This is a genomic window from Arthrobacter sedimenti (genome assembly GCF_042652025.1).
Lineage (GTDB): Bacteria > Actinomycetota > Actinomycetes > Actinomycetales > Micrococcaceae > Arthrobacter > Arthrobacter sedimenti.
The window spans coordinates 222,167-267,332 of record NZ_JBHSDQ010000001.1; the positions used below are offsets into that span (position 1 = coordinate 222,167).

Sequence of the window (45,166 nt, forward strand, 5' to 3'; positions counted from 1 at the left end):
CGTTATAGAACGTGCAGAATCCGTCCACCATGGAGGCGTGGCCTTCGCGCAGGGACTTCACTTCGGTGCCCATCAGCGCGATGCCGGCCTCGTAAGTGTCCAGCACGTGGTAGTCGTGCCGGGCCTTGCGGTTGGTGGCCACCACCTTACGGCCACTTTCTTTAGGCACGGGAAAACTCCTCAAGTTCAGGTTGACAGCTCCCCGCCTGGCGGCGCGGAGCTATCCCAGTCTACGGCAGCGCTGTTCTGCCCTACAGCAGCCCCATGGGGTCTACAGCCTTGCCGTTGAGCCAGGTTTCGAAGTGGGCGTGGCAGCCGGTGGAGTTGCCTGTGCTGCCGGAGTAGGCGATGAGCTGGCCCTGGGAAACGTGTTGCCCGTTCGAGACCACGATGCTCGAGTTGTGGTAGTAGATGGTGGTCAGGGTGTTGCCCTGCACCAGGCCATGATCGATCTTGACGCGCCACCCGCCACCGTCGGCGGAGTTCCAGCCGGAGCTGAAGACCTCCCCGGCCGCCGCCGCGTATACGGGGGTGCCGCAGGCCGCACCGAAGTCGATTCCGGTGTGCATGTAGCCACCGGTGCCATAGAAGTCGATCGTTCCCGGCGGGGTTGTTCGGTAGCCAAAGCCCGAGGTGATGGGGATGCTGCCGTCGAAGGGGTGGCGAAGGCCAAAGGCCGACGGCGACCCCACTGCGGGCGGTACGTACGGCTGGACGGGCGGGGCGGGTCGGTTCGCTGCCGCGGCAGCAGCGGCAGCAGCGGCGGCAGCCGCAGCAGCAGCCTCTGCCTGTCGGCGCTGCTCCGCTTCCCAGGCTTCGCGGGCTTTGCGGTCGCGTTCTGCGATCTCGTTGGCCACTTGGTTCTGGTTGGCCTGGACACCGGCCAGTTGGGCCTGGATTCCCGGCTTGGCTGCCTGGAGCTCGGCGTCAAGGCGGGTGGTATCAGCGATCAGTTGGTCTACCTGGGCCTTCTTCGCTGCTGCTTCGTCGCGCGCAGCCTTTTCCCGTTCGAGCGCGGCGTCGGCTTTGGCCTTGAGGTCCTTGATCTCCGCTTCCACGGCCTGGAGGCGGGCTTCGGAGTTGACGTTGGTGGCATTCTGCTGGTTGAGCTTGTCCATGGCTGCGTTCTGGCTGCGCATGGCCTGGTCCGCCAGGTCCATGGTTTCAGTCAGGCTGCTGCCGCTGATGGAACCGAAGAACAGGGACAGATTGGAGGGAACGCCACCGGATTTATAGGCCTGCGTGGCGATTTGGCCGATCAGTTTCTTGGTGTCGGCGATCTTCTGCTTGTCCGTTTCCAGCTGCTGGGTGATCTTGGCCTTGTTCTGCTGGGCCATGTCGACACGCGCGGCCAGTGCCTCCGATTCCTTGACGGCGCTGGCCACGCGGCCCTGCGCGTCGAGCAGCGCCTGCTGGGCACCCGGCAACTGGCCCTGGTAGATCACCAGGTCGCCGGCGGCCTTTGCGATCCGGGAATCGACAAATTCGAGGGAAGCCTGCACGCGTGCGGCTTCTGCTTCGAGCGCGGCTTTGCGGTCCTCGAGGTCGTCGGCGAAGGCGACGGGCGTGGCAACCGCCATGCCCGCAGAAAGCATGATGGTGAGCACGCCGCTAACGATCCCCAAGCGGCGCGCAGCGGCCCGTCCCTGGCTGTGGCGGGGACGGGGCAAGGTTTGATCAGTTACGTTCATGGGCATTCCTTGGTCGGTGTGCACAGCCTAAACGCGCAAATATCTACGTAAGGTCAAGAGAGACGAAATTCCTGCCAAGGATCCGCCAAGGACCAGCAGCGCCGGGGCGAGGATCAGGGTCTGGCCGGAGGAGATGAAGGCCGTATCGGGGTACTGGCGCGACATGTAGTCGCCCAGGAAGAACCGCGCCACCGCCCACAGGGTGCCCGAGGCCAGGGCGGCGCCGATGACTGCTGCGATGACGCCTTCCAGGATGAACGGCAGTTGGATCACGGTTTTGGAGGCCCCGACGAGCCGCATGATTCCGGTTTCCCGGCGCCGGCTGAACGCTGAGAGCCTGATGGTGGTGGCGATGAGCAGGATGGCGCAGACGATCATGACGCCTGCGATGCCCACGGCCACCAGGGAGGCCCCGTTCATCACCGAGAACAGGCGTTCAAGCAGTTGGCGCTGGTCAATCACGGTTTCGACGCCCGGCTGGGACGAAAACGTCTCACTGATGATCTGGTATTTTTCCGGGTCCTTCATGTTGATCCGGAACGATGCCGGCAGCTGGTCCGGCGTCACGGAATCGACGATGGGCGAATTGGAGAACTGGTCCTTGAAGTGCTTGTAGGCCTCATCCTTGGACTCGAACTGGAAGTCGTTGATGTACTGCGCCACGGCCGGGGACTCCAGGAGTGCGTTGAGGCCCTGTTGCTGCTCCGGGGTGACTGGCCCGGACGCGCAACCGGGCGCCGTCGAACCTTCGCTGCACAGGAAGATGGCTACCTGGACTTTGTCGTACCAGTAGCCTTTCATCTGGTTGATCTGCATCTGCAGCATGCCCGCAGCGCCCACGAAGGTGAGGGACACGAACGTCACCAGGATGACCGAGACCACCATGGAAAGGTTGCGGCGCAGGCCGCTGCCGATCTCGGACAGAATGAACGCGAGCCTCATCGCTGGGCCTCGCCTTCGTCGCTCTTACCCGGCAGTCCGCCGTCGGGCGTCTCCCTGCCGCTTGCGTCCTTCAGGCGCCGGGACTGGCCGACGACCGGAATCATCGAGGTGTACAGTGCCTTGGCTTCGTCGCGGATCACCACGCCGTTCTTGAGCTCGACCACCCGCTTGCGCATCTCGTTGACGATGTCGTCGTCGTGCGTGGCCATCACCACGGTGGTTCCGTTCTGGTTGATCTTGTCCAGCACACCCATGATGCCCATGGAGGTGGTGGGGTCCAGGTTTCCGGTAGGTTCGTCGGCGAGGAGGATCCCGGGGCGGTTGACCACGGCGCGGGCGATGGCGACGCGCTGCTGCTCGCCACCGGAGAGCTCGTGCGGCATGCGGTGTTCCTTGCCCTCAAGTCCCACCGTTTTTAGGACCTCGGGGACGGTGTCGCGGATGACGCTGCGGCTCTTGCCGATTACCTGCATGGCGAAGGCCACGTTCGCGAACACATTCTTTTGGGGCAGGAGGCGGAAGTCCTGGAAGACGACGCCGATGCCCCGGCGGAGGCGCGGAACGCGCCAGCTGGAAATCCTGGCTACGTTCTGGCCGGCGACGTAGACGGCGCCGGACGTGGCGCGGTCTTCCTTGAGCACGAGCCGGAGGAACGTGGACTTTCCGGAGCCGGACGCACCGACGAGGAAGGCGAATTCGCCGCGATCAATCTCAAGGGTGACGGAGTCCAGCGCCGGCCGGGCTTTCTGGTCGTAAACCTTGGTGACATTTTCGAATCGGATCATGGCCCTAAGTACCCTGCAGGGCATGGCTGATTCTTCTGATGCAGCCCAGTTCTGCAGCCGGTGCACGGGTCTTCGTTTGGGGGAAAGTAGGGCCCCGGCCCCTTGACTATACGCAAAACGTCCGGTGGTTGGCCGGGCTTGTGGGGGCGTGTCGCCGGATCAGCGGTCCCCCCGCCTTGGAGCCAGGGCTACTTTTCGGCGTTCCGGTTGTCTGTACGCCAGCGGATGCCGGCGTCGATGAAGTCGTCAATTTCGCCGTCGAACACTGCGGCGGTGTTGCCTACCTCGTGCTCGGTGCGCAGGTCCTTCACCATTTGGTACGGGTTCAGGACGTAGGAGCGCATCTGGTCGCCCCAGGACGCCTTCACGTCCCCGGCCAGCGCCTTCTTTTCCGCATCCTCCTGCTCCTTTTTCAAGAGCAGGAGACGGGACTGCAGCACGCGCATGGCGGCTGCACGGTTCTGCAGCTGGGACTTTTCGTTCTGCATGGACACCACGGTGCCCGTGGGGATGTGGGTAAGCCGGACAGCGGAGTCGGTGGTGTTCACCGACTGGCCGCCAGGGCCGGATGAACGGAACACGTCCACCCTGATTTCGTTGTCCGGGATCTCGATGGAGTCGGTCTGTTCGATCAGCGGAATGACTTCAACAGCAGCGAAGGAGGTCTGGCGGCGGCCCTGGTTATCAAACGGGCTGATCCTGACAAGGCGGTGGGTACCGGCTTCCACGCTGAGGGTCCCGTACGCGTAGGGCGCCTTCACCTCGAAGGTGGCGGATTTGAGCCCGGCCTCCTCCGCGTAGGAGGTATCCATGACGGTAGTGGGATAGCCATGCCGTTCCGCCCAGCGGAGGTACATACGCATGAGCATCTCTGCGAAGTCTGCGGCATCCACGCCTCCCGCGCCCGCGCGGATGGAAACCACGGCCTCGCGCTCGTCGTACTCGCCCGAGAGCAGCGTCACGACTTCCAGGTCCTTGAGCGCTTTCTTGATGGACTCGAGTTCAGCCGCGGCCTCCCCCATCGAGTCGGCGTCGTCCTCATCCTGCCCGAGCTCAACCAAGACTTCCAGATCATCGATCCGGGCGGCAAGGTTGGTGAGACGTTCCAGTTCCGACTGCCGGTGGGAGAGCCTCGAGGTGATTTTCTGTGCGGCCGAGGGGTCGTCCCAAAGGTCCGGCTCCCCTGCCCGCTCGCTGAGTTCGGCGATGTCTTCCTTGAGTGCCTCCACGTCGGTGACGCGTTCAATGGACTCGTAGGTGGCGCGGAGCGCCCGGATTTCAGCGGAAAAATCAATATTGGCCATGGTGGTTTAAGCCTACGCTATCGGGGCATACCGCCCGGCTCGGCGCGTGGGCTGGCGAGTGCACGTCGCCTTGAAGGCTGGCGGGCCAGTGCTTCAGCGGGTCAGGCGTGAACGCGCAGTGGATGTCGCCTCGATACGGATGCCGTCAGGAACCAGGAAATTCACTACGGGCGGGTGCACGGCGGCAGTGAGTACCACGACGGCGGTGGAACCGTCCGGCGTGCCCGTTGCGCCGGCGACGGCAAGGCCGGAAAAACGCTGGGAGGCGGGGCTCCTGGCGACGAAGTCTGCGGCCACATTTCGAACCCGGCCGGGGTTGAGGACAGCGGACGGGCTTCCCCCCTCTGCTGAGACTTCGCCCAGCGTGTAGCTGTCGGCCGCGGCCAGGGACGCCCCGTCCGCCAAGGACAAGAGGCGCTTGTGCTCCAGGTACACCGCGGTGATGCCGACGACCACCGTCGCCACCAAAAGCGCCAGGAGCACGTAGCCGAGGATCATCACCATCAGCTGTCCGCTTTCGTCCGCTTCCCTGCGACTCACCGGTACCGACCTACGAGCTGGGTGGAGGACGCTTCCACCTCTGTTGCGGACAACCCTTCGGCAAACGGCACGAACGGCAGGGGCACACTCAGGCTGACGGTCACTGTTACCGCAGTGCCCGCCGCCTGGCAGTCCGCAGGATTGCAGGTGGTGGTCATGGTGGCGCGGTCCGGTTGGTGCCCGAAGTCGGAAAGGGCGAGGGCCACCGCCTGTTCCGCCGCTGCCTGCGCCGTGGCGGAATCGGGCTGGGCGACAAAAACCTTCGCTGCCTGGTCTGCGGCACCCACCACCGCAAACGAGCCTCCCTGGATCTGGCCAACCGTGATCACGAAGTACACGAGTGGGACCATGAGCAGGAGTGCAAGGAAGGTGAACTCGACTACGGCGCTTCCCTGTTCACTGGAATGCCGCTGCCCGCGCACCCCCGGCACGCCGGGCACGCGGCCGGAAGATTTATGTTCGGCGCCCTGCCCAGGCCCTTGGGATGCGCAACCCGGCTCGTATTCGGCCGATCTCCGCAGGCACAGCACTTCTGCCAGACGCACCCGAAAGCGCCGGTGGGCGCTGGAATAGAACCGAACTGTGGCCCCGCGCAACGGTGTGGACGGGGACGGATCAGGGCTGAACGGCCGCATGCCCTTTCACCTCCAGCATGTCCCGCGGTCCGATCAGACCGAGGACGGGCATTGGAGACCGTACGGTCACCTCCAGTGTGCGCATCCCTTGCACGTTTACTTCCCGGGTACTGACCTGTTCCGCAAAGCCTTGATTCAAGGCCATGCTGATGAGGCTGCGGGTTCGTTCCTCGGCATCGGAGGCGCTGCGGTCCGCAAGGGTTCCATACCGCGCCCCCGATGCTGCAGCATCAATGAGCGTATTCCGGACGTGCAATACTAGCGTCAGTTGGATGATCGCCAGGAAGAACATTGTCAGCAGCCCGCCGACCAGGACGAAGTCCACAACGGCCGAACCCCGCTCGCCGGGCCGGGACAACTCAGGCTGCACCGCCGGCCCGGGAGCGGACACCCTCATGGTTCAGTTCCCCACCTTGTCCATCGCCTGGTTGAACATCGCCTCCAGCGCCGGGCCTGCAAGCGCCAGCAGGGCTGCGACCAGGACGGCGGACATCAGGGTTATCATCACCCATCCCGGAACGTCACCACGTTCAGGATCATCGCCCGGGTTCATCACGGTCAATTCGGCGATATCCTGTCCATCGCTGCCGTGTCCGCCCCTAAGAGACTGCGGCCGGCCCGCCCGTCCCACCTGTAACTGGAGCAAGGCTGCGAGGCCAAGAAGCAGCATTACGAAGCGGGTTCCCATGGTTTTCATCTTGCGTCCTATTCCTGTTTCCTAGAGGGGACATGAAGGTGTTGCTGAAGGGGAGTCCCGGGTCTGGCATCCATCAGAAGCCCAAGTTGATGGCAGCGAGGCCGGGAAATACCGCGAATACGACGGTTAGGGGAAGTACCCCGAAGACAAGGGGCACCATCATGGCGATCTCCTTTTTCCCGGCAGCTTCCATAAGGTCACGCTTCGCTGAGTCCCGTACGTCCTGCGCCTGTGCCCGGAGCACGTCCGCCAAAGGTGTTCCTCTTTCCACCGCCACGACGATCCCGTCAACGAACCTGACCAGTGGTGCAAGGTCGGTGCGTGCAGAAAACTCCTGAAGGGCCACCACCAATGGCTTACCGGCTCTTGTCTCCGCCAGGATTTTCGAGAACTCCTTGGATAGTTCACCGTTCGCACTCCTGCACACACGGTCCAAAGCGCCCGTTGCGCTCTCCCCCGCGCCCACTGCTAGGGCCATCAATTCGGCAAGGCTGGGAAACTCCGCCATCATCCGTGTTTCCCGTCGCCGAACTTGGGCGCCCAGCCAGTAGTCCCGCAGCACGAAGCCCGCTCCGGCACTACCGATGATCACGGCAGCCGCAAAAACCGGGCTGAACCTGCCGGCTGCCGCTCCGACCAGGACGACGACCAGTGCGATGACAAATCCGGCCGCCGCCCACAGCAATTGCTCTGCACGGAAGTCAAGCGGGGATTTGTTGATTCCCGCTTGGGCGAGCCGCCTACCGGTGGCCCCGGGCGAGGGGCTGAGCTTTCCCAGGGTGGTGAGCCAGTCCCGGAAGACCGGCCGGAGGATCCGTTCAAGCGGACCAAACGGCGTGAGGTTCTGTTCCCCGGCACGCAGGAGCCGCGATTCCAGGTTCTGGGACTTCAGCTGCGGCTCGATCCGTTCAGACAACGTTATGGGGCGCATCGGAGGAGACCGGAAGATAACGAGCCATAATCCAAGGCCCAAGGCAATTCCGCAGATTACGGCGGCAGGGAAAACAGTCATCAACGCAGCACCCTTTCGTCCTGCGGCAGGGCCCCGATCTTCAACATCGCTGTGTAGCAAATTAGGGAGACCACCAGCCCACCGAGCAGCACGGCGGCGCCCGTGGGCGTGTTGTAGGCCTGGATTGCTTCCGGTCTGGTCGCCAGCAGAATCATGACAATCCAGGGCGCAGCAACGGCGAGCCGGGCCGCATTGATGGTCCAGGACTGGCGTGCCTCAAGTTCACTGCGGGTGCGGGCATTTTCCCGCAGAAATTCTGCCAAGGTTCCGAGGAGCTTTCCCAGGTCTGACCCGCCCACTTCCCGCGTCAGCCGGAGTGCTTCGATAATGCGGTCAGCCACAGGGTCGGCAAGCCGATGTTTCAGCTTGTTCAAAGAACCATCGAATTGGCCCCCGGCCCGGTAGTCAGCCCCGAACTCCCGGAAGATTGGCCGCAGTTCCTCGGGCCCTTTGTCTCCAAGCTGGATAAGGGCCTCGGGTAGGGGCAGGCCTGCCCGGATAGCAGAGCGAAGATGATCAACGACGTCAGGCCAGAGTTGACGCAGCATGGCGGTCCTCTTCTTCGCCCGCCACCGAAGAAGGGTGACAGGCAGCCAGCCGCCGAAAAGACCGAAGCAACAGGCGATAGGCCAGGAGCGGCTCAGACCATAGAAGACCAGAACCACGAATACCCCGAGCCCAAGGCAAGTCCCAACCAAACCGCGGGGCGAGACCTTATCTACTCCGGCGCCCGCGAGCAGGTCCGCCATCCGGCCCGGCTTCCGCTCCCGCTTTCCATGGTCCGGCGTTTCCCAACAGGACCACCAAATGAGGAAGAAGCCAACTCCTGTCGCCGCTCCCACCAGCGCCGCGATCATCGCGGATCCAGCAGCGCGGCGACGTCGTACCCTGCCTTCGAGAACTTCTCCGCTGCGGGCATGGCGTTCGCCCGGGGCTGCAGGACGCCGTTTTCCAGGGCAAAGACCAGGGATGATTCGATTACGCCGTTTTCCACGCGTCGTCCCAAGGACAGGACTTGGGTTACTTGCCGCCGCCCGTCGGTGTGCCGGCTGCAGTGCACCACGAGGTCTATGCACGACGCAACAGTGGGGACGACGAAAGCGCTGGAAATGTTCTCCCCGGCGAGCAACGGGAGTGTGCAGATTTTGGTTACTGCATCAGGGGTAGTGCAGCTATGACGTGTACTTCATATAAGGCTTGAATCCTGAAGTCTGCCCTCGGGAAGTCGACCCCGAAATCGAACCTGGACGTGTGACTGGGCGCTCCAGGCTCGGAATATCCGGCCCGGACCTTCGACTCGCGGACACCCCGTGGAACACCTACCCGGTATCGGTTTGACCAAGGGGCAGGACATACGGTGGCGCACATTCCGAAGGGCTTGGACCCGTTGTGGCGCATCCTCCCTGAAATGTCCGTCCTACAGGAACCCCTCGCCCTCAGACTGACTCTTTAGCCACTCCTTCTTGAGCATCTTGAGAGCGAACTGACGTCGCGAATTCGGAGTCACGTCGGAGATGTTCGGAGGCGAGTCATCGACATCTTCCATGTCAGAGCCAAGGGACTCGTAGACCCGGTTCAGACCGATCATGCGGTCCAATGTTTCAAGTTCAAGGCTTCGGAGCGTTCGTTTGGCGCCCGCGCTACCCACCGACGATTGTGCAACCACAAAGCTGCCTGCAACGTCGAGCAACGGCCATGCCTCTTCCCGGATGGCGGCCTGCAACCAGATTCTCGCGCCATCCTCGTCTAGCCTGATCCAGTCCCAGATAAGGTTCCAAACGTGAACGGGGAAGTCCAGCGGACTCAGGTTCCTGTGTCTGTCGAAATCTTCCTGGACGAGCTGCAGAAATCTCACTTGGGCATCAGCGTAGGCTGCCTGTCGTTCAGGAGTGTCCTGGATAAGAAACCGATCCGTTCCTGTCGCGGCGTATATCCAGAATGATGCAAGCGCCAGCCCTTCTTCATGCTGCGCAGCGGATTCAAGCGCTGCCACAACGTCTGTCGCAGGAAGGGAAAGATAGACTCGTTGCGAAGCGTACTGAACTCGGGTCCTTGGGGTGACGAGATCATATTCATCACCGAGGAGACTGTAGTGAGAAGCCAACCATTCAAGCAGCTGCACCCCACCCTGCTTTCGCTCCTCGAAGAGATTCTCGAGTTTATCCACAAGGATGTCCGTCTTCGCGGCAAACTCCGACCCAACGCGGAGCAATTGCGGACCTGATACACCGTCGATAATCTGCTGATAGGCAGTCCTGACCAGGACATCTGAAATGTCGCCGTCCGGTACTTGAAACGAAACGAAACGGTCGAAGTAGTCGGGGTTCGAGATCCGGCCAGCCTTCGCCCGGGGTGAGTGCTCTGTCTGCGGCTCATGCCAGGCGGACTGAAACCGCGGAAACAACAGCCCGAGAACGTATGCCACTCCATCAACATGATTTTCCGAGACACGCGAGGCAGTCAACTTCGCCGACCAGTGATCTTTGCCGGTTTTCTCGCGAATTCCGAACAGGCCGTGCGCGTTCATAACAGCATCGGACGTGCCCAGCAGCTCGTCCCGCTCCCTGATCATCAGGTCGTAAACGAGCGGCTCGGCCGTCCGGAGCCAAGACACGAGCAAGAAATCGACCCAGTCCACCTCGTCCCTGACCTGACCGAAAAAAGCGTCGATCTGACCGAAATACCTCTTGATCGCCCTGGGAGTGTCCAACCTGTGCCTTATGTGGCCGCGGTAGGCCCTGGTGAAACGGTTCAGCTCTTCGGGGCTCGGACTGAGGCTGAACCTGCTCGCAAATGAATTGACTGCCTCATCGACCCAACTCGAGGTTTGCTCGGCCCGTAACGGCGGAAGATCAAGCCGAACCTGAACGATCTTTTCGAGATAGTTGATGGCCCGGCGAGGGTCCTCTGCGCCGACTAGGCCCGTGCGGCTCAAAACGTCGAGCAAGGTCTCTTCGTCGTAGGAGACAAGGTAGTAGATATTTGGCAAACGCCCAATCAGCCGGATGAGTTTGAAGACCAGGAGCAACTCTTCAGGCGCCAGCCGATCCAGGTCGTCTAGGATCATGAGAACCGGTTTGCCGGCTTTGCGCATAGCGATTTCTGCTGCTCTTCTGGTCTCTGCGACGCTCGGCGCGGCAGCTATCAACTCCGCTACGCCTGCCACCGCCTTGGACGGATCGATGCCCGCGAGACTCGCCAAGCTGGAAATCGGAGCGATGGATCGGCTGAATCCGCTAATCGAATTGCGGACCTTTTTCCACGATTTTCCGGATGGCACCGACTTGTCAAGCTCACGGAAGAAGCCCTCCTGCAGAGATGGCAGGTCTTGGTAGTGCCAAGGATTGAAGTTGATTACAACCCAATCGCTCCCAGTCCCGGCGGGAATTCCGTCCAGCTTACTGGTGAGGAGGTTCAACACACTCGTCTTGCCCGCTCCCCACGGCCCGATGAGCGCGATTACCGAGGACTCGCTCTGGGAGCGGATACGTTTCAGTAACCCGAATGACGACTCCACGAAGCCCTCCATCCCCAACAAATCCGATTCGGGGGTGTCTCCGGAAATGGGGTCATCGCTCAGCCAGCCATCGACAGTCACATTCATGGGCCGATTCTCCCATGTACTCGAACTTCGAAATTCTGCGATCAGCTCTGGCGACGGTCGCCGCGTGGCTCGGAGAGGGCTGCACCCTGAAAGCCCGTGATGAAGAGTGCGGACAGCAGTTGGCCGGTCCCGCAGTCCCGGCCCGTACACCGTTCCGCCCGTGAATCCATTTACGTGGAAGCGGCCACCGCTTTAGGGGCCCCGGACACCCTCCTCCTCAGACGATGACGTCTCCTTTGACCGCTTCCATGGCGGACTGCCATGAGGCCAGTACTTCCGGGGCGGCCTCGTTGGCATCCGCATACGCACCGGCCGCAGTCTTGTATGCGCCCGAGATAACACCGGTGTCGTCACGCTGAAGTTGAGTCAGATCCCAGCAGCTCGTTCCGCAAGCCAAGCCTCCGGCGTTGGTGGCACCCTCTGAGGTTGCCTCCCTGAACCCAGATCGGTAGGAATTGTCAGCGTACTGAAGCCACCAGGACCTATTTATTGACTTGGAAATCGGCGCGACCTAGGTTCGTCCAGCAGGTCGACCAGGGGCTGCGACATGTCCATCGACATCCCCAGCACCGAACCTCGCGTCAGCGCCCGAAATCTAGATGTGGCGACATAAGGCATGATGCCTCTCATGGGTTAAGCAAGTTTCGAAAACATCTTCAACCGGCTCTGCTTGTCAGCGATCGATCAGCGCTACCTAGAGCTATAGCGCCAGTACGCCGACCAATTCTCCGATGTGTGGCGTTGGAACGTAACGGCGACGTCGAGACGGGCATCGATCTGGTCGCCAGGGACCGCTACACTGGCCCGGCTACACCGGACACCTCGGACTCGTCAACGAACTTTAAAGATACAGACAAGTCCTGGACCCTGTGGTGGGATAAGGGCTGGCTTAGAGAAAGGAAGGTTCGTGGAATTCCGGATTATAAACAGGACCCATCGCATTGACCGCACCGGTGATCAGGTCACAAATACTGCGCACGTTTGGATCCCCGACCCGGACGGGAAACCGCGGCTTTTCTGCCTCCAGGCAGACATCCTCAGCGCGCCGTCAACTGACCGCTGCCACGCCACCGTCAGCGTCCTGATCCCCGGATTCGACTGGGTGGTGATCATGTCCCTCCCGGCTACTGAATGGCGTAACCCCCTGCCACAGCCGACGGGCCGGGAAAACGACTCCGCTATCCCACTGCACCATTTCGCCGCCGGCTTGCTCAGTCGGGGCACCGGCATCCTGATGCAGGCCCGGAACCAAGGCCTGCCGGAGCCGGAGTTAGTGCCTCCCACAGACGATGCCGGGCGGAGGACGAAGGACTTCTGGGACAGCTTCCTGCGCTCGTAACCTCTGCACCGCGGCACGCTAACATGCGCACCTCATCAGAGGTAGTGCAACCTTGACCTTTACTTCAAGTGCGGCTTGCACTGCAGTTCGTGCTGAGAGTCCGCTCGGAATCACTTCGCCCACCTAAGCGTCTGGGACACGGCCCACCCTCTGATCTCGTTCCGAAGTGACGGCGTTAAGCCCAAAGCCTCCTTGAGGATAGACGCTACCCGGCCACGCCCGGTCAAACCGGGCTGAAAGGGGGCTCTCAGGTAGTATCAGGGGCGCGGGTCCCTGGGGCCTCAAGAGTACGGAGAGGAACCTCATGCCCGAGCCTTGGCTCTCTGCTGACGACATCGCTGTTCATCTTGGCGTCACGAAGGACACCGTCTATTCGTGGATCGCCGACAAGGGCATGCCTGCGCACAAGATTGGGCGCCTTTGGAAGTTCCAAGCCAGCGAGATCGACGACTGGGTCCGCCGCGGTGGGGCCGATGCCTCGGGACCCAGTCCCCACTGATCAGTTGGCCCCTTCAAACTGCCTCGACACAAATGGGGTCAGCACATACACCTAACCAACTGCCAGATTCCGGAAGGGAGACCCGTTGACCACGCCCATCGGTTCGCATGATCGCTATGCACTGTCATTCACCAGTGGAGGGCTCTTGGTACGGGAGGCAGATGTAATCGTGGCCGAGTATCTACGCTCTCGCGACTGGGTGGTGGTACGTTATGCAGTCACTGAACAGAACCTGCTGCAGGCGCGTACGACTTCGTCGAGTGTTCGCGTGACGCGGGAAACGATCCAGCGGCTGGGCGTCTTCGATGATGCGGAACTCGAACTCCTGGCAAAGTCGAGTCTCACCGAGCGCTGTCACTTGATGTGGGCCGCTGCATGCCGCCGTTACGAGCTGATTGGTGACTTTGCGGAAGAGGTCGTCCGTGAACGGTTCCTCCTGATGAATCCGATGCTCAGCAACGAAGACTTTGAGCGGTTCATGACGGGCAAAAGTTTATGGCACCCCGAGCTTGACGAGTTAAAACCCTCTACGCGCGCCAAGCTCCGACAGAACATATTCCGGATGCTGCACGAAGTGGGCCTCCGCAGCGAAGAAGGCGCTATCGTTCCGGCGCTGCTTTCAGAACGAGTCTACGAAGCCTTTGCTGCACACCGCCCGAGCGACATCCGATTCTTTCCCACCACTCTGCCCATGGAGGCGATGCGATGAGTACGACCCAGCGAAGCCTCAGAAACGATGAGAAGCACATTTACGAGGTGCTGCGCAGTCCGCGGTTTTTGAAGATGGAGGGCCTCTCCAAGGAGGTGCCGTTCTTCATCTATCACTACCCGCCCGCATGGGCGCTTGAAATCGAGGGTCTCCGTGATCGAGTCATCACGAAACTCCGTAGCGACGACGGATTAAACGTCGTGGAGATAAATCTCTACGATCTGGCCGTGCAGCTCCTCAAGGCTCGCGGGGTGTGGGATCGTGTCTTGGCCTTGGAACCAGACACGGACAAAACCGAGTTCCGCGAGATACTGCAGGGCATGCTCGACCCACACGATCACCTCGCACCCGCGATCCGCACACGTCTCGACGCAGAGCCGAGCGACATGGTCTTCCTCGCCGGCATCGGCGAGGTGTTCCCTTTTATTCGCACGCACACAGTGTTGGAGAACCTCCAGAGTATCGTGACTGGTCGTCCGATGCTGGCGTGGTTCCCGGGGACATACGAGTTCACTCAGGCTAGTGGTCACCAGCTGCGCGCGCTGAACCTCAGCGCCAGTGATAGCTACTACCGGGCAAAAGACATTCTGGAACAGGAAGCATAAGCATGACGACGATCAACGACATCTTCGCCAAGCCGATCGGCCGAGCCATTGAGGGCGTCATCAAGGCTGATGACACCTCACACCTCGCCACCGAGGTCGAGGAGTACGTTCTCACCAACGAGGCGGCCAAGGGCCTCGAACACGTGCTGGAGGCCTACACGAACTACACGAACGCCAACGGCGTCTGGATCTCCGGCTTCTTCGGCTCCGGTAAGTCACACTTGCTGAAGATGCTTGCGCACCTACTTGGCGACATCGACGGCCACGGCTATCCGCGTACCAGGGTCTCTGCGCACTTCCGAAGCAAGGCCGAGGACGCGTTCCTGCCTGCGCTGATCCAAAAGGCTGACCGCATCGCCGCCAAGAGCCTGCTGTTCAACATCGACCAGAAGGCCACGCTGATCTCGAAGGATCAGAATGACGCCCTCCTCAAAGTGTTCGTGAAGATCTTCGACGAATCCCGAGGATACTACGGCAACCAGGGTCACATTGCCCGGTTCGAACGCGACCTCGACACCCGCGGACAGTACGCTGATTTCAAGGCAGCGTTCGAACGGATCGCAGGTATCCCATGGAGCCAAGGTCGCGAGCAGGCTGCGCTCGAAGCGGGGCATATTGACCGGGCCTTCGCCGAGGTCAACGGCACCGAGAGTCCCGGCATCATCCGCCAATACAGCACCAGCTATTCGGTCTCGATCGAGGACTTCGCCGGCGAGGTCGCGGCCTGGCTGAAGCAGCAACCCGACGGGTTCCGGCTGAACTTCTTTGTCGACGAGGTCGGCCAGTTTATCGGCACGAACGGCCAGCTGATGCTGAACCTCCAGACCATCGCCGAATCCCTCGCCACCAAGTGCCAGGGGCGGGCATGGATCTTTGTCACATCGCAGGAAGACATGGAGAAGGTTGGCGGAGATCGCACGAAGTCGCAGGCCAACGACTACTCCAAGATCCAGGCCCGGTTCAAGAACCGGCTCAAGCTCACCAGCCAAGACGTCGAAGAGGTTATCCGTAAGCGTCTGCTCGACAAAACGGCTGCTGCGGAAACTGAGGTAGCGGCGCTATACGCGACTCAGCATGCGAACTTCAAGACACTATTCGACTTCGTGGAGGGCCGTCATTACCCTAACTACCGTGACGAGAGACACTTCGTCGGCACTTACCCGTTCGTGAGCTATCAGTTCCCGTTGTTCCAGTCCGTGATCGAGGGCATCAGCGACCACAATATTTTCGAGGGGCGCAACAGCTCGGTGGGTGAGCGTTCCATGATCGGTGTGGTCCAGGAAGTTGCCCGCACGCTGGCTGACCAACCTCTCGGCCAGCTCGCCTCGTTCGACCAGATGTTTGAAGGCATCCGTTCCTCCCTGAAATCAGCGAACCAACGTGCGATCAACGACGCGGAACGCAGCCCGTCGCTGCCTCCGCTTGCGATTCGCCTCCTCAAGGCCCTCTTCCTGATCAAGTACGTGGAGACTTTCAAGGCTACGCCGCGCAACCTCACCGTGCTGGTCTATGACCGTTTCGGTACTGACCTTACACAGCTGGGCAAGGATGTCAACGAGGCCTTGGCCGCGCTAGAAGCGCAAACCTACATCCAGCGCAACGGTGACGTCTACGACTACCTCACCAACGAAGAGCAGAAGATCGAACAGGAGATCAAGAACGTCGACATCGACAGTTCTGATGTCTCCAAGAAGCTTTCCGACCTACTCACCGGTTCGATCATCAAGACGACCAAGGTCGTCTACGGCAAGAACGGCCAGAACTTCCCGGTCGGGTTCAAACTCGACGGGCAGGCGATGAGCAAGCAGCACGAGCTCGCCGTGCACTTCATCAGCACCGAGAGCGGGTTCAACCTAGAGCAGATCAAAGCCCACAGTGCCGGACTCGATGAACTTCGCGTTGTGCTTCCGCCCGAGACTGACCGGATTCTCGCCGATCTGCGGCTTCTTCTGAAGACGGAAAAGTACGTCAAGCGCGCCCAAGGAGCCAGCCGTACCCCAATAGAGCAGACGATCCTGCAAACCAAGGGCACGCAGAACGCCGAAAGGGAAAAGGAGATCGTCGAACGCCTCCGCATCGCTGTCGGCCGCTCGACCCTCATTCACAACGCAGGCATCCTTGATGTCAGCTCGGCTGACGCGGTGACCCGAATCAACGACGGTTTCCAGAGGGTCATCGCGGCGACCTACACGAACCTCACCCTGCTGGGTGGCAAGAGCTTCACAGAGCAGCAGCTGTCGACGTTGGTACACCCGTCTGATGGTGGCCTGTTCAAGGAGACCGGCAGCATCCTGGCAGTGCCCGGTGATGATGTCCTCGCTCACCTGGAGATGAGCGGTAAGCGCCACGTGCAGGTAACGATGAAGCACCTTCTGGAGAAGTACACGATCAAACCGTACGGGTGGGACCAGTGGTCGATCGCTGCCGTGGTGGGCTACCTCGCCGGTGCATCAAAGATCGAGATCCAGCTCAACGGCAAGGTGCTCGCACGCACCGAGATAACCCCAGCGCTGCGCAACACACAGAGCTACCCGAATATGGTCATCGCCCTGCAGCGGGTGTTCGATTCGAAGGTGGTGGCTGCATTCAGGAAATTCGTGATCGAGTTCACCGACGACGGGGCGATCACCAAGGATCCGCTGGAGCTTGCCCGCGCAGGTAAGGAGCATCTTGACGCGAAACTTGCTGAATTGAAAGCTCTGCGCACCGGGTCCCGGTACCCGTTCATTGACCAGCTCGACGAGCCAATCCGGTTACTCGACGAACTGTGCAGCAACAAGACAGAGTGGTTCGTCACCGACTTTGCAGGCGCCGACGATCTACTTGAGGCAAAAGACAATGTGATCGATCCGATCAAGGCGTTCCTGCACGGCGCCCAGCGCGGCATCTACGACACCGCCGCGGCGTTCATGCAAGCGAATCATTCCAACATTGCCTACCTTCCCGCCGAAGCTACCGACAAGGTCGCGTTCGCCCTTGACGACCCGCAGATCTTCCGGGGCAGCAAGACCACGCAACTAGGGGTTGCAACTAAGGCTTTGCAGGACCAGCTCGGCGACGTCATCGAGGCGCACCGCGCTGCTGCCACCGCGGAGATCAAGGCGCGCTGGAATCAGGTGCCCGCCAGTCAGGCCTACAGCGAGGCGGCCGAGGGCGCACAGCGGGCTGTGACACGCACAGCCAAGGGCGTGCTCGACCGAGTCCAGCACGAAACACAGATCCCGACGATCAAGAATCTCGCCTCCCAGTTCGCGGACTCGGTATACCCGCAGATTCTCGATGAGCTGGACGCGGCACGGGTTTCCCCGGTAGCGGCGTCGCCGATCTCCGGTACCGACGCGAGTTCTGACCCGACACCGCTACGTGCCCCGGTCAAGCAGAGCGTCTCGATCAAGAAACTGGAGCTGCCCGGCGCTGGCCAGGTGCTCGAAACTGAGGCCGACATCGACAGCTACCTCGACCAGCTCCGCACAACGCTGCTCGCGACCATACTCGCCAACAAGCGCATCACACTTTAGGACCGCAACGACATGGACACGAAACCTTTGGAGCGCTTCGCTACGCAGGCACGCCGCGAACTCCTCGCCGCCGTCGACGCGCAAGCCAGCGCTGTACTCGCAACCGGATCCGTTGCCCGCACCGAGCGTGGCGAAGTTGTGAAGAAGCTCGAAGCCGAGATCGCCGCACATGGTCGCACGCAGGTAATGGACAGGGTCGCCTACACCTGGTTCAACCGCATAATCGCGCTGCGTTTCATGGACGCCCGCGGCTACACCGACGCCGGCGTCGTCTCGCCGGCGCAGGGCCAGGCGCATGGACAGCCGGAAATCCTCGCCGACGCCAAGCGCGGCAACCTCAATACCCACGCCGTGATAAATATGAACACGGCAGAGGCGATCACCGGTCTGCTTGACGGCACCCGCCGCAGCACCGATGCCGAAGGCGAAGCGTACGCGCTCCTGCTGACGGAATACTGCCGCTACTGGCACAAGTCGATGCCGTCCATGTTCGAACGCGAGGGCGACTACACCGAACTGCTCGTGCCCACCGGGTTGCTCGCCGACGGCGCGATCCTGGCCCGGGTGCGCGCGGTACTCACCGAGGACGTTTGTGCCGATGTCGAAGTGATCGGCTGGCTCTACCAGTTCTACATCTCAGAGCGGAAAGACGAAGTCTTCGGCGGATTCAAAAAGAACAAGAAGGCTGGCGCGGACGAGATCCCCGCCGCCACCCAGCTCTTCACACCGCACTGGATCGTCCGCTATCTCGTCGAAAACTCCCTCGGACGTCTGTGGATGCTCAACCGACCCACATCACGCCTCGTCCACCAGATGGACTACTACATCGCCCCGGTCGATAAAGAGACTGATTTCCTAAAGATTTCCGGCCCGGAAGAACTGACCGTCATCGACCCTGCCTGCGGTTCGGGACACATGCTCACTTACGCCTTCGACCTCTTGTATGCCATCTACGAAGAGGAGGGCTACGCACCATCCGAGATCCCCAGCCTGATTCTCACGCACAACCTTTTCGGCACTGAGATTGATCCGCGCGCGGGTTCGCTGGCAGCATTCGCGCTGACCATGAAAGCCCGAGCCAACCATCGCACGTTCTTCAACAAGCAGATTCAGCCGAATATTTGCGTGGTTAAGTCTATCCACTTCGCTCCGCATGAGTTAGACATCGTCGCGTCTCCACGTCCCGCACAGCATGAGCAGGCAGCCTTCTGGAATCAGTTTGAGCACGCCGATGTCTTCGGCTCACTAATTCAGCCAAACACTGCCCTCATGTCACTTCTCGGAGAGCAGCTCTCAGCACGCATCAATGACACCGACCTGCTATCGGCAGAGGTGTTTGAACGAGCGCAGGGTGTCTTGGAGCAGACAAAATATCTTTCGAACAAGTACGCTGTTGTCCTCGCAAACCCGCCGTATCTTGGTCGGGTCAACATGGGCGGTCTCCTCAGCGAATATGTCTCAAAACATCTATCTATAGGCAAGTTCGGTTTGGACGCTGCCTTTGTTGCTCGATCTCTTGGTCTTGTAAAACCGCGTGGGATTGTCGGCATGATTACTATGCAGGCGTGGATGTTTAAATCCAGTTACATCGCACTTAGAGAGTCAATACTGCGGAAAGGCATTATCACCCTCGCGCATCTGGGGCCGCATGCTTTTGAAGGCCAGACCGGCCAAGTTGTTAGTACTTGCGCATTTGTACTTGGTCAGGAAGATGAGTCGGTTGAGGGTCGCTACCTAGCGCTTTCTAAAATACGCACGAGCGAGCAGAAGCGTATCGTGGCGGCTCAAGCGATTGCCGAGGGGCAGAAGGAAATTCTTCACTCTGCTTCCACATCTGATCTTCGCAAAGTACCCGGCGCCCCAATTTCGTATTGGCTTGGAGCAAGGCAACGCGATCTCTACTCCACAGGAAGCACTCTGGCCAGATATGGTTCGGTGCGAAAGGGAATGGATACAGGGAACCACAATCGTTTTCTCCGGCGCTGGTCAGAAGTATCTCGATCCGGCATACTCTCGGATGGGAATAGGAAAGCTCGCGCTTACCGTTGGGTTCCATACAACAAAGGCGGGGCTTTCCGGCGTTGGTACGGCAACCAAGAGCATGTCGTCCTTTGGGAAGGAGACGGCGCTTCAATCAAGCGACAGAAGAACGCATTGAGCTCGAAGTCTACGATTCGCAATGAGAGCTTCTATTTCAAGGAAGGCTTTACATACAGCGAGGCGTCTTTTGGTGATTTTTCTGCACGTTATACGCCTGGTAATGCCGTATTTGATAGCGCGGGAGCAACGATCTTCTCCGAGGGGCGGCTCAATGAACTTGGCGCCCTCGTAAATACAGTTGTTGCTGATCTATTTTTTGACTTTCTCTGCAACGGAAATCATTTCCAGCCAGGCGCCGTGGCGAAACTCCTCGTGCTTCCTGAAGTCTTCACGGCTGGACTTTCCTCCGAGGAATGCGTGACCATCTCGAAGCGTAACTGGGATGATCATGAAGATTCCATCGACTTTTCAACGGCGCCCCTCCTTCGTTTTAAGCGGAAACAACTCGTCGAGGCCGTTTCCGATCTTGGCTACCAATCAGTTACAGATGCTAAACGGCTCGCAGCCCTTGAATCCGCCAACAATGAAACCGCAGTTGAAATCTACGGTTTGGGCGGTGTGTTGGACGTAGAGGTTCGGCCGGAAGCCGTCACCCTCACGAACAACGCTATCGCGCTTGAAAGAGTGTCGGGGGGATTTGCCAGAGCCGCAATCGTCGACTTCGTCTCGTTCGCTGTCGGCTGCATGTTTGGGAGGTACAGTCTTGACGAGCCAGGGCTGATCCTTGCCGACCAAGGCTCCACCATGCAGGAATACCTGGAAAAGGTTCCGGCCCCGACATACCTACCTGATGCCGACAACGTTATCCCGTTCGTCGACGACGGCTGGTTTGAGGATGACATCGTCGAGCGGTTCAGACACTTCCTGCGCGCCGCGTTCGGGGTGGAGCACTTCGAAAAGAACCTGCGATTCGTCGAAGAGTCACTGGGCGTGGCGACGCTGCGCGATTACTTCATTACGCGGACGGGTAAATCAAAGTTCTATGACGATCATGTGAAGCGGTATAAGTCGCGCCCAATTTACTGGTTGTTCTCCAGCCCGAAGGGCTCGTTTAACGCGCTTATCTACATGCATCGTTATATCCCGTCGACGGTCCCGACTGTGCTGAATGAGTACCTGCGCGAGTACCGGGCCAAGTTGGAGGTCGCGCTCACCAATGCGGAGCAGGCTGCTGCTGCGGGCTCCACGAAAGACCAAAAGGAAGCCGACCGGCTGCGCAAGGTGATCGCCGAGCTTCGTGACTACGAGCATGACGTGCTCTACCCGTTGGCAACTCGGCAGCTCAAGATCGATCTCGACGACGGTGTAAAGGAGAACTATTCCAAGTTCTACCCGGCGGTGAAGAAGATCACCGGTTTGGAGGCGGCGGAGTGAGCATAGCGTCTTCGATCGCAGATCACCTCGCGGCACGCTTTGAGCATCACCGCCTGGTGGTGTGGCACGATCCGGAAAGCAGCTACGCCACCGACGTCGACGCTCACTCGCCGAACGGAGTGGCGGTGCTACGTGTCCAGAACGACGAGTTCGGGGTCAAGCACCGCGTGCTGCGCGACGAGCCCAGCACAAAGTTTCTGATCTACCGTAGCGGTCCTGTTGCTGAAGGACCGGGGAACTGGTTGCTCGATCTCGAACTCGCCTACGGCGTCTTCACCGCAGATCGCGGCGCGCTCATACGGGCAGACCTCGGCCTGAACGCCCCTGGATCTGACGAACTGATTGCTAAGCACGCGACGTTCTTCGGCGACGCGAAGCTCGTTGCGAAGCTCACAGCGTTGCTGGCCGCCGGCGATGATCTCGCCAAGGTCCAGGCAAAGATGTGCGCGGTCGTGCTAGGGCAGAAGGAGCACAGCTTCTCCGAGCTGACACGTACACTGCTGGTGCAGCACGCTGCTGGTGATAGTTCCGGTTACGAGGAGCTCCTCAAACAGCGACTTTCCGACTTTCATTGGGCAGGGGCAGCAAAGATCTACGGTTACAACTCCGAGACGCCGAGCGTCGCAGGGTTCGTGCTGTGGATGTTCAAGCAAGCCCGGGGCGGGTTCCCGGCCACAACCTCGAACGCCGCACGTAACATCGAAATCGACTTCCGAAGCTTCCGCAATGATCGTCAGAGCTTGATCGCGCTGAAGAAGCTCGCGCGCCAGGCCGAGACCGACCTGGACTACGCCAATCAGGCAGCCGACGCCTCGGTTGCAGAACTTGTTGCCACCGACATTTTCGACGCCGGCGAGAGAGAAATCATCCGTCGACTGATCGAGGGCATTGCCTCCCAGACGATTCAGCCAAGTGACATTGCCGAAATGATCCGCACCCGTCGCCGGGACAGCATCTGGTTCGACGATTACGCGACGCTATATGCGGCGCTCGGCGCGGCGGCCGACTTGATCCCGATGATCCGTACTGCACGGATCGATGTGTCGGGCTTCGATGACGGCTTCCGCTGTTACCGCGATGATCTCTTCCGCGTTGACCAGCTTTACCGACAGTTCACGTTGGCGTCGCAAACCGCCGAGTTCACGCAGCCGTTGGAGGCGCTGAAGGAGCAGGTTGAGAATACCTATGTCACCGAATTTCTCTCCAAGCTCGGCATAAGCTGGCAACAGCAGGTGGACCAGGTCCAGACGTGGAAGACGCTCGAGTTCACCTCGCAGAGTTCCTTCTATGACCACTACATCGCCCCGCTGGTACGAGGTGGACGCAAGAAGGCCGTCGTCGTTATCTCTGACGCGCTGCGCTACGAGGTCGCCGATGAGCTAACTTCCAGGATCCGCGGCGAGAACAAGTACGACGCCAAAATCGAGGCCATGCTCGGGGTACTGCCCAGCTACACCCAGCTCGGCATGGCGTCGCTGCTCCCACACAAGACTCTCGCGCATTCCGAGAACGGCGACCCTGTGCTCGTCGACGACCAACCCTCAAATGGCACGGCGAACCGCTCGAAGATCCTTAGCACCGTGGGCGGCACAGCAATCCAAGCCACGGAATTCCTGAAGATGAAGCCTGCGGAGCGGCGAGATCTCTACGCAGCGCACCAGGTGCTGTACGTCTATCACGACACCATCGACGCGACCGGTGACAAGGCGGTGTCGGAGCACCGCACCTTCAAGGCTGCGGCTGATGCGATCGATGAACTCGTCGACGTCGTGAAGAAGCTGGCGAGTGCGAACGCGACGAATATCTTCGTCACCGCCGACCACGGCTTCCTATATCAGGAGTCGAAGCTGGCGCCGCAGTTCAACCTGACCGTAAAGCCGCAGGGCGATAAGGTCGTAGTCGAGAATCGCCGTTATGTCCTCGGCCGCGGATTGAAGGAACACGATGCATTCCGCCGGTTCCTACCCGAGCAGCTTGGGCTGTCCAGCGGTCTGGAAGTGCAGATCCCAAACTCGATCTGCCGGATCGTCAAGCCGGGCGCCGGTTTCCAGTTCGTCCACGGGGGTGCGTCGCTGCAGGAGATCGTGGTGCCGGTCATCTCGATCAACAAGGGACGTTCCGACACGGTCGAGCCTGTGAACGTCGACATCCACCCGGAGTCCGACAAGATCACTACCGGCCAGATCGTGGTCAAGCTCTATCAGCAGACCGCAGTCACGGATCAGCGCATTGCAAGGAAGCTGCGTGCGGGTCTCTACTTCGCTGATCAGCTAATCTCCAACGAACCTGAACTCCTTTTTGATGCCGAGAGCGCCGAGGGACGTGATCGGTTCCAAAGTGTCCGCCTGCTGCTGAGCAAGGACGCTGATGAGGCGAACAACCAGCGCGTGGAATTCCGGCTTTCCGAGCCTATTGGTGAAACCGGCGAGTGGAAGAAGTACAAGAGCGTGCCCTACACGCTCAAGCGCTCCTTCACCACGGATTTCGACTTCTAAGGAGCACTTTTGAGCGAAAACATCGACCTAACCGAGGTAGCGCCCGTCGAGGAAACCGACAGTACCGAGCCCTCTAAGGGTGGCCAGCCGAGCGGGTTGGATCGCAAGATCAACGAACACTTCGCGGGGGCCGTGGTCCGGAAAGACCTCGTCAAAGCGGTAAAGGGCAATGCGATCGTGCCCTCATACGTACTCGAATATCTACTCGGCCAGTACGCGGCATCCGACGACGAGGCCACGATCCAAGCGGGCATCGACAAGGTACGTGACATCCTTGCTCAGCATTACGTGCACCGCAACGAGTCCGAGCTGGCGAAGTCGAAGATCAAAGAGCGCGGACGTTACCGAATCATCGACAAGGTCAGCGTCACTCTCAACGAAAAGGACGACGTCTACAACGCCTCCTTCGCAAACCTGGGCATCAGCAGCGTGATAGTGGATTCCACTACCGTCAATGCTCACCAGAAGCTGCTTGTTGGAGGCGTCTGGTGCCTATGCGACGTCGAGTACTTCCACACCGAAGACAACCGTGTGTCGCCCTGGATTCTTGGTTCCCTCAAACCGATTCAGATGTCGAACTTCGATTATGACGGGTATCTCGATGCACGCGCGAAATTCACCACCGATGAGTGGATCGACCTGCTGATCCAGTCAATCGGATATGACCCCGAGAAATTCGGGCGCCGCGGCAAACTGCTGCAATTGGTGCGCCTGATCCCGTTCGTGGAGCGCAACTACAACCTCGTAGAACTGGGCCCCAAGGGCACCGGCAAGTCACACATCTACTCAGAGTTCTCCCCGCACGGCATGCTCATCTCGGGAGGAGAGGTGACCGTGCCAAAGCTGTTCGTAAACAACGCGAACGGTCGCCTCGGCCTCGTCGGGTACTGGGACGTCGTCGCTTTCGATGAGTTTGCGGGCAAGAAGAAGCGTACGGACAAGGCGTTGGTCGACATCATGAAGAACTACATGGCGAACAAGTCGTTCTCCCGCGGTGTGGAGACCCTTGGGGCCGAGGCATCAATGGTTTTCGTGGGCAATACCTCGCACACCGTGCCGTACATGCTCAAGCACTCCGATCTCTTTGACGAGCTGCCCGAGAGCTACCACGATCCCGCGTACCTCGACCGGCTGCACTTCTACATCCCCGGCTGGGAAGTCGACACGATCCGAAGTGAGATGTTTTCGACTGGGTATGGGTTCGTCGTTGACTACATCGCCGAGGTCCTCAAGTCGATGCGCAATCTCGACTACTCCGACCGCTACCACAAGCACTTCACGCTCGGTTCCGACATTTCGACACGTGATCGCGACGCCATCCACAAGACCGTCTCTGGGCTGATGAAGCTGCTCTACCCGCATGACCAGGCGACCACCGCAGAGGTCGAAGAGGTGCTGCGCTTCGCAATCGAAGGGCGCAAGCGGGTCAAGGACCAGATCCTCCGGATCGACGCCACGATGGCAGCAGTGAACTTCGGTTATGACTCAGTCGGCGGGGGCTGGTCAGCGGTAACGACGCTAGAGGAAGACGAATACCCGACGTACTACCATCGACGCCGCCCGACTGCCCCTACTGGCGGGTCGTCGACCGAGTCCGATGAGCCTATGGTCTCGAACGCGGCATCATCATCGGTTCCCGCCCCCGCGGCTGGCTCCCTTCAGTCGGAACTGTTCCGAGGACAACGGGATTTCCTGGACAACCAGCGGGGTGTCTCCTACGAGACGCTGCTCATGCCGTATCTGCGGGACGCAACAGAGATCGAGCTGCACGACCCGTACATCCGTATGGGACACCAAGGCCGCAATCTCGTCGAACTGCTCGCACTCATCGCCGCGGCAAAGGACCCGGCAGACGAGGTCACCGTCAACCTCTTCACAGTGCTCGACCAAGGCCCCGAGTATCAGACGAAGCAACTCCACATGCTCAACGACATCGTTCAGGGAGCCGCTCAGCAAGGCATCAAGGTCAACGTGGCGAAGGATCCCGGCGGCCACGACCGCTGGATACGAACCGATACCGGTTGGCGCATCAACCTCGGCCGCGGCCTCGACATCTTCCAGAAGTCCGACGGAAGCTGGTTCGACTTCGGCACGAGTCGCCAGGAGTTCCGGCAGGTCCGCGCTTTCGGAGTCACCTATATCCGCGAAGATAGCTGAGCAGTCGCGACTCGCTTGCGATCACCAAGTGGGTTCAGACAGGCAACGCAGGTCCTTCACCTTTCAAACATAAAGGGGGGGTGAGGGGCAGGCGAATCTCGCTAGTTGCCCTGCCCGATCCAAGATTGAAATTCCGGTTGTCCCCTCAGCGGTGCTGTTTTAATGAGGACCCATAGGGAGACCGTCATCAGCTAGGGCACAGGTGCCAAGCCGGAAAGTCGTCTGCGGCGCTACTTTTCATGGACGTCGCTAGACGCGCCACAGCCATCTTCTGCCGCTTTAGCGTTCTCGGCCTTCTCGGACTTTCTGTGCTTGTACCATGCGATGCCCTTCTTCGCGGCGATAACGGTACCGATTAGGGCCACCACGCCGCCAGCAATGAGCCATTCTATGAGCTCGTCATGTTCTTCCTGACCCTTGGCTTTCTCTTTGGCGGATCGGGATGCTTGGTAGTTTGCCTCATAGTGGGCCTGCGCAGCCGTCTTCTCGGCCTGCCTTGCCTGCCGGTCTGCCCTGATGTCCGCACGGACCTCCGCGAGCTTTTCGGGCGATAAGTCGATCACTTCCATGATGCTGGGGTCGAACAGTGTGGTGGAATAGGCAACGTGGTAGGTACCGCTGTGCCCATTGTCGTAATCCCGCTGGCTTCCGTACTCCTCACCTTTCGAAGTAAGGCCATACGCACCGGGCTTGCCGTACAAGAACCCCTGATCTTTCAGCAGGCGATTGACTTCCATGTTGCTTGCGCCGATCCGCGAGCCAATATCTGTGGCTGATAGCCCACGCTTCCCCATGAAGGTCCCCCATCTCCCGGATCTTATTTACAACTGGGTCCATTGTAGAGTTCGGGCTTGAAAAGCAGCCCCTTCAAAGGGCTAGTAGTCCACTGCCAGCATCCTGTGGTTGTCGGCCGGTAGTCAGCTTCGCATACTAGGCACCATTTTCCGCTCTGCGTATCGGGACCTCCCGGGCCCGACGGCAAGTTGGGTTTCGTCCCTGGCCGGCGCCTCGTGCCCGTACATCTTCAGGTAGCGGTACAGGGTTGCCCTGGACCAACCGACCGTCTTGGCGACCCGGGTGGCGGTCTTGCCTTCGGCGAGCAGCTGCCGGGCTGTCTCGATCTTGTCCTCGATGGTGGTTTCGTCCACGGGTTGCTGGCCGAACTTCACGCCGCGGGCCTTGGCGGCCATGACCCCGGCGCGCACCCGCTCGTTGATGAGTTCCCGCTCGTATTCGGCGAGTGTCGCGAACAATCCGAGCTGGAGCCGACCGGAGGCCGTCGAAGGATCGATCCCGTCGACCAGGGAGCGGAGCCCGATGCCCCGCTCCTGCATCTCGGCGACGGTGTTGAGGACGTCGATCAGGGACCGGCCCAGCCGGTCGATCCGATAGACGATCACGGTATCCCCCTCGCGGGCGAACGCCAGCAGCGCGGACAGGCCAGGCCGTTCCTTGGCCGCCTTCGCTCCGGAGAGCTGGTCGAAGTAGATGTACTTCTCCTCGACCCCGGCTTCGAGCAGCGCGTCCCGCTGCGCAGCCCCGTGCTGGTCGGTGGTCGATACCCTCACATATCCCAGAAGCAGTCCCATGCGCACATGCTAATGCGGGGGTGTGTCAAATAGCCTCGAGACTTTGTGAGACTCTACGGTGAGACAGGTTTGGTGAGACACTTCTGGCCCCTTAATGCCCGGTTTTTCGGGGTTGGGTTCAGGTCTTATCAAGCTAGAGTTCGTGAGACGATCCGGGCCTTCTCCGACGACTACTGCCAGGCGGTGATCGGGAAGACGGGCGACGCCTCCCCTTCCTGGCCAGCAGCCTCCCAGGCGAAACGCTCGTACAAGTCGTCCAGGGCGGTCCACCGGAGCAGGTCGCCCGCGGTGTCGATCGCGTAGAACTCGTAGCGGATCCCGTCCAGGTCGGCCTGACTGGACAGAATCGCTCCACCTCCCGGGACCAGGGGCGGTAAGCCCGGTCCGGCGATGACGTAGACGGGCAGGACTGCGCTCTGCTCAGCCGGGTAGGTCCCTGCCAGGCCAACGTCGAGGAAGCCTCCGTTCCCGTCAGCGACGGCGTGGCAGTCGTCGGAGTCGATGGTGATGGTGCCCCTGGGAAGCTTCTCCCTGGCTTCCGCGGTCAGGACGCGGCGCTCGGCGGGCAGCAGCGCATTGAAGCCATGGACGATGGATACGAGGGACGGTATGACGGTCATGGCTGACATGTGTGCGGTAGCTGCGGCGGGCCTCCCCGCCGAAGTCAGCTCTGCGGAACCTTCAGCACATAGGTCTTTTCGATGGAGCCTTTGTCCTCCTGGCCGCGTACTTGCCAGCCCCACCAATAGGTTCCGACGTGCTTGCCGAGGAGGGGTGCCTCCTCCGTGAACGTCTTGAAGTGTCCTCGGGCGAGGTGGCGCCGGCTGACACCTTCACTGGCACGCCCTGCCGATCCGGCTGAGCCACCGGAATTACCGTCAATGACCACTTCATGGAAGGCATCACCTGCGGGGCCGTTCCCTGCCGCTGCGCGCGATCCACGTTCACGCAGTGTGACGTTGCGGCAGTTCATTAGGGCCAGCGCGAAGAAGATCCGGTTTATGACCTCGACAGCCGGTGCCGTCTGCGCGCTGCCTAGGTCATAGGGAGTGAGCACCATGTTCGACAGGTTCTCCCCCTGCAATTTGGACATGAAGTCAATCGCTTGGTGGGTGACGAATTCCTTGCCGCACAGGAAGCCGTTGTCATCGAGTCGGAACCGAACCTCGTGCTCGAGCTTCGCAGCGATGCCATCAGCGTCCCGGACGTAAGCTTCGATCCAGTACTCGTGGTCGGCTCCCGTCCAGGGGCTCGTCTTGAAGCTGGTCCGCGTCCGGCTACGATGGACCATCGCCCCGATCCGTCGGGCTTTGGGTCGTGACGGAAGGCCGCCAGGGACTTCGGCTTCAATCCAGACTGCTTCGCCGCCCGGCCTTACTGGTCCGATCCTCTCGATAAACGACGGATGCTCCACCCCGGCCGGCAGGAAGTCCATCATCTCCGAGGCATCGACCATGAGCGGAACCCCGAAATCCGGGGTATCGAGGTAGATACTGATTTTGGCCCGGTAGATCTTGAAGTGACGCCTCCACTTCTCCGGCATCCTCTTGGTGTTGAACACCATCTCGCTCTTCTTCACGTCTCCCCCGTACTTCTGCGAATCACATCGCATTCTATGAGACGGGCCAGCTGGCTCGTCCCATCACCACCAGGCAAACGGTCTAACGCCTCGAGGTTGTGCGGAGGCAGAAACGGCGTTATCAGCACGAAAACATTTGCCAACCTAACTATCAGCATGCTTATGATGAACGCAACGGATGGGGATCCGGGGCAAGGGGAACGAAAAGGGTGCGCTCAGCGAACGGGGCGCACCCTTTCCCGTGTCTCCTGCGGAAGCTGCCCACCGAGTAGCCTTGGGTCCAACGACTACTTGGGGGTAGCAATGTTTAGTCTCAGTCCTGTCGTTGGCATCCTAGGCATCCTGTACGCCATCTTCACCGTCGTCGTGGCTGGCCTGGCAGTGTACGCCCTGGTCCTGGCCATCGTGTTCCTCCGACTGCGGATCGCCGAGCTGAAGCGGGCCGGGCGCCCCCGAGGTGGCTCACCGGAATGATTTCGCGAACCAGCTAATGACCCAGGCCAGGCGCAGCGCCCCGGACGCGGAGTGGGTGCTGATGTACCGCAGCGGCATTCCGACGCCGAAGATTGCCGCGGTCGTCGGTGCCGCAGAGTCGACCGTCCGCTACCATCTGGCGGTCGCCGCCCGGCAGGATGCCGGCCTCCGGACGGCCCACAAGGCTGCCCTCTCCACGCGCCAGCGCTTGACGGCCCCCGGCCAACGGAACCTGGACGACATCCTGGCCCTCTATGCGAACGAGGGCCGTCTGCCGGCCAGGGGCGGCACCGACCGGGAACGGGCATTGGCCACGTGGCTGCAGAGGCGCCGGGAAGAGGCCGCGGACGGGGACCTCTCCCCCATCTACGCCCACGCCCTGGACACAATCCCCGGCTGGCGGGAGCAGGCCACCAAGCGGGACGCCGACGAGGCCCGCTGGAAGCAGCGCCTTGGCGAACTGGTCGCCTACCTGGCTGCCGGGAACGAGCTCCCGCGGCATAACAAGACCGACGATCAGGAGGAACGCACCCTCGGGGTTTGGCTGCACACCCAGCGCATCACCCTCCGGGCCGGAAAACTTACCCCGGCCAGGGAGAAGCTTCTGAATGAGACCGTCGCTGGCTGGCGGCAAGGGCGGCCGCGGCGGGGTGCGAACAGCCGCCGTTAGGACCGGTCGGCGTTGTGTGTCGTCAGCTCCGGCAGATCGCCCGCGAAGATCGTCCGCGGGTCAAGGCCCACTGCCTCCAGAATGGCCCGGGCAATGGCAGGCGCGTGTTCGGCCCGGTATTCCACACGTGCCGTGACCCCGTCAGCCTGCTCAATCTGGATTGAAGCCTCGACTCCCCCGCGCGGGACTGGCCGCCATACATCCAAGTGGTCCTCCTGAATGAAAGTGTCCCGGTGGCGGTGCACAAAGAAGTCCTCGGCGGCCATGATCGTCCTCTCCTGAAATGGGCAAGAGAGAACTATAAGCACGCCACCGGACCGACCGCCATAGCGGCTCGACCGCTCTGAAAATCCAGTCCGTTTGGGGTCTTGGACCAATCCGCGGCGCGGATCAGTCTTGTGCCCATGGGCGGAGAATCATTGCCGAAGTAAGTCGTTTTAGTCAGCGGCGGTGCGGCCGGCGGCGAGCGTCGTGGCCCACCAGGCCAGCCCTTCAGCCAGGGCTGTGAGACGGCCTTCGAGGGGCTCGAACACGCTGAAGTCGGCCGGGTCATTGGACCGGAACGCCGGACGAATGACGTCGGGCAGGATGTGCACAGCCTGACGGATTGGTGCCATGTCCAGCTCCACAGCCACCATTCTCAGCTGTTCGATCACCCGGGCGCCGCCGACGCCGCCCCAGCCCACGAAAGCGACCGGTTTGCGCTGCCACTCGAGGAAGGTGTGATCAATGGCGTTCTTCAGCACGGCAGGGTAGCCGTGGTTGTACTCCCCGGTCAGGACGACGAACCCGTCGGCCTCATCCAGCTTCCGACCCAGGCGGGCCATGTCCTCCGTCGGGTAATTGCGCCCGGTGACTGAGGGTGGCTTCTGGTCGAAGAAGGGCAGTGGGTAATCACGGAGGTCCAGCAGTTCCACGTCGAGGCCATGCTCGGCAAGCCGCTGCATCACCCATGGTGCAACCCGTTCGCCGAAGCGCCCGGTCCTGGTTGTTCCCATGATGACGTGAATCTTTGTCACGGGGCACCTCCAACCTTCCCAGCGGTCACTATGAAGAACGCCTTCGTGGCTTCCCACATTCCAGGGGAGAGGGCGCGCGCCGGCCCAGGCTTTCGTGAGCCAGTTACCGCAGCCCCGCCCGCAGCCGCTCTGTAAGGTCATCGAGGGATTCGCGCCATTCGGGTTCGTCGGCGTCGTCCCACAATTCGGCCAGTTCCGACTTCTCCGCGGCCACCCGTTCGACCGCTTCCACGGCCATTTCCACGTCCTCGGCGGTTATCTCAAGACCGTGGGCGGTCACCCAGTCGGTGACGTTCTCCGGCAGGTCCCCCAACGGGTTTCCCTGGCTGGCCGCGGTCACCTCGGCGGCGGCGAGGGCAATGGCCCCGTCCGGCGCCTCCACGTACCGGTCGCCGGCCTTCGCCAGGGCTTGGCGGATGACGTCCGCCCCGCCGGCTTCGAGTTCCTCCAGCCAGTCCAGCGCGTCGTCGTTCTCAAACGGCAGGTAACCCCATGCGCCCATCGTCGTCCCTCTCGATGTCAATTGTGTTGGCACCAATATGGCAGATCCGCACTCATCGCCGAGCAAGTAAGCATCCGAAACGTTCGGGCGTTTCACCCGCAACCTCGTCCCCCAAATCAGGGTCCCTTGGCTCTTGAAAGGAACTGTGGCGGGGACCAGTCTTTTCCCATGAACGGAGAATCATTGCCGCAGGGCGTCGTTCTGGTCCACGGCCTGTGGGGCGTTCCGGAAGACTGGACCTGGGTCAGGCGGGAGCTCGAACGCAGGCACCCGGATGTCCACGTGGAGGTACCGGACCTGCCTTCGCACCGTCTCCCGGACGCGGGGCTGCTGGCTGACGCAGTCGAAGTGCGCGAAGCAATCGCGGCAAGCCCGGCGCCGACAGTGGTGGTTGGCTGGTCCTATGGCACCGACGTCGTAGGTCTAGCCGCCCATAGCGTGCCGAACGTCGCCCGGCTCGTGTATGTTTCCTCGCCACCGCTGAAGGCCCAGCCGGATGAACGCGATGCCAGCTATGTGGACACGATGGAGCATATGCTCCGTGACGAGCACGGCCGGTTCGTCCTGGACGGCGACTGGTGGCTCGACGAGGACGACGCCGGCCGACGGCTTCCCGACGAAGTCCGCGAGAGTCTGAAGGAGCATCCCCGCCGGTACGCCACGAAGAAGACCCGCACCGATCCGGTCCCGGCCGAGGCCTGGACCGAGATCCCCACGACAGTGCTTCTCGGTGCCCGGGACAACCTGACGGGGGCAGATCAAAGAGCCTGGGCGCGGGAAGCGGTCGCCGATGTCCGGGACATCGACACTGATCACTTTGCCCTCTTCAACCTGCCGGAGCTGGTCGCGGAGGTCATCCTGGAACCGTTGCCTGGACCGGCCAAGTAGGCCAACCGTCCACAGGCCCCTGTCTGCGCTCAACTGCGGGCGGCTAGGCTGTGGCCATTCGCTTGAATGACTGAATACCTCAGATGGGGGACCGTTGGATTCAGCAAGAAAAACCGCGCTCACGGCGGGACTGTTCTACCTCGCTACCTTTGCCAGCTCCATTCCTGCCGTCTTCCTTCTGGGACCGGTGCTGAGCGATCCGAACTACGTCACCAGCACAGGCAATGACACCAGCGTGGTCTGGGGCTGCCTGCTCGACCTGGTCAACGCCGCAGCCTGCGTGGGCACCGCAGTGGCCCTGTTCCCGGTGGTTAGGCGGCAGAATGAGAGCCTTGCGCTGGGCTTCGTCACCTCGCGTATGTTCGAAGCCGCCGTTATCGCAATCGGCGTCGTCAGCCTCCTGGCAGTCGTGACCCTGAGGCAGACAGGAACTTCCGGAACAGACCACAGCTCACTGACCGCCGCCGCCCGGGCACTCGTGGACGTGCGGGACTGGACGTTCCTCATAGGACCCGGAATGGTCCCGGCCATCAATGCTCTGCTGCTGGGCTACCTGCTGTTCCGCTCCCGGCTCGTACCGCGCATCATCCCTGTGATGGGCCTCATCGGCGCCCCGCTACTGCTCATCTCGGCAATAACAACCATGTTCGGCATCAACGACCAGCTTTCCGTCCTGTCGGCGGTTGCTACCCTACCGATCTTCCTCTGGGAACTGTCACTGGGGCTCTACCTGACCTTCAAGGGATTCAAGCCGGCAGCTGTCCTCACCGGCCCTGATTCAAGGCCTACGCCCCCTGACCACCACTAGCCCTTACGGCTTTACTCCGGCGGGTGAAGAAGCGGGCCGGGTCGTCAGCGCCCAGCAAGTCGTGATGGAAGACGATGGCGTCAACCGGCCGGGTGTCAACAAACAGGACGGCGACGTCCCGGGAGTGGACCACCGTGTACCGGGTGAGGCCTTCCACCCAGGAATGGATCCCGGTGAACTCCTCGACGAACAACCCGTCCCCGAGCAGGCCCCGCTCCTGAAGCAGGTCATGGACAAGATTCCAGGCGAGATCCATGAGTTCATGGATGGCCGCCTCCACCGTTGGAGCCGTCATACCTTCATGGTGCGCCCCGGCTGCGACAGGATGGCGGACGGTCGCGGGCGTGTCCTGCCGCCGGCACGCAGCCGCAACTGGATCGGTCCGGGATTCGCGAGCCCAAAGTCATCTCCGCCACCCATCTTTGTGGCATGGCCCATTGCCGCCCTACGGTTCCGCTACCTCAGAGCCATCATCCCCAAGCTCGCCGGCGGCGATCCGTTCAGCGGTGCGCCGGTAGGCCTCGGCGATGTAGTCCTCAACGTCCTGCCGGCCGATGCGCCACATGGCGCGGCCACCCACCTGAAAGGCCCGAAGCTCGCCCGACTTGATCAGGGCATGGATCTGGTTCGGCTTCACGTTGAGCTCGTCGGCCACCTGCGTTGGGGTCATGAAGCGAAGGGGCTTCTCGGGTACATCGGTCACCCGGCAATCCTATGCGTGGCAGGTCCTGTGCGGCCGTAGACTCGGCCTATGAGAACGGGGTGGGGGATCCTGGGAACTGGGCTATTGCTTGCGGCCACACTGGCCAATGCCGGCTGCGGCACCGCATGCTCGACCATGGGTTACGTCAGCGTCATCACCGTCAAACTTGAGGGGAATGCGGACGCAGTCGACGAAGTGCAGATGTGCAGCGATGAGGGATGCTCCCAGCGACTGCCGGACTACGGGCCTGCCGTACCCATGAAAACCGTGCAGCCAGGTGTTCCGGGGTCAGACACACCGACCCCGTTTATCCCCGCCACTCCCCCGGCCGCGTTCCTTGGCACGAGGACCGACATCGACACCTGGGCGTTCAGCATCTCCCAAGCTGGCCTGCCCGAGCACGTCACGGTCCGCGCACTCGGCGCAGACAAGGCCTTCCTGGCTGAGCAGCGGAACGATCTGGTATGGACCAGGGTTGGCGGGTCCGAACAGTGCGGTGGACCTGTGACTACTCCGCCGATCATCCTCAGAGTTTCCTGAGATGGCCTAGTACTCGATGGCTTTCCGGTCCATGGACTTCAGGGCCGCGAGCCGGGCTTCCACTTCGGTCTGCTCGCCGAGGTCTTCGAGGGTGGCGAACTGGGCGTCCAGGGAAGAGGCGGAGAGTTCCTGCTGGCCGCGGACGGTGGCTTCCTTCCGGCGGATGTTCTCCTCGTAGCGGCCGATCGCCGACGTCGGGTCTCCGGCGTCCAGGGCTTTGAGGGCGTCGTTGACCTGGGACTGGGTGTCGGCCACCCGGGCCCGGTTGACCAGCTCGTTGCGCTTGGCGGTCAGCTCCCCGAGCTTGCCGCGCATCTGGTCCAGGCCCTGCTTGAGCTTGTCGACGACCTCGTTCTGGGTGGCAAGGGACGGCTCCAGTGCCTTGGCGGTGGACTCGGCGGTCATCTGCCGGCCGATGGCCACCTTGGCGAGGGCGTCGAACTTGTCGGCGTCGACGGGGTTGCCGGCGGCGCGGAATTCGTCGGCCTTCTTCGAGGCTGCGATGGCCTTGTTCCCCCAGGTGTTGGCCTCGGTCATGGTCCGGTTGTAGTCGTCCTCGGCCATTCGGAGGTTGCCGATGGTGCTGGCCACAGCGGCCTCGGCTTCGCGGATGTTCTCCGAGTAGTCCCGGACCATCTGATCCAGCATCTTCTGCGGATCTTCGGCGGAGTCCAGGAGGGCGTTCAGGTTGGCCTTGGCGAGCTGGGCGACGCGGGCGAAAATACTCTGCTTCACAGGGATCTTTCTATCAGGAATGGGGCTTCGGCTCCTATGTGTCCGGCACCGTCCGTCCATGCAACCAGGGCAACGAAAAAAGGTCCGACCGGTCGGACCGGTCGGACCTTCTCGTGGCGCGTTCGGCGCCGGGAACGGACGGGCTATCCGACCTTGCCCGACAGTGCCACGAGCACACCGGCGGTGGCGAAGTACTTGTTGCTTCCCAGGTCGCGGATGGTCTTGATTCCCATGCCGGCGAGCAGTTCATCGTGCTTGTCCGTCAACCCAGCCAGGGCCGAGGGCGGCGCTGCGAGGACTTCGTCGAGGGTCGCGTTTTCGTAGGCCTTGTCCAGTGCCTTGCCCAATTCAATAGAAACAGCCATCTGCAATTCCTTTCATCGATACGGACCAGCAGCACACCCGCCACGGAACCTGCGACGCAGGCAAAGGGGCATGCCCGGACGCCGGACAACTGTCCCGCGCCCTTGCCGCATACGCTATCGCAGGGCACCCCGGTCTGACCCGGCATTAGCGGCGAGTTCGGAACCCCGATTCACCAGCCCGTTAGCTCACCTGGCCGCCAAGTCATTGCGGCGGAAGGTGCCGGCGATGGAGAGCTTGCGGCCGTATTCGATGGACCCGTACCGGAATAGGTGGACGGCGAGGCGGATGATGAGGGCCCCGACGACCAGGAGCTCGACGATGACGATGGTCGCTTCCACGGAGCTCAGGGTGCCGAAGGCGTTCCGGAGCAGGGCGGTGACCGGTGCGGTGAGCGGGAAGTAGGTGAAGACCTGCACAATCAAAGCCCCGGGGTTGGAGATGACCAGGCTGAATGTGTAGAAGGGGATGAACATCATGGCCATCAGCGGCCCGAATATGGTGCCCGCTTCCTTTGCAGTCGGCATGATCGCCCCGATTGCCACCAGTACCCCGGTGAAGACTGTGAAGCCGCCGAGCAGCAGCAGGGCTCCGGTGATCATGGGGCCGGGTTCGAAGACCAGGGATGACAGGTTCAGATCCGGCAGCGCCAGGGAATCGCGGAAGAACAGGTAGGCCAGCCCGACCGGGGCGAGGAACACCAGAATCTGGACGAGCCCGACGGCGAACAGGGAGATGATCTTGCCCGTGATGAGCGTGGTCGGGTTCAGGGTCGTCAGGATCATCTCGGTGACCCGGTTCTCCTTCTCCTCCAGCGTGGAGTTCAGCATCTGGTTGGAGAGGAGAATCATCGAGATGTAGAAGACGACCAGGAACAGCATCGGCGGGATCACTCCCCCGATGCCGGCGGCGGACTGGCCGTCCTTGAACGTTTCGGAATCGAACTTCACCTTCCCGGTCAGGGCAGCCGTCAGCTGAGGTGAACCGACCTGGTACTGGGCGGATGCTTCCAGCAGCTGCTTGGCCACGGCCTCGTACTTGCCGTTCTCGAACATGCCCTTGTCGGCCCCGTAGACCTTCACAGGTTCCTTGGTCGGGTCGGTCGGGAACTGGAAGTACGCCTCGGATGTCCCGTTCCGGACTGCCTCGATGGCGGCCGCCGGGTTGTCGGTATACGTCCCGCCGGCGACCTTGGCACCCGGGGCCATGATGATGCCCGAGGCGTCGCTGTACGTGAAGGCGAATTGTGCGCTCTTCTGCGCCTCTGCGCTGTCTTTGCTGCTGGCGTTGGAGGCGTACACGAGGGCGAAGACCAAGATCAGGAGGACCGGGATCGCCAGGGTCGCGATGGCGAAGCCGCGCTTCTTGATCGTGCGGACGAATTCGAACGCGACGACGGTGCCGAGGTTGTGCCGTGCCGGTGCCATCACTTTGCCTCCACCAGTTCATGCTGTTCGCCGTAGACCTTGATGAAGATCTCATCCAGGGAGATCCTTGCCGGGGCGAAGGACCGCAAGGCCACCCCGGCTTGCACGAGTTCGCGCAGGACCTTCTCCTCGGACGCCCCCTGCCCGGGCGCCAGCTCCGCTCGGCCGTCGCTGGCCGAGATGATCTCGTACAGGTCGGAGGCGGGCAGGACGCCGTCGTAGGTGACCCGGTAGACGGTGCCGCCGAACTCTTCCTGGACTTTCTCCACGGTCCCGTAGGCGCGGGAAGTGCCGTCTTTGAGCAGAATCACCCGGTCGCAGAGCCGTTCGACCTCTTCCATCTGGTGGGTGACCATGATGACGGTCGCCCCGGCCCGCTTGTGCTCTTCGATGATGTCCATCAGCAGCCGCCGGTTCACCGGGTCAAAGCCCTTCGTGGGCTCATCCAGGATCAGCAGCTCCGGGTTGTTCATGATCGTCACCCCCAGCTGAACTTTCTGCTGCTGCCCGCCGGAGAGCTTGTCCAGCCGGATCTTCGCCTTCTCCGGGATGCCGACCCGCTCCAGGTACTGCTCTGACCAGGTGCGGGCCGCGGCCTTGGACAGGCCCTTGAGCCGGCCGAAGTAGACCATCACGTCCAGGACCGGTTCCTTCTTGTACAGGCCCCGCTCCTCGGGAAGGTATCCGAGCCGTGCGCCGTCCCGCGGCTGGAAGACCTTCCCGCCGATATGCAGCGTCCCGGCGGTGGGCTGGTAGATGCCCAGCAGCGCCCGCAGCGTCGTGGTCTTTCCCGACCCGTTGCTGCCCAGGAACCCGAACGTCTCCCCGGCGTGGACATCGAAGGACAGGTCACGGATGACCGTGGTGTCCCCGAAATCCATCCGGAAGTTTTTGATGTGCACAAGCGGCTCTGCCGCGTCCCCCAACGTCATGGTTCAAGCCTATCTGTGGCAGGTGGGTCCGTCCCCGTCAGGCCTGCGTAGAGGGGTTACGCGACTACCGTCTTGAGCAAACCTTGCGGCGAACGAGGGCTGCCGTTGCGGGACAGCTCCTAGCGTGGAGAACAAGATCCCGACGTTGGGGGCGGGATCTTACAAGTGGGGACACGGCGGCGGCCACAGCATCCGGACGACCGGATGCCCTCCAAACGCCGCCGTCCCAACCACTTGCCCGGCATAGACCCCGTGAGATCCTGCGCGGAAGATACCTACATGCGAAGAACTATCTGGAGCCTGGCCGCAGCGTTTGTCACCACGATCGTCTTCGGAAGCGTCTATGTCACGCTCCAGCAGATCGGTCGCCACGAGGCCAACATTGCACCGGCCGCGGCCGCCTCCGCGCAAGTTCAGCAAACGGGTTCGGACATCATGACGGCGCCCCGGCTGGAGCTGACACCGGACAGCGGGCTCTTCCTCATCGAATACGGGCAGAACAACACCCCGCTATCCACCAGCGTGACCCTGCATGGTTCCGTCCCCGTCATCCCCGACGGAGTACTGGAGACAGCACGTGCCCAAGGCACAGATACCGTGACCTGGCAGCCCGAACCCGGACTGCCCATGGCCGTAGTCGCCAAACACACAGCCGGGAAGGTCGTCGTGGCCGGCCAATCACTGGCACCTTTCGAAGCCAGCGACAGCAGGGCCCTTGCCATACTGGCCGCAGGCTGGTTGGGATCCATGTCCGTCCTCGCCGGGAGCTACGGTGCGCTAAGGCTCCTCGAGCGCCGCCAAGCCGGGCACCACAACGACTGACCGGCCGGCACTACGTCCAGAGGCTTCCAAGGGGCCTTTGGACCCTGTCGGGCCCTCCTGGCACTGGGTAGCTTGAGGGCTAGTTTCGCCGACCGCTGTGCCAGCCAGCCCTACATCAGGAGTACCCGTGGTGGGAGACACTTCTTCAATAAGCACCGGCCACCTTCGTGCAGGGCTGAGTCCTTTCCAACGCGTGCTGGTTCTCGTTCTGCTGGCCGCGGTCGTGAACCTCGGCGCCGCATTCGTCCTGGACACCGTCACCGGGTGGGACAGCCTGTACCGCCGGCTGGGCGGTGTCCTGGTGCTCGCCGCCATGGCGGTTGCTGTTGCCGCCTTCACGCGATTCCCCTTCACGTGGACAGTCCGGTCCGGCCGGTTGCTGATCCTCCCGGCAGTCCTGGCCGTACTCCCGTTTTTCGCCGGTGTGCAGTCGGTCGAAACGACCGTCCTCACCGCCATTCTGATCGGAGAAGCTGCAACAGGGGTGTTTGAGGAGCTGTGGTTCCGGGGACTAGCCCTGTCAGCACTCGGCCCGTGGAGCCCCATGGCAGCCGCCATCACCGTCTCGGCCCTGTTTGGTCTGTCCCACTTAGCCAACATCGCCTACGGCGCGGACGTCGCGGTGACAGCGGCCCAGGTCGTGGGTGCCTTCACCTTCGGCGTAGGCTACGCAGCCCTGCGGATGCGGACCATCGCCCTATGGCCCCTGATGATCCTGCACGCTGTAACGGACATTTCCCTCGCCATCGGCAACGTCACCGGCGGCCTGCGCTGGGGCATCATGATCGGCTCGGACACCGTGCTCCTCATCTACGGCATCATCCTGCTCCGACAACTTCCTGCAGGGACAACTGTCGGGGACGCGGTCGGCGCGAGGCGGACCACGCCGGCGCGCCCCTGAGCCCAAGGCGGGACGAAGCATGGCGGCCCTCTCCACCTACGACAAATTCAAGTCCCTGGTCAGCTCCGGCACGGACACAGAACGCACCTCGTTCTTTAGCGACGCCATCTTCGCCATCGCGATGACCCTGCTCGCGGTCGAGATCAGAGTCCCGGAAGTACCGCCGGAGGAACTCCCGCACGCCCTACTCGAACAAGGCGCCCAGTACTTCGCTTACGTGCTCTCCTTCGCCGTGACCGGCGCCTACTGGCTGACCCACCACCGCCTGTTCAGGCTTCTCCGGGCGTACGATGCGAACCTTCAGCGCATCAACCTAGTCGCCCTGCTATTTATCGCGCTCACCGGCTTCGGATCAGGAGTCCTCGCGCGCTACGGAGACCAACCCGCGGGAGTCGTTGTGTACGCGGTCATCATCAGCGGTATGGGGCTCAGCTACACCGCCTTATGGCAATACGCGTGGCACCGGAAGCTCTTCGGCAGTGACATCGATGCCCGTCTCTTCTCCTACATGCGCGCGAGAAGCCTGGCCGTCCCCCTGGTCTTCCTCGCCTCCATCCCGGTAGCTTTCTTCAGCCCCGCGGCCGCCGAATACCTCTGGCTCGGAGTCCTCGCCCTCGACGCCGCCCTGTCCCTCGCCTACCGAAGACGGCCGGCCACTCCTGGGCGGGCCCGGCCTACGAAGAGGTAGGGGCCACCCGAAGGTGGAAATCGGCCGCAAAAGGGGTGACATAGGGCCGCCCGGTAGCAGCAAGCCCATCACACCGACCGCGCCTGCTGCCCTCTTCTGCACACTCCGCTCGGCCCGAAAACGTGCACTGGCCCTCTGGTGGGCCATGCCGTGCTCTCCCAAATTCCATGGCCCGTTATGGGCTGCAGTTGAAGGTATCAGGTCAGGGGCGCAGGCTGATCGACACCTAGCGGCTTGAGCGACTTGAAGGGGACAATGGAGGTATGTCCCGTTACAGAGCTTCTGTAAACATCCCGGCTGGCCCCAATGAGTCGCCGACGCCGGAGGAACAGGACGCTCTCGCTCCCTTTGACCTGACCACAGCCAATCCGGAAGACCTAGCAATTTGGATCGCGGCGGCTGAGCTGAGACTTGTCACCGACCGTAGGCTTGGCAAAGTTACCCCGAAATGGGTTGAGCAGCTCGCACGCGCAAAGGGTTGAAACCTTCGTCCGCCACGAGACTTCAGCGGTCGAAGAACGTCATATTGGTAGCGATAACGCCACCAATATGAACAGATGGCGGACATTAGCTTCGAGCTCATCGCCGGGCGGGAAGATTACGCCCTCTTGGGACCGGCCGGGCGCGAGTAGGCGTTCCTGTACAAGCCGATTTAGCGCTGGTTCTGACTCATGACGGCATCGTTGGACCTGCCTTCTTGAGCACGACAAGCTGCAAGGAAGCATTCCTGTTGACTCGTCGAACTGGCCACACTCGTAAAGCAGTAGTGCTGGATGTAGAGCATTGCACCAAGTGGCTGTCACCGATCACTGCAAGGCCACATCGCTGACGAACGGGTGAACTTGTACTCCTGGGTGAATGTGGTGAATTTCGCCCCATCAAATCCTGCCTCAGCGAAAAGTATGGGACGGACGCTACTGTGGCCTGGACTGGTTTCCGCGGTCGACGCCGAACGAGCGTGCTCCTCCTAGGCGTCGCCGTGACTAGGAACGTTGTGACTGCTTGTGAGCCGTGTGAGTCTCAGCGTGGAGCCGGGCGTAGATGATTCGAAGGGGATTTGAGGGCCATGAATGAACCTAGGTGGGTCTTCATCGGAGATACTCACGGGGACACCGGCTGGATGAGGACTGTCCTGCGCTCGGCCGCACGGGCCGGTGTCCGCTCGTTGATCCATGTCGGGGATGACGCCTTCGACTGGCCAGGGCGGAACCGGCCAAAGCACGCTAACCGCGTGAACCACATTTTGGAGGAGCACGGGCAGACCCTGTACTTTTCGGGCGGCAATCATGACAACTGGACAACCCTGCTCAAGCTCAAGACGGAGTCGGATGGTCTAACTACTTGGCGGCCGAACATTCGCGTGTTTCCCCGCGGTGGCCGTGCAGTCGTGGAGGGCCTCACAGTAGGGGCCCTAGGCGGTGCGTTCAGTATCGATGCCCGCCACCGCACTTTGGGTACGTCGTGGTGGGACACGGAAGAGCCGACGCGGGAGGACGCGCAGCGGCTGCTTGACGGCGGCCCGGTGGATGTTCTCGTGACGCATGACGCCCCGTTGGCCGTGCCGATCGTCGGAGACTTCATGCTGGCGCCAGCCGTAGTTGAGCGGGCAAATGTCACACGCCAGCTTCTTCAGGACGTCGTGGACCAACTCCGGCCTGGCTACGTGTTCTGCGGGCACTGGCACCAACGACTGACTCACGAGCTCGTACACCCGGACGGCAGTGTTACAACTGTGGAGGTTCTGGCCAATGAATACAACCGCCGGACCAACGCAGTCCTCTTAAGCCGAGGCGAGCGGGGGCTCGTCGTGGAGCCGCTTGACCTCAGCGGCAACTGATTCACCCACAATCTAGGATTTCGACTCAGCGTCCAAAAGAGGATCTGGAAGCGGAAGGCTGCGGGAGCCAAAAGAACGTGCCAACGAAGATGCTGTCTTGCGTGGAACGGATGAAGTACGGGCGACCTCGAGGACGCCCCGAAGGCTCGGAAGGACAACCGCGGCATAACCAGCGCCCTGTCATGAACTGTCATCCAGCTCACGCCTCTGATTCTTTGGCTCATTATTCAATGATGGTGAGAACGTCGATAGGAACGCCCGTGATGCGGCTGCTGCGACTTCCTTGCCGGCCGGTGATCCCGAGGGAACCAGAGGATGTCGTCGACCTTTTTACCCGCTGCGATGCAAGGTTCTCGTCCCAGACGGAGGTCCATCCCGAACTGCTGCTCTGACCGTAAGGGATGAGCGCAGGGAAAGCTGCCTGTGCGGTCGTAAAGGCCGAGACGGGATCAAAAAGAATCACCTGATGACCCTTTACGTCCGCCACCTTTCCAATGGTCGGACCTGCAGGCCGCAAAGAGCCGTCCCCACCGTCGGTTTTCCAGCCGAGCCTGTTGTTTATCGAGTCCGAGGCATCACCAGCGATTGGAGGCTGTGTCGGGTCGTCCTTGGAAACAACATGCGCCATGCCCGTAGACAACAGCGACCGTAACGCTCGAACCAGAGATGCTCCAGGGGCGGATTCCTGGTTTTCGGCATGAGCGTCGATGACGAGACGAATGACGCCATCGCAGAGTCCGTCCAAGTTGAACTGCTCCACGAACCCGTCCTCCATCCCCAGATCGGCAGCCATCTCCTTCAAGATCGCCAGGGGTAGCAGGATGTCGGCGGCCAAAATGGACGCACGGTCCAAGGATGTCTTGGATTGCTGCGGATCAGTCGAGGCGTCGCTTACGGAGCGCTTCAAATTCATGTAGGCCTCGTTTAGGTGCTGCACGTAGCCGGCCCATCCGCCGTTGTGGTTCTTGGCTGCGTGCCGGATGTAGTGGATGACGTGGCCCGTGAACCGCGCTTGAGTTCCCTCATGTTTGGCCATGTTGACAATGCGGTCTGTTTTGTCTCGGTCCGGGTGCAGCTTGCCCTTGCCAATAAAGACCGGGATCACGCGTTCCTTCACAGACGACGTGGTCAGCTCGTTCTCGGCTGTGATGATGAGCTGGGCGATCGGCCTGTTGACCTTCCGGGAGGTCATGTTGGCGTTCATGCGGCCCTTGGTTGCGTTGTTGAAGATCGCGCGCGTGATGTTGGAGATCTTCTGGTCCTCCCCCAGAGCTTGGTCTTTCATTGCGGACGGTGCCATGTCGTCAATTACCCAGATGGGTGTGTGGGCGATGGCGTGTTCTATGTACGCCTCGGTGTCCTTGGCTGAGCCGGGCAGGCTACCGTCCTGCCAGGAGGACTTCCGGCGTGCCCAGAAGTACATGCAGGCCTGCGCCGAGTAGGACTTTCCAGTACCTTTGGGACCCCAGAAGAACAGGGTGGACTTGGGGCGCAGCGGCACCGTTGGGCGGAGTCCGCCGGCCAGAACAATCACGGCCGCAGACTGATCCGTCCAGGTTCCGGAAGTGATGTAGGCATCCACGACGGCGCGGAAGTCCTTTCGCACCTGTTCCTTGTAATCAATATCGTCCCAGGAGCAGTCCAGCTTCTCCACCCCGACCCCGTACTGGCCAGCCACGGGCAGGCGGCCACTATCCATGCCTGCCTTAACTGTCGAACCGCACGTCACGTCTTCGACGATCTGGTCGCTGAGAGCAAAGACGGGATACCCGTCCTCTTGAGGGACCCATCCCATGCGTGTCCAGCGAGTAGTGGACGCGCGTTCCTGCTTCCGGTTGTCCTTCACCGCTGCCAACCACGCATGCCCCTTAGCCCGACGGGGTGGCCAGGAAGGGTGCAGCAGCAACTCACGCGGAACGGTGGCGCCCTGGCGGACCCAGTCGGATGGCGGGAAGGCCAGGATGTTCTGCGGGCCAGTTACGACGGCGCCGCGGTCCTGCCCGTTCCAAGACCATGACACCTGAACCTTCACCAAGGTGTCCTTGGCATCAACTCGGACCTTCGGGTCGAGGATACCGTCGAGTAACTCCTCATCCGTGGGTTGCCTGCGCACTTCGGACGACAGGATGCGGCCGCCCAGGTCAACGCGCTTGTCCCAGCGGTAGCCGCTGACGGTGCCGCCGGGGGCGTTTTTGATGGGGACGCATTCTTCAACCTCGTGCCCGTTCGCAGACACCCGGAATGTTCCGGCAAGGTCGTGCGCCTTGGAGGCCGGAGCCGGGGGCATGACGGAAGTCATCGCATGCATCAGACCAGGCCCGTCACCGTTCTTGGCCAGGTCGTCGTCCACGCCGGCACTCGCCATCGACTCGCTGTCACCCGAGGCGACCGTCGGGTTGACGAACTTGATGGTCTTCATTGTCTGGGGACTGACACGCGACATTGACGGCGCTGCAGTCTGCGGATCTGAGGAGGCTGAGGCCCATTCGTCGTCGAAGTCCAGGGGCGTTTTTTCGGAAGGCGTTGCAGTCATGCTTGGTTCTATGCACACCTGCCCGGCACGGGGGTCATCGTCGAAGTCCAGGGGCGTTTTTTCGGAAGGCGTCGCGGTCATGCTTGGTTCTATGCACACCTGCCCGGCACGGGGGTCATCGTCGAAGTCCAGGGGCGTTTTTTCGGAAGG

42 protein-coding genes and 1 pseudogene (1 of these 43 only partly in view) are annotated in these 45,166 nt (G+C 61.5%); 16 read left to right on the forward strand and 27 right to left on the reverse strand.

Annotated features, from left to right (window positions below; all coding sequences use genetic code 11):
• The 13 genes and pseudogenes from smpB to ACFO0G_RS01075 all read right to left on the reverse strand — a co-directional run.
• On the reverse strand, positions 1–169 hold the start of the coding sequence (gene smpB, locus ACFO0G_RS01015) for an SsrA-binding protein SmpB (RefSeq protein WP_043453530.1). The gene continues 305 nt to the left of window position 1, outside the view; only the first 169 of its 474 coding nucleotides appear in the window; it begins with the start codon at positions 167–169; its stop codon lies beyond the left edge, outside the window.
• A gap of 82 nt (positions 170–251) precedes the next feature.
• Positions 252–1,691 (reverse strand): M23 family metallopeptidase, encoded by a 1,440-nt coding sequence (locus ACFO0G_RS01020; RefSeq protein WP_286397869.1) that lies wholly within the window; start codon positions 1,689–1,691, stop codon positions 252–254.
• A 27-nt stretch (positions 1,692–1,718) separates the two neighbouring features.
• Entirely contained in the window at positions 1,719–2,633 is a 915-nt protein-coding gene (gene ftsX, locus ACFO0G_RS01025; RefSeq protein ID WP_286397870.1) for a permease-like cell division protein FtsX, read from the reverse strand.
• Positions 2,630–3,418 carry a cell division ATP-binding protein FtsE gene (gene ftsE / locus ACFO0G_RS01030; protein ID WP_286397872.1) on the reverse strand — a complete coding sequence of 263 codons (789 nt, stop codon included), beginning with the start codon at positions 3,416–3,418 and terminating at the stop codon, positions 2,630–2,632. The genes ftsX and ftsE overlap by 4 nt, the downstream gene beginning before the upstream one ends.
• Positions 3,419–3,606: 188 nt before the next feature.
• Positions 3,607–4,722: a peptide chain release factor 2 gene (prfB, locus tag ACFO0G_RS01035; protein ID WP_286397874.1), complete on the reverse strand. Its 1,116-nt coding sequence runs from the start codon at positions 4,720–4,722 to the stop codon at positions 3,607–3,609.
• Between the two features lie 93 nt (positions 4,723–4,815).
• Positions 4,816–5,262 (reverse strand): pilus assembly protein TadG-related protein, encoded by a 447-nt coding sequence (locus ACFO0G_RS01040; protein ID WP_286397876.1) that lies wholly within the window; start codon positions 5,260–5,262, stop codon positions 4,816–4,818.
• Positions 5,259–5,702, reverse strand: coding sequence for a hypothetical protein (locus ACFO0G_RS01045; protein ID WP_286397877.1), 444 nt, complete (start codon positions 5,700–5,702; stop codon positions 5,259–5,261). The genes ACFO0G_RS01040 and ACFO0G_RS01045 overlap by 4 nt, the downstream gene beginning before the upstream one ends.
• Positions 5,703–5,877: 175 nt before the next feature.
• Positions 5,878–6,294, reverse strand: a complete 417-nt coding sequence (locus ACFO0G_RS01050; protein ID WP_286397878.1) for a TadE/TadG family type IV pilus assembly protein — start codon at positions 6,292–6,294, stop codon at positions 5,878–5,880.
• 3 nt (positions 6,295–6,297) lie between these two features.
• Positions 6,298–6,594, reverse strand: a complete 297-nt coding sequence (locus ACFO0G_RS01055) for a hypothetical protein (protein ID WP_286397879.1) — start codon at positions 6,592–6,594, stop codon at positions 6,298–6,300.
• 73 nt (positions 6,595–6,667) lie between these two features.
• Positions 6,668–7,606 carry a type II secretion system F family protein gene (locus tag ACFO0G_RS01060; protein ID WP_286397881.1) on the reverse strand — a complete coding sequence of 313 codons (939 nt, stop codon included), beginning with the start codon at positions 7,604–7,606 and terminating at the stop codon, positions 6,668–6,670.
• Positions 7,606–8,463, reverse strand: coding sequence for a type II secretion system F family protein (locus ACFO0G_RS01065; protein ID WP_286397882.1), 858 nt, complete (start codon positions 8,461–8,463; stop codon positions 7,606–7,608). The genes ACFO0G_RS01060 and ACFO0G_RS01065 overlap by 1 nt, the downstream gene beginning before the upstream one ends.
• Positions 8,460–8,768: pseudogene (locus ACFO0G_RS01070) on the reverse strand (CpaF family protein); the annotation flags it as partial. The gene ACFO0G_RS01065 and the pseudogene ACFO0G_RS01070, both read right to left, overlap by 4 nt.
• 255 nt (positions 8,769–9,023) lie before the next feature.
• Complete coding sequence (locus ACFO0G_RS01075; RefSeq protein WP_376976098.1) at positions 9,024–11,210, reverse strand: KAP family P-loop NTPase fold protein; 2,187 nt, start codon at positions 11,208–11,210, stop codon at positions 9,024–9,026.
• A gap of 1,643 nt (positions 11,211–12,853) precedes the next feature.
• Here ACFO0G_RS01075 and ACFO0G_RS01080 point away from each other — a divergent pair.
• The 7 genes from ACFO0G_RS01080 (at position 12,854) to brxL (ending at position 26,006) form a co-directional block, all read left to right on the forward strand.
• Positions 12,854–13,048, forward strand: a complete 195-nt coding sequence (locus ACFO0G_RS01080; RefSeq protein ID WP_376976100.1) for a helix-turn-helix domain-containing protein — start codon at positions 12,854–12,856, stop codon at positions 13,046–13,048.
• Positions 13,049–13,133: 85 nt separating this feature from the next.
• The gene (locus ACFO0G_RS01085) at positions 13,134–13,757 is read left to right on the forward strand and encodes a DUF1819 family protein (protein WP_376976102.1); all 624 of its coding nucleotides are present in this window, start codon (positions 13,134–13,136) and stop codon (positions 13,755–13,757) included.
• On the forward strand, positions 13,754–14,362 hold the full coding sequence (locus tag ACFO0G_RS01090) for a DUF1788 domain-containing protein (protein WP_376976103.1): 609 nt from the start codon (positions 13,754–13,756) through the stop codon (positions 14,360–14,362). Before ACFO0G_RS01085 ends, ACFO0G_RS01090 begins: the two co-directional genes overlap by 4 nt.
• Positions 14,363–14,364: 2 nt before the next feature.
• Positions 14,365–17,880 (forward strand): BREX system P-loop protein BrxC, encoded by a 3,516-nt coding sequence (gene brxC / locus ACFO0G_RS01095; RefSeq protein WP_376976105.1) that lies wholly within the window; start codon positions 14,365–14,367, stop codon positions 17,878–17,880.
• Positions 17,881–17,892: 12 nt separating this feature from the next.
• Positions 17,893–21,354 (forward strand): BREX-1 system adenine-specific DNA-methyltransferase PglX, encoded by a 3,462-nt coding sequence (gene pglX, locus ACFO0G_RS01100; protein ID WP_376976107.1) that lies wholly within the window; start codon positions 17,893–17,895, stop codon positions 21,352–21,354.
• Complete coding sequence (gene pglZ / locus ACFO0G_RS01105; RefSeq protein ID WP_376976109.1) at positions 21,351–23,849, forward strand: BREX-1 system phosphatase PglZ type A; 2,499 nt, start codon at positions 21,351–21,353, stop codon at positions 23,847–23,849. The genes pglX and pglZ overlap by 4 nt, the downstream gene beginning before the upstream one ends.
• A 9-nt stretch (positions 23,850–23,858) precedes the next feature.
• A complete protein-coding gene (gene brxL, locus ACFO0G_RS01110) occupies positions 23,859–26,006 on the forward strand; it encodes a BREX system Lon protease-like protein BrxL (protein WP_376976110.1) in 2,148 nt (715 codons plus the stop codon).
• A 230-nt stretch (positions 26,007–26,236) separates the two neighbouring features.
• Here the strand turns inward: brxL and ACFO0G_RS01115 are convergent, their stop codons facing one another.
• From ACFO0G_RS01115 to ACFO0G_RS01130, 4 genes are all read right to left on the reverse strand, one after another.
• Positions 26,237–26,743: a hypothetical protein gene (locus ACFO0G_RS01115; RefSeq protein WP_376976112.1), complete on the reverse strand. Its 507-nt coding sequence runs from the start codon at positions 26,741–26,743 to the stop codon at positions 26,237–26,239.
• A 180-nt stretch (positions 26,744–26,923) separates the two neighbouring features.
• A complete protein-coding gene (locus tag ACFO0G_RS01120) occupies positions 26,924–27,595 on the reverse strand; it encodes a recombinase family protein (RefSeq protein WP_376976114.1) in 672 nt (223 codons plus the stop codon).
• Between the two features lie 170 nt (positions 27,596–27,765).
• Positions 27,766–28,215: a hypothetical protein gene (locus ACFO0G_RS01125; RefSeq protein WP_376976116.1), complete on the reverse strand. Its 450-nt coding sequence runs from the start codon at positions 28,213–28,215 to the stop codon at positions 27,766–27,768.
• A gap of 44 nt (positions 28,216–28,259) precedes the next feature.
• The gene (locus ACFO0G_RS01130; RefSeq protein ID WP_376976118.1) at positions 28,260–29,174 is read right to left on the reverse strand and encodes a hypothetical protein; all 915 of its coding nucleotides are present in this window, start codon (positions 29,172–29,174) and stop codon (positions 28,260–28,262) included.
• A 303-nt stretch (positions 29,175–29,477) separates the two neighbouring features.
• Between ACFO0G_RS01130 and ACFO0G_RS01135 the strand changes: the two genes are divergently transcribed.
• Both ACFO0G_RS01135 and ACFO0G_RS01140 read left to right on the forward strand, forming a co-directional pair.
• Complete coding sequence (locus tag ACFO0G_RS01135) at positions 29,478–29,648, forward strand: hypothetical protein (protein WP_376976119.1); 171 nt, start codon at positions 29,478–29,480, stop codon at positions 29,646–29,648.
• Positions 29,649–29,664: 16 nt separating this feature from the next.
• Positions 29,665–30,318 carry a helicase associated domain-containing protein gene (locus ACFO0G_RS01140; RefSeq protein WP_376976121.1) on the forward strand — a complete coding sequence of 218 codons (654 nt, stop codon included), beginning with the start codon at positions 29,665–29,667 and terminating at the stop codon, positions 30,316–30,318.
• Here ACFO0G_RS01140 and ACFO0G_RS01145 read toward each other — a convergent pair.
• The 3 genes from ACFO0G_RS01145 to ACFO0G_RS01155 form a co-directional block, all read right to left on the reverse strand.
• Positions 30,315–30,584: a hypothetical protein gene (locus ACFO0G_RS01145; protein ID WP_376976123.1), complete on the reverse strand. Its 270-nt coding sequence runs from the start codon at positions 30,582–30,584 to the stop codon at positions 30,315–30,317. The genes ACFO0G_RS01140 and ACFO0G_RS01145 overlap by 4 nt on opposite strands.
• Before the next feature lie 171 nt (positions 30,585–30,755).
• Positions 30,756–31,337, reverse strand: coding sequence for an NADPH-dependent FMN reductase (locus tag ACFO0G_RS01150; protein ID WP_307357035.1), 582 nt, complete (start codon positions 31,335–31,337; stop codon positions 30,756–30,758).
• Between the two features lie 103 nt (positions 31,338–31,440).
• Positions 31,441–31,839 carry a DUF4259 domain-containing protein gene (locus tag ACFO0G_RS01155; protein WP_376976125.1) on the reverse strand — a complete coding sequence of 133 codons (399 nt, stop codon included), beginning with the start codon at positions 31,837–31,839 and terminating at the stop codon, positions 31,441–31,443.
• Positions 31,840–32,007: 168 nt separating this feature from the next.
• Here ACFO0G_RS01155 and ACFO0G_RS01160 point away from each other — a divergent pair, with 168 nt between their 5' ends.
• Both ACFO0G_RS01160 and ACFO0G_RS01165 read left to right on the forward strand, forming a co-directional pair.
• Positions 32,008–32,727 (forward strand): alpha/beta fold hydrolase, encoded by a 720-nt coding sequence (locus ACFO0G_RS01160; RefSeq protein ID WP_307357039.1) that lies wholly within the window; start codon positions 32,008–32,010, stop codon positions 32,725–32,727.
• Positions 32,728–32,821: 94 nt separating this feature from the next.
• The gene (locus ACFO0G_RS01165; protein ID WP_307357042.1) at positions 32,822–33,535 is read left to right on the forward strand and encodes a DUF4386 domain-containing protein; all 714 of its coding nucleotides are present in this window, start codon (positions 32,822–32,824) and stop codon (positions 33,533–33,535) included.
• Here the strand turns inward: ACFO0G_RS01165 and ACFO0G_RS01170 are convergent.
• Entirely contained in the window at positions 33,513–33,830 is a 318-nt protein-coding gene (locus tag ACFO0G_RS01170; RefSeq protein ID WP_376976128.1) for a hypothetical protein, read from the reverse strand. The two genes, ACFO0G_RS01165 and ACFO0G_RS01170, sit on opposite strands and share 23 nt — an antisense overlap.
• Positions 33,831–33,980: 150 nt before the next feature.
• Positions 33,981–34,238, reverse strand: a complete 258-nt coding sequence (locus ACFO0G_RS01175; RefSeq protein WP_376976130.1) for a helix-turn-helix domain-containing protein — start codon at positions 34,236–34,238, stop codon at positions 33,981–33,983.
• A gap of 48 nt (positions 34,239–34,286) precedes the next feature.
• Here ACFO0G_RS01175 and ACFO0G_RS01180 point away from each other — a divergent pair, with 48 nt between their 5' ends.
• A complete protein-coding gene (locus ACFO0G_RS01180) occupies positions 34,287–34,778 on the forward strand; it encodes a hypothetical protein (protein WP_376976132.1) in 492 nt (163 codons plus the stop codon).
• A 6-nt stretch (positions 34,779–34,784) separates the two neighbouring features.
• Here ACFO0G_RS01180 and ACFO0G_RS01185 read toward each other — a convergent pair whose 3' ends face one another.
• The 4 genes from ACFO0G_RS01185 to ACFO0G_RS01200 all read right to left on the reverse strand — a co-directional run bounded on the left by ACFO0G_RS01185 (position 34,785) and on the right by ACFO0G_RS01200 (position 38,235).
• Positions 34,785–35,513: a PspA/IM30 family protein gene (locus tag ACFO0G_RS01185; protein WP_376976134.1), complete on the reverse strand. Its 729-nt coding sequence runs from the start codon at positions 35,511–35,513 to the stop codon at positions 34,785–34,787.
• Between the two features lie 143 nt (positions 35,514–35,656).
• Positions 35,657–35,878 (reverse strand): hypothetical protein, encoded by a 222-nt coding sequence (locus ACFO0G_RS01190; protein ID WP_376976135.1) that lies wholly within the window; start codon positions 35,876–35,878, stop codon positions 35,657–35,659.
• A gap of 186 nt (positions 35,879–36,064) precedes the next feature.
• A complete protein-coding gene (locus tag ACFO0G_RS01195) occupies positions 36,065–37,303 on the reverse strand; it encodes an ABC transporter permease (RefSeq protein ID WP_376976137.1) in 1,239 nt (412 codons plus the stop codon).
• The gene (locus tag ACFO0G_RS01200; RefSeq protein WP_376976139.1) at positions 37,303–38,235 is read right to left on the reverse strand and encodes an ABC transporter ATP-binding protein; all 933 of its coding nucleotides are present in this window, start codon (positions 38,233–38,235) and stop codon (positions 37,303–37,305) included. Before ACFO0G_RS01200 ends, ACFO0G_RS01195 begins: the two co-directional genes overlap by 1 nt.
• A 279-nt stretch (positions 38,236–38,514) precedes the next feature.
• On the opposite strand from ACFO0G_RS01200, the gene ACFO0G_RS01205 reads away from it, so the two are divergent.
• The 4 genes from ACFO0G_RS01205 (at position 38,515) to ACFO0G_RS01220 (ending at position 42,483) form a co-directional block, all read left to right on the forward strand.
• The gene (locus ACFO0G_RS01205; protein ID WP_376976141.1) at positions 38,515–39,057 is read left to right on the forward strand and encodes a hypothetical protein; all 543 of its coding nucleotides are present in this window, start codon (positions 38,515–38,517) and stop codon (positions 39,055–39,057) included.
• Positions 39,058–39,250: 193 nt separating this feature from the next.
• Entirely contained in the window at positions 39,251–39,958 is a 708-nt protein-coding gene (locus tag ACFO0G_RS01210; RefSeq protein ID WP_307357082.1) for a CPBP family intramembrane glutamic endopeptidase, read from the forward strand.
• Between the two features lie 19 nt (positions 39,959–39,977).
• Positions 39,978–40,646, forward strand: a complete 669-nt coding sequence (locus ACFO0G_RS01215) for a TMEM175 family protein (RefSeq protein ID WP_307357087.1) — start codon at positions 39,978–39,980, stop codon at positions 40,644–40,646.
• A gap of 1,066 nt (positions 40,647–41,712) precedes the next feature.
• Positions 41,713–42,483 carry a metallophosphoesterase family protein gene (locus tag ACFO0G_RS01220; protein ID WP_376976144.1) on the forward strand — a complete coding sequence of 257 codons (771 nt, stop codon included), beginning with the start codon at positions 41,713–41,715 and terminating at the stop codon, positions 42,481–42,483.
• Positions 42,484–42,706: 223 nt separating this feature from the next.
• Here the strand turns inward: ACFO0G_RS01220 and ACFO0G_RS01225 are convergent.
• A partial coding sequence (locus ACFO0G_RS01225) for a hypothetical protein (RefSeq protein WP_376976146.1) occupies positions 42,707–45,166 on the reverse strand: 2,460 nt, incomplete at its 5' end.

What these genes read in the sequence shown, in the direction of transcription:
- ACFO0G_RS01075 (WP_376976098.1), bottom strand. Translation starts at nt 11,210, where the DNA reads ATGAATGTGACTGTCGATGGCTGGCTGAGCGATGACCCCATTTCCGGA.
- ACFO0G_RS01140 (WP_376976121.1), top strand. Translation starts at nt 29,665, where the DNA reads ATGACCCAGGCCAGGCGCAGCGCCCCGGACGCGGAGTGGGTGCTGATG.
- ACFO0G_RS01170 (WP_376976128.1), bottom strand. Translation starts at nt 33,830, where the DNA reads ATGACGGCTCCAACGGTGGAGGCGGCCATCCATGAACTCATGGATCTC.
- ACFO0G_RS01220 (WP_376976144.1), top strand. Translation starts at nt 41,713, where the DNA reads ATGAATGAACCTAGGTGGGTCTTCATCGGAGATACTCACGGGGACACC.
- ACFO0G_RS01135 (WP_376976119.1), top strand. Translation starts at nt 29,478, where the DNA reads ATGTTTAGTCTCAGTCCTGTCGTTGGCATCCTAGGCATCCTGTACGCC.
- ACFO0G_RS01090 (WP_376976103.1), top strand. Translation starts at nt 13,754, where the DNA reads ATGAGTACGACCCAGCGAAGCCTCAGAAACGATGAGAAGCACATTTAC.
- ACFO0G_RS01205 (WP_376976141.1), top strand. Translation starts at nt 38,515, where the DNA reads ATGCGAAGAACTATCTGGAGCCTGGCCGCAGCGTTTGTCACCACGATC.
- ACFO0G_RS01065 (WP_286397882.1), bottom strand. Translation starts at nt 8,463, where the DNA reads ATGATCGCGGCGCTGGTGGGAGCGGCGACAGGAGTTGGCTTCTTCCTC.
- ACFO0G_RS01160 (WP_307357039.1), top strand. Translation starts at nt 32,008, where the DNA reads ATGAACGGAGAATCATTGCCGCAGGGCGTCGTTCTGGTCCACGGCCTG.
- ACFO0G_RS01190 (WP_376976135.1), bottom strand. Translation starts at nt 35,878, where the DNA reads ATGGCTGTTTCTATTGAATTGGGCAAGGCACTGGACAAGGCCTACGAA.
- ACFO0G_RS01200 (WP_376976139.1), bottom strand. Translation starts at nt 38,235, where the DNA reads ATGACGTTGGGGGACGCGGCAGAGCCGCTTGTGCACATCAAAAACTTC.
- ACFO0G_RS01195 (WP_376976137.1), bottom strand. Translation starts at nt 37,303, where the DNA reads ATGGCACCGGCACGGCACAACCTCGGCACCGTCGTCGCGTTCGAATTC.
- ACFO0G_RS01060 (WP_286397881.1), bottom strand. Translation starts at nt 7,606, where the DNA reads ATGACTGTTTTCCCTGCCGCCGTAATCTGCGGAATTGCCTTGGGCCTT.
- ACFO0G_RS01145 (WP_376976123.1), bottom strand. Translation starts at nt 30,584, where the DNA reads ATGGCCGCCGAGGACTTCTTTGTGCACCGCCACCGGGACACTTTCATT.
- ACFO0G_RS01215 (WP_307357087.1), top strand. Translation starts at nt 39,978, where the DNA reads ATGGCGGCCCTCTCCACCTACGACAAATTCAAGTCCCTGGTCAGCTCC.
- pglX (WP_376976107.1), top strand. Translation starts at nt 17,893, where the DNA reads ATGGACACGAAACCTTTGGAGCGCTTCGCTACGCAGGCACGCCGCGAA.
- ACFO0G_RS01125 (WP_376976116.1), bottom strand. Translation starts at nt 28,215, where the DNA reads ATGACCGTCATACCGTCCCTCGTATCCATCGTCCATGGCTTCAATGCG.
- ACFO0G_RS01020 (WP_286397869.1), bottom strand. Translation starts at nt 1,691, where the DNA reads ATGAACGTAACTGATCAAACCTTGCCCCGTCCCCGCCACAGCCAGGGA.
- ACFO0G_RS01055 (WP_286397879.1), bottom strand. Translation starts at nt 6,594, where the DNA reads ATGAAAACCATGGGAACCCGCTTCGTAATGCTGCTTCTTGGCCTCGCA.
- ACFO0G_RS01180 (WP_376976132.1), top strand. Translation starts at nt 34,287, where the DNA reads ATGAGAACGGGGTGGGGGATCCTGGGAACTGGGCTATTGCTTGCGGCC.
- ftsX (WP_286397870.1), bottom strand. Translation starts at nt 2,633, where the DNA reads ATGAGGCTCGCGTTCATTCTGTCCGAGATCGGCAGCGGCCTGCGCCGC.
- ACFO0G_RS01050 (WP_286397878.1), bottom strand. Translation starts at nt 6,294, where the DNA reads ATGAGGGTGTCCGCTCCCGGGCCGGCGGTGCAGCCTGAGTTGTCCCGG.
- prfB (WP_286397874.1), bottom strand. Translation starts at nt 4,722, where the DNA reads ATGGCCAATATTGATTTTTCCGCTGAAATCCGGGCGCTCCGCGCCACC.
- ACFO0G_RS01115 (WP_376976112.1), bottom strand. Translation starts at nt 26,743, where the DNA reads ATGGAAGTCAATCGCCTGCTGAAAGATCAGGGGTTCTTGTACGGCAAG.
- brxC (WP_376976105.1), top strand. Translation starts at nt 14,365, where the DNA reads ATGACGACGATCAACGACATCTTCGCCAAGCCGATCGGCCGAGCCATT.
- ACFO0G_RS01080 (WP_376976100.1), top strand. Translation starts at nt 12,854, where the DNA reads ATGCCCGAGCCTTGGCTCTCTGCTGACGACATCGCTGTTCATCTTGGC.
- ftsE (WP_286397872.1), bottom strand. Translation starts at nt 3,418, where the DNA reads ATGATCCGATTCGAAAATGTCACCAAGGTTTACGACCAGAAAGCCCGG.
- ACFO0G_RS01120 (WP_376976114.1), bottom strand. Translation starts at nt 27,595, where the DNA reads ATGGGACTGCTTCTGGGATATGTGAGGGTATCGACCACCGACCAGCAC.
- ACFO0G_RS01155 (WP_376976125.1), bottom strand. Translation starts at nt 31,839, where the DNA reads ATGGGCGCATGGGGTTACCTGCCGTTTGAGAACGACGACGCGCTGGAC.